Raw genomic sequence first — 43,308 nt, 5'->3', positions numbered from 1 at the left:
GGACCCGTGCACACCGAACCCCACGACGACGCCCCGACCGACGCCCCCGCCGACCCGGCCGGCGGCACCGCGGGCCCCGGGCGGGTCGTGCTGGCGGGCACCCCGATCGGCAACCTCGGGGACGCCCCGCCCCGGCTGCGGGAGGCCCTGGAGACGGCGGACGTGCTCGCCGTCGAGGACACCCGCAGGCTGCGCCGGCTCACCGCCGGCCTCGGCGTCACCACCCGCGGGCGGGTGCTGACCCACCACGAGCACAACGAGGCCGGGCGGGTCGCCGAGCTGCTCGGCGCCGTGCGCGCGGGGGCCACCGTGCTGGTCCTGTCCGACGCCGGGATGCCCACCGTCTCCGACCCGGGCTACCGGTTGGCCGAGGCCGCCGCGGCGGAAGGCCTGACGGTGACCGCCGTGCCCGGCCCCTCCGCGGTGCTCACGGCACTGGCCGTGTCCGGGCTGCCCACCGACCGGTTCACGTTCGAGGGCTTCCTGCCGCGCAAGTCCTCGGAGCGGGCCGCCCGCCTGGCCGAACTCGTCGGCGAGCGCCGCACCATGGTCTTCTACGAGGCCCCGCACCGGCTCGAGGTCATGCTGAGCGCGCTGCAGGAGGCGTTCGGGCCCGGGCGCCGGGCGGTCGTCGCCCGGGAGCTCACCAAGCTGCACGAGGAGGTCGTGCGGGGAACTCTCGCCGAGCTCCTCGACTGGTGCGCCGAGGGTCAGGTGCGCGGGGAGATCGCCGTCGTCGTCGCCGGCGCCCCGGCCCCCGAGGCGGCCCGCCCCGAGGACCTCGTGGCCGAGGTCGAGGCGCTGGTGACCGGAGGCGCCCGGCTCAAGGACGCCGCCGGGGAGGTCGCCGCGCGCTCCGGCGTGGGAAAGCGGGAGCTCTACGAGACGGTGCTGGCCGCCCGCAAGGGCTGAGGGCGGCGCCTCACCGCGGGGCCCGTCCCGGGTGCGCCCGAGTTGACCCGGTGGTGCCTGCACGGACACGGCGCGGAAACACGGCCCGCCCAGAATCGGGAAGAGCCGGGTCCCCGGCACCTCCCGTTCTTCCCGCATCGGAGCCATGCCATGTCCTACGTGCATCCCTCGGACTTCGTCACGAAGATGATCGACGCCGGTGAGGCGAAGGTCTTCATGTCCACCCGGGACACCCTGATCCGGGCGTTCATGGCCGGGGCCATCCTGGCCCTGGCCGCGGCGTTCGCCGTGACCGTCACCGTGCAGACCGGTCAGGCGGTGGTCGGGGCGCTGCTCTTCCCGGTCGGCTTCTGCCTGCTGTACCTGCTCGGCTTCGACCTGCTGACCGGGGTGTTCACGCTGGTGCCCCTGGCCCTGATCGACAAGCGCCCCGGCGTCACGGTGCGCTCGATGCTGCGCAACTGGGGGCTCGTCTTCCTCGGCAACTTCGCCGGGGCGTTCACCGTGGCCGTCATGATGGCGATCATCTTCACCTACGGCTTCTCCACCGCGCCCAGCGAGGTCGGCCAGGCCATCGGCTCGATCGGGGAGGGCCGCACGGTCGGCTACGCGGACTACGGCGCCGCCGGGATGCTGACGCTGTTCGTCCGGGCCGTGCTGTGCAACTGGATGGTCTCCACCGGTGTGGTCGCCGCGATGATGTCCACGAGCGTCTCCGGCAAGGTGATCGCCATGTGGATGCCCATCCTGCTGTTCTTCTACATGGGCTTCGAGCACTCGATCGTCAACATGTTCCTGTTCCCCTCCGGCCTGATCCTCGGCGGCAACTTCTCCGTCATGGACTACCTGGTGTGGAACGAGATCCCCACCGTGCTCGGCAACCTGGTGGGCGGCCTGACCTTCGTGGGGCTCACCCTCTACGCCACCCACGCCCGGACGGGCCTCACCCGCCCCCGCCCGGCGGCACAGGACGTGCCCGTCGCCGCGGAGTGACCCGCCGGCCGGCCGCGCCCGTCGGCCGTACCCGTCGGCAGCACCCGCAGATCCGGACCACCCGACGGACCCGCGGAGCCGCCCCTCAAGCGTCCCGCCGGCCGGCCGCGCCCGTCGGGCGTACCCGCAGACCTGGACCGCCCGACGGACCCGCCCCTGGAGCGTCCCGCCGGCCGGCCCCGAGTCGTCCGCACCGACCGCCCGACCGTCGTCCCGCCCGTCCGGCGTTCCGCACTTCCGCCCTTCCGTCCTTTTGCCCTGCCGTCGTTCCGAGGAGCACAGATGACCCCCATCATGACCAGATCCGACGCCGCCGAGCTCGTGGTCGCCGCCCGGGTGCGGCGCGGCCTGTCCTGGCACGAGATCGCCGAGCAGATCGGCGCCGCACCGGTGTGGACCACCGCCGCGCTGCTCGGGCAGCACCCGCTGAGCGCGGAACAGGCCGGGCGGGTCTGCGAGCTCCTCGGGCTGGACGGGACGGTGGCCGAGAGCCTGCAGCGGCAGCCGTCCCGCGGCGCCGACCCGGCACGGATGGCCGACCCCACCATCTACCGCTTCGCCGAGGCCCTGGCCGTCTACGGACCGGCCCTCAAGGAGCTCATCCACGAGGAGTTCGGGGACGGGATCATGAGCGCGATCAACTTCCGCGTCGACGTCTCCCGCCGCCCGGACCCGGACGGCGACCGCGTCGTGGTCACCTTCGACGGCAAGTTCCTCGACTACAAGTGGTGACCTCCGTCTCGCTCCCGCTGATGACGTCCCCTTGACCGCCGAGTCCCCACCCGCCGAGCTCCCACCCGCCGAGTCCCCACCCGCCGAGTCCCCACCCGCCGAGTCCCCACCCACCGAGCTCCCACCCGCCGAGTCCTCACCCGCCGAGTCCCCAAGGAGCTCTCGTTTCCCCATGATCACACCGGGGGACTCGCGAGTTCCTTGGGGACTCGGCGGGTGGGGCGTCCGAAGATTGGGGACTCGGCGGGCGGGGCGTCCGAAGATTGGGGACTCGGCGGGGCAGGCAGGGCGGGGCGATCAGTGCCGGCGACGCCACGTGGGCGGCAGCCAGCGGGCCCGCCGGGCACCGGGCCCTCCGCGCCCGGCCAGCGCAGCACGGACCACGGCGAGGTCGGCGGGGGCGGCCTCGGGGGACCACGGCGCCGCTGCCGGCGCGTAGAGGGCGTGCTCCACGTCCCGGCCCAGGCGGCCCAGCGCAGCGGCGGCCCCGGGCACGGTCGCCGCGACCCGGTCCACGAAGGCCCGTGGGGTCTCCGCGGCGGCCCGGCCCAGGCCGTGGTCGGCCGCGAGGTCCTCGAGCTCCGCCCAGGCTGCCGCCGCCCGGGCGTCCGCCGGGGCGCCGGCGTCCCCGAGCAGGCGCATCCGCCGTCGGCGCCGCCGGTCCCGCAGCAGACGGGGGAGGGCGGCGAGCAGGGCGAGCAGCGCCGCAGCCAGTCCTCCGGTGAGCCACACCAGCCAGCCGGCCGGTCCGGGATCGGCCTCGGGCGCGGGCGCCGGGGGAGGCCCGGGCGTCGGCACGGCGGTGGGAGCGGCCGAGGCCGCCCCGCTCTCCTCGGGCCCGGCCGTGCTCGCCGGGGTGGCACTGTCGGTCGGCGCGTCGGTGGGCTCGGTGGAGCCCTCTCCCTCCGTCGGATCCTCGTCGTCGTCGGCGGCGCCCTCGGCGGCGTAGCCGGGCACGTCCCCGGTGCCGGGGGTCGGCTCGAAGCGCACCCAGCCGGTGCCCTCGAACCACAGCTCCGGCCAGGCGTGGGCGTCGCGCGGCAGGACGGTGAAGGCGCCCCCGAAAGAGCCCTCGGCCGCGGTGGACGGTGGCAGGTAGCCCACCGCCACGCGGGCCGGGATGCCCAGCTCGCGCGCCATGACGGCCATCGCCGGGGCGAAGTGCCCGGCGTAGCCCGTGCGGGTGGCGAGGAACTGCTCGAGCGCGGCCATGCCGCCGGCGTCGTAGCCCTGGGCGGCCGGGGCGTCCACGTCGTAGCGGAACTCCTCCGAGCGCAGCCACTCCTGCAGGGCCAGCGCCTGGTCGAACGCGGTGGGGGCGTCCCCGGTCCGTTCCCGCGCGGCCTCGCGCAGGGCCGCCGGGGTGTCCTCGGGCAGCTCGAGGAACGGGGCCAGCGCCGGGGTCCGCGACGCGGCCGGCGCTTCGCGCAGCCGTGCGGACGTGGGCTCGGCAGCCGCCGCCCGCACCTCGTAGGCGGTGCCCTCGGGCGGGACGCGGTCCCCGTGCACGGTGCGGTGCTGAGGACTCACGGCCCAGTCGCCGGCGTCGAGTCCCGTGACGCCGACGGGCGCCCAGGGCAGGGGCAGCCAGCGCTCGGACCAGTCCTGCAGCCGCACGGCGGTGCTGCGCTCGCCGGTGTCGGGCCCGGCGGTGTCCGCGCCGAGGGCGTCGAGGCCGGGCTCCAGGCCGGTGCTGTCCGGGAACCACTCGGTCCCGGTGAAGTCGTCGAGCACGAGCACCCGCAGCAGTTCCGGCTCACCGGTGCTCGTGCTGTACTCCAGGCGCGGCCGCTGCTCCGCCGAGCGCAGGTCCAGCCCCACGGCCCGCAGCGGTCCCACTCCGGGAGCCCGGTCCCCGCCGGGCCCGCTGCCCTGGGGGAACGCGCCGTTGACGAAGCCCGGCACCACACCGGGCACGAGCAGGGTCACCGCCAGCGCCCCGGCGACCACCACCAGGGCCCGGGCCCAGGTGCCCGGGGCGGCGGCGGTGCGGGCCTCGCGGACCGCGCCGAAGCGGCGGGCTCCGGCGAGCAGCACCAGGGCGGCGAGCACGGCCGCCGCGGTCCCGGTCGGTCCGACGCTCTCGGGCAGGAGCAGGGCGGGCAGCACCAGCGGGGCCAGTACGCCCAGGGCGCTGACCCCGGGCAGGCGCAGCACCACGAGCACGGTGTCCACGAACAGGGTCACGAGGCCCGCGCCGAGGGCGGCGACGAACGCGAGCGCCGTCGTGTCCGGGTACGGGGCGGGCCGTTCCGCCGCGATCCCGGCGGCCTCCCGCCCGAGCTCTCCGGCCAGGGCGAGGCTGCCGGGGGTCGGGACGAAGCCCAGCAGCGCGGGCTCGCGCAGGAACAGCACCGTGAGCGCCAGCGCCAGGGCGCCCGCCCCGAACAGGGGCGCGAGCACGGACAGGCCCAGCACCCGGGACGTCGCGGTGGCGGCCAGCACGGCGAGCGCGGCCAGCAGGCAGCCGGGGACCCAGCCTGCGCCGTCGAGGACCGCGGCCGGCCCCACGAACGACAGCGCGACGGCCAGCAGCACCGTGCCGGCCAGGCCGAGCGCGGTGGCCACGCGGCGCCGGGGTGCAGGGGGCGTGCCGGGCGCGGCCGGGGCGCGCACGGGGGCGGCGGCGGTCACCGCAGTGCTCCGGCCGTGCGGGACCCGGTGCCCAGGTGCGCCCAGGCCTCCTCCGGGGCGGTGGCCGCGGTGACGACGACGACGGACCAGCCCGCCGCCTCGAGCACCGCCGCACCGTCCGGAACCCGGTCGGCGGCGGAGGCCACCAGCACCGCGCTGCCGGCGCCCGCCCGGTGCGTGCCGTGCAGGATCCGCTGCGCGCCCGCCCGGTCCAGGTCGCCGGAGACCAGCAGCACCGGGTGGACCAGGCCGTCGCGGTCGAACCGGTCGGCCAGACCGTCGTCGGCACCGGCACCGGCACCGGCTTCCGGGCGGGCGCCGGGCGCGGAGCCCGGCTCCGCGCTGCCGTCGCCGCCGAAGGCTCCGGCGATCCCGCGGCCGCTGTCGGGGCCGGCGCTGCCGCTGCCGCCGCGGTCGGCGCGCCCACCGCGGCCGCCGTGGGTGCCGGGGATGCCGCTGCTGCTGCGGCTGCCGGCCATTCTCCCGGGCACCGGCAGGGGCCGGACCCGGGCCAGTCCGTGCCGGGCGTCCTCGGCGGCGTCGTCGTCGATCGCCGTGACGCGCCCGCGGACCGCGGCGTCGTCGTCCTCCCCGCCCCGGGGCAGGGGACGGCCGCGGGTGTCCAGAGCGTGCACGGCGGTCTCGCGCTGCGTCAGGTGCTCGAGCACGGCGGCAGTGAAGGACACGGCCCACTCGAACTCGGCCGTGCTGGGGAGCACACCGGCCCACTGCCGCTCCCCGGGCCACGCCGTGTCGTCGAGGTCCAGGAGCAGACTGAGCCGCCGGATGCTGCGGGGGTCCTCCTGGCGCACCATGAGCGTGCCCTGCCTGGCGGAGGCGGCCCAGTGCACCCGGCGCACAGGGTCCCCGTGCCGGTACTCGCGCACGGTCACGTTGTCGGGGCCGGGCTGGGGCTGCGCGGTGCGGGCGGGGTCGGTGCCGGACTCGCGCAGCCGGTCGGCGCGGATCTCGGGCAGCTCCACGGGATCCGGGGCCACGTGCAGGGAGGTGCGCTCGGAGGCGTCGAGCAGCTCGGCGGCCAGGCCGAACGGGTCGGCGACCCGCACGGTGGCCGGACCCAGTGCGTACACCCCGCGCCGGCGCGGCCGGACGGTGTAGGCGGCCGGCTCCCCGCCGGCCTGCACGCTCAGCTCCCGGTCCCCGCCCAGGGGCTCCGGGACCCGCTCGTGCACGGCCACGGCGCCCGCGGCACCCGCGGCTCTGCCGGCGCGCCGGGACCGGTGCCGGACCCGCAGACGCACCACGGCCGAGTCCCCGGCCGTCACCAGCGCCGGGTCCACCCCGCGCTTGAGCAGCACGCGGGGCTTGACCAGGTACAGGGACAGGGCCGCGAACAGCGGGGCCCCGCCCAGGAACAGCGCCAGCGCCAGCACGTCCTTGCGGCCCAGCCAGGTGGCCAGCAGCAGGCACAGCGTCCCCGTCCCCAGGAATGCCCAGCCGCGGCCGGTGAACCGCGCGCGGGAGTCCACGGGCTGCTCCGCCCGCTCGCCGTCCTCCGTCCGCACCGTCTCCGGCCGGCGGCTCATCGGGCCCGGGAGGCCGGCTCGGCCGGGACGCGGACCTCGTCCAGGACCGCTCGCACCAGCTCCTCCGCGGAGTCGGTGCCGGCGCGGCGGTCCAGGATCAGCCGGTGCGCCAGGACGGGCACCGCGACCGCGCGGACGTCGTCGGGCAGGACGTACTCCCGCCCGGAGAGCGCGGCCTCCGCCCGGGCGGTGGCCTGCAGCTGGAGCAGCGCCCGGGGGCTCGCGCCCAGCCGGATCTGTGGGTGCGCGCGAGTGGCCTGGCCGAGCGCCACCACGTAGGCGCGCACGGCGTCCGAGACGTGGATCCCGCGCACGTGGGCGACCAGGCGGGCGGCGTCCTCGAGCGGGACGACCGGGCGCAGCCCCTCCAGGGGGGAGCCGCCGCCGTGGTCGGCGAGCATCGCCGTCTCCGCGGCGGTGTCCGGGTAGCCCATCGAGATCCGGGCGGTGAACCGGTCCCGCTGCGCCTCCGGCAGCGGGAAGGTCCCGTCCATCTCCACCGGGTTCTGCGTGGCGACCACCATGAACGGGGAGGACAGCCGATAGGTGGTGCCGTCCGCGGTGACCTGCCCCTCCGCCATGCACTCGAGCAGCGCGGACTGGGTCTTGGCCGAGGCCCGGTTGATCTCGTCGCCGATGACCACGTTGGCGAACACCGGGCCGGGCTTGAACTCGAACTCCCGCCGGGCCTGGTCGTAGACCGCCACCCCGGTGATGTCCGTGGGCAGCAGGTCCGGGGTGAACTGGATGCGCGCCACCGACCCGCCGATCGCCGAGGCCAGCGTGCGGGCCAGCATGGTCTTGCCCACCCCCGGCACGTCCTCCACGAGCAGGTGGCCCCCGGCCAGCAGCACGCTCAGGGCGGTGCGGGCCGCCTCGGGCTTGCCCTCGATCACCGTGTTGATCCGGTCCAGGACCGCCTGCGTGTACTGGGGGAAGGACTCCATGGGCTCCTCGGCTTCCTGCTCGGGCGTCTGCTCCCAGTATGTCTGTCCGGCCGCAGCTCGTAGATTGGTCGGTGCCCGCGTGTTTCCCGCCCCGTTCCCCGAGTCCCCCGAGGTGCCGCCCGTGACCGACCCCAACGCGACCCTGCTCACCGCCTCCCTGTGGCCCGACCCGGTGACCCGGCCCGAGCCCGCCGCCGGCGAGGCCCCCGCCGCCTACGCGCCCGAGCACTACGCCGTGCCCGAGGACGCCCCCGCCGGGGAGGGCACCCGGCGCCGCTCCGCCCAGGGCGACGACGGGCGCCGCCGCAACCTCGCCTATCCGCCGGCGCCGGAGCCGCTGCCGCACCCGGTGGTCGACAACCACACGCACCTGGACCTGCAGGACGGCCGGGTGCAGGTCTCGGTCCGCGACGCCGCGGACGCCGCCGCGCTGGCCGGGGTGGGCGGGCTCGTGCAGGTCGGCTGCGACGTGCCGTCCTCCCGCTTCGCCGTGGCCGCCGCCCAGGCCGACCCCCGGGTCCTCGCCGCGGTGGCCCTGCACCCCAACGAGGCGCCGAAGCTGGCCGCCGCCGGCACCCTCGACGAGGCGCTGGCTCAGATCCGCGCCCTGGGGGAGCACGACCGGGTGCGGGCCTTCGGCGAGACCGGCCTCGACTACTACCGCACCGAGGGGGAGGGCCGGGAGCACCAGAGGCGCTCCTTCCGGGAGCACATCCGCTTCGCGAAGGAGACCGGCAAGGCGCTGCAGATCCACGACCGGGACGCCCACGCCGACGTCGTCGCCGTCCTGCTCGAGGAGGGCGCCCCGGAGCGCACCGTCTTCCACTGCTTCTCCGGGGACGCGGAGCTCGCCCGGACCTGCAACGAGCACGGCTGGTACATGTCCTTCTCCGGCACCGTGACCTTCAAGAACAGCCACGACCTCAAGGCCGCGCTGCGCACCGCCCGCCCCGAGCTGGTGCTCGCCGAGACCGACGCCCCGTTCCTCACCCCGCACCCGTACCGGGGCCGGCCCAATGCCAGCTACGTGGTCAACTACACGGTCCGCGGCATGGCCGAGATCCTCGAGCAGGACCTGGAGCCGCTGTGCGAGCGGATCTGGTCGAACACGGCGGACGCCTACGGCCCCTTCTGACCCCCTGCGCCGTGCTCTGCTTGCGCCCTGCTCTCTCCCTCTCTCTGCCGGCTCCATCTCTGCCGCCCGCCCTGGCCACCCCCCCCCGCGCGCCGAGTCCCCCATCAGAGCGCCGAGTCCCCCATAGGGTCGCAGTTCCCCCCGATCATCCGGGGGGAACTGCGACGCTATGGGGGACTCGGGAGCAGTTCATGGCGGCTTCCCAGGTGCCGGGCCCGACGTCGTCGCGCCGGCGTGTCCACATCGAGCGGTCGAGGCCCCCTGCAGCAGGTTGATCCTGCTATTCCCGAGGCATGAGCGAACTGCAGAGCACAGCGGACCTCCTCGATACCGGCCTGAGCAACCATGAGATCCGCCGCCGGATCCGCACCGGGAAGCTTCAGCGGGTGCATCCCGGATACTTCATCGCCGCGGACCGGCTCCCGAGCCTGACCCCGGAGCAGCAGATGCTGCTGAAGCACCGGGCCTTCGCGCGGGCGGCACATACCGTTCCGGTGTTCTGCCTGGCATCGGCGGCCGTGGTGCACGGACTCGGACTGCGGCGGGTGCCCTCGCGGATCCACACCGTCTCACCGCCCGGGCACGGCACTCACCACGGGTACGACGGCGTCGTCCGCCATCAGACAAGGCTGTCGACGGCGGACGTGGTGGTCGTGGACGGGCTGCGAACCACCTCTGCGGAACGGACACTGCTGGACTGCGCACGGCTGCTGCCGTTCAGCGATGCCGTGGTGCTCGCGGACCAGGCGCACCTGCTGGGAGTCTCCCGGACTCGGTTGGAGTCGCTGCTCTCCGAGTGGGCCGGGCAGCGCGGAGTTCGGCGTGCGAGATCGGTGCTGACGGTCATGGATCCGCGCTCGGAGTCCGTCGGTGAGACGCTCACCCGGTTGATGCTGATGGAGTACTCGCTGCCCATGCCCGAGCTGCAGTGGGTCATCGACGGCCGCAGCGGGTCCTACCGCGCCGACTTCGCCTGGCCGGAGCACCGCCTGGTGCTCGAGTTCGACGGGGAGACCAAGTACGCCGGCGCAACGACCATCCACTCCATACTCCGGGACGAACGACGCCGCGAGACCGAGATCCAGGAACTCGGCTGGACGGTGATCAGGGTGGGGTGGCACGACGTCGTGCGCCGTCCCGCGGCGACCGTCGCCCGGATCGAGACGGCTCTCCGCCGGGGGAAGGGCGCCCGCTGACCCCTCTGTCCTCGCTTCTCGGCCGCGCACCTGCTGCCGCAACCTGTGCCCTACTGCGACGCCCTCTTGCTGTCATCTCCTGTGGCCATGCCACCCGCCCGCAATTCCCCGTCCTCATCCGTTCAGCACACCCGCCGCGCAGTGCGAGTCCCCCATGTGCTCGCAATTCCCCCAGGACGATCCGGGGGAATTGCGAGCACATGGGGGACTCGGCGCTGGAGGAGGGGACTCGGCGGGGCGGGGGCGGGGAGCGGGGAGGGACGGGGCGGCCGATACGATGTCCCGGTGACAGAATCCACCCCGCCAGGACCCGCCGCCCGCCCCCTGCTCGGGCCCGCGGAGATCCGTGCGCTCGCGGAGCAGCTGGGCATCCGGCCGACCAAGACGCTCGGGCAGAACTTCGTGATCGACCCCAACACGATCCGGCGGATCATCGCCGCCGCACGGCTGGGCGAGCACGAGACGGTGCTGGAGGTGGGACCGGGCCTGGGCTCGCTCACCCTCGGGCTGCTCGACGCCGCGGAGCAGGTGGTGGCCGTGGAGATCGACCCGCCGCTGGCCGCGCAGCTGCCCCTGACCGTGGAACGCTTCCGCCCGGAGCGGGCCGACCGGCTGCACGTGCTCGAGCAGGACGCCCTGCGCGTCCTGGAGCTCCCGGCAGAGCCCACCGCCCTGGTGGCGAACCTGCCCTACAACGTGGCGGTCCCGGTGCTGCTGCACCTGCTGGCCCGGTTCCCCTCGATCCGCCACGGGCTGGTCATGGTGCAGGAGGAGGTGGCGGACCGGCTCGCCGCGCCGCCGGGGTCCAAGGTCTACGGCGTGCCGTCGGTCAAGGCCGCCTGGTACGCCGAGGTCACGAAGGCGGGGACGATCGGCAAGAACGTGTTCTGGCCGGCCCCGCAGATCGCCTCCGGGCTGGTGCGCTTCGTGCGCCGCGAGCAGCCGGTGGCGGAGGTGGACCGGGAGCTGGTCTTCGCCGCCGTGGACGCGGCGTTCGCCCAGCGGCGCAAGACCCTGCGCGCCGCGCTCGCCGGCTGGGCCGGCTCCGCCTCGGCGGCCGGGGAGCTGCTCGAGGCCGCCGGGATCGACCCGGGGCAGCGCGGCGAGAAACTGGACGTGACCGCCTTCGCCCGGATCGCCCAGGCCGGGGCCGCCGCCGGGCTCACCGCCGGAGCGCGCGGCGCATGAGCACGATGATGCTCACGGAGCAGGCCCAGGCCCCCGGCAAGGTCAACCTCTTCTTCGCCGCCGGCCCGCCGCGCCCGGACGGGTACCACGACGTGGCCAGCCTGTACTGCGCGGTCGGCACGACCGAGACCGTGACCGCCACGCTCACCGCGGGGACCGGGATCACCGTGGGCGTCGCCGCGGTCCCGGGCTCGCTCGTTGCCCAGCAGATCGCCCTCGGCAGCTTCCACCTCGACGCGGTCCCCACCGACGACTCCAACCTGGTGGTCCGCGCCGCCCGCGCCGTGCTCGGACACCTGCCCGCGCTGCCCGGCGGGCTCCATCTGCAGATCGACAAGGCCGTGCCCGTGGCCGGCGGCATGGGCGGGGGCTCCGCCGACGCCGCCGCAGCACTCGTCGCCGTGAACCGGCTCGCCGCCCGTGCCGGCGGCGTCCCCGGGCTCGACGACGACGCCCTGCTGCGGCTCGCGGCCGGTCTCGGCGCGGACGTGCCCTTCGCCCTCATGGGGGGCGCCGCGGTGGGCACCGGCACGGGCGCCCGGTTGCGGCCTGCGAGGGTCGGCGCGCCCCTGCACCTGGTGCTGGTGGCCGCCGAGGCGGGCCTGTCCACGCCGGCCGTCTACGCCGAGCTGGACCGGCTGCGCGCGCCCGAGGACGTGCCGGCGCCCGAGCTGCCGGAGGGGCTCGAGGACGCCCTGGCGGCCGGGGCGCCGGAGGAGCTGGCACCGCTGCTGGCCAACGACCTCCAGCCCGCCGCCCTCTCCCTGGCCTCCCAGCTGGCGCCCGTCCTGGCCGCAGGCGCGGCGGACGGTGCCCTGGCCAGCTTCGTGTCCGGCTCCGGGCCCACCGTGGCCCATCTGATGGCGGACGCGGCCGCGGCCGAGGACCTGGCCGCACGGCTCCGGGACGAGGGAGCGCCCGCTCTCGCGGTGCGGGCTCCCTGACCCCTCACGATCTTCACGTCCCGCAGCGGAGGCAGCTGACGGCGGGCGCGGATCCGGCCGTACGGCTCCGGGGCCAGGGGGCGCCGGCTCTGGCGGTGCGGGCTCCCTGACCCCTGGCGATCTTCACGTCCCGCAGCGGAAGCAGCTGACGGCGGGCGCGGATCCGGCGGCACGGCTCAGGGGCCGGGGAGCGCCCGCTCTCGCGGTGCGGTCTCCCCGGCCCCTGGCTTCCGGCCGCCGGCGCCGGATGCCGGCCTCCCGGGTCCGGGTGGCGCCGGCGGACGCTCAGCGGTGCTGCGGCGGGGCGTCCTGGGCCGGCGCCGGGGCGGCGGCGGGACGGGCCTGGCGCTGCACCACGTAGGCGGGGACCACGGCTGCGCCGCGGCCGCTGAGCCGCTCGAAGCGCTCGCGGAACCGGCGCAGCCGGCCCCGGGGCTCCACGGCCAGGACCACGCCGTCGACCCGGTCGGTCAGGGCGGCCAGCTGGGCGGCACCGGTCCGCGGCGGGACCGTGGCCACGTACAGCGAGGGCGTGGCGCTGTCCATGTCCAGCCAGCCGGCGGCCAGCGGGCCCACGGGCTCGGCGAGCGTGTCGACGTCGACGACCTCCACGGTGCCGCCCCACGAGGAGACGACCGCGTCCAGGGCCTGCACGACCACCGCGGACTGACCGGGCAGCGCCGAGTGGACGGCGATCCGGGAGCCGGGCCGCGGCACGGCGCGGTCCTCGTCCTGGGAGAGGCGGCGCAGCAGCTCGAGGGCGCCGTCCTCGTCGTCCTCGGAGCGCAGCACCACGACGGCCGAGCCGGTCGCGTCGGCGAGCCGGTCGGGCCGGCGGACGCTGCGGTCGGACCGCTCCCGCACCGCGCCGGCGAGGGCGCCGAGCACCAGACCGCCGACGAGGCCGCCGGTGATGAACAGCATCAGGCCGGCCGAGGAGGGCGCCTGCGGCGGCGTGGCCTCGCTGATCACCCGGCCGGGCGTCGGGGCGATGAGGGCCAGGGCGGTGCGCTGCTCGCGCAGCTGCCGCAGGCTGGAGGAGTCCTCGTTGGTCCGCTCGAGCCCGGCGATGGACTCGTCGATGCGCTTGAGCGTGTCGTCGGCGGTGGTCTGCACGTCCTCGCCGCGGTCGGCGAGGTAGGCGGTGGCCAGGGCGTTGGCCCGCTCGGCGGCCAGGTTCGGGTCCTGGGCGTCCACGGTCACCCGCAGCACCTGGGTGTCGTCCGGGGCGGTGGTCGAGAGGTTCTCGAGCAGCTCCTCGGCCAGCGCGGGGTCGGCCTCCTCGAGGGGGACGTCCTGGAGCAGGGCGGCGGCCCGCAGCGTGATCCGCTGCGAGGCCATCGTGGCCATCTCCGTCTGCATCTCCACCTCCTCGAAGCCGGCGTCCCCGGTGAGGGGGTTCACCGCGCTCGGGGTGACGGTCATGGAGGCGGTCGCCTGGTAGGTCGGCGGCCACAGCAGACCCGCGACCAGGGCGGCGGTGAGCACGAGCAGCCAGGTCGTGAGGATCGTGGGCCACCGGCGCAGGACGCGGCGCCAGGCCGGCGTCGGGTCCACCGGCTCCGGGCGGCGCGGCCGGGGCCGGGCGGTGTCGTACTGGGTGCGGCGCCGCTCGGCGCCGACTGCGTTGATGGTGTCACTCATGTGGATTCCCCCCTGGTGGATCGCGGGTCGGCTCGGCAGGAGCGGTCGTGGTCGGCCTCCGCCCCCCGGCGGATCGCCGACCCCGGCCTCGGGATGCGCTGCCGGGTCCAGCCCGGCCGGCGGCGTCCTGATCCGATGTCGATCGATTTGAATGTTACAGATGCAAACTCAGCGGGACCACAGCAGCGGCCGGGAGGCCCGTGGTCTCTTCGGGCCACACTCGGCGGCCTCCGTCCCCCGGACGGCCGACCGCTGTCGCAGCACGAGCACCGCCGCGGCGACGGCCACGAGCACGCCGGTCAGCCCGAGGTGGACGAGCAGCCCGGTGGTGCCCGGACCGAGGGCGGCGCGCACGACGAGCCCGCTCCCGCCGCTGAGCAGCGCGGCGGCCGCGGCGATCGTGCCCACCACGGACCAGCGCGGCGAGATGCCCAGCAGCCGCACGCACTGGAACAGGGCCAGCCCGGTGTCGGTGAGCACCGACGCCGCCCACGCCGTGGCCGCGCCCACGAGCCCCCACTGCGGGATCAGCCACAGGTTGAGCGCCACGGCCACGGCCAGCGCGGTGGACTTGTTCATCAGCTGCCACCGGCTGCGCCCGGCCATCAGCAGCAGCGACTGCACCCCGCCGGCCGAGACGGCCAGCAGCATGGCGGAGGCGATGACGAGCATCGCGGGGTAGCCGGACTCGAAGCCGTCGCCGAAGAACGCGAGCACCCCGGGCCCGAACAGCAGCAGGGTCAGGTAGAAGGGCCAGGCCCCCGCCACGAGCACCGCCGTGGTGCGGGTGAACACGGAGCGGGCGGCGGCGAGGTCGTCGACGGCCAGGGCGGCGCTGATGGACGGGCCGGTGACGATGCGCGCCGTGTGGTCGAGCATGGCCCCGACCCGGATGCACCGGTTGACCACGCCGTAGACGCCCGCCGCGGCGGGGCCCAGGAACGCGGCCACGAGCAGCACGTCCAGCCACTCCAGCAGCGCCTCGACCACCGCGGTGACCCCGCGGGCGGAGGAGAAGGACCAGAACGCCCGCCGCTGCGTGCCGGTGTCCGGCGGGGGAGCGGCCCCCGGCTCGTCGCGCAGGTCCCGGACGATCCGGTGCAGCAGCACGAGGGCGAGCACGCTCACCACGGCCACCGGCACCGTCCACGCCGCCGTCAGCGCGAGCAGCCCGCCGCCGGCGACGACGACGCCGAGGACCCCGAGCACCCGCAGCGACGGCAGCACCACGTTCTGCAGGAAGGAGAAGGTCGGCACCCGGTGCAGCCCGCGCAGGGCGCCGAAGGCGAGGTTGAGTGCGGCCCCCAGCACCAGGAAGGGCGCCGCCAGCAGGACCGCGGGCCCGATCCCGTCGGGCAGAACCCCCGGGGCGAGGGCGAGCACGACCGCCGTGGCGGCCACCCCGGCGGCGAGCACGAGCACCGGCCGGCCGGCGATCCGCAGCACCGCGGGCACCGCCGAGCCCTGGCCCCGGGCGGTGAGGGCGGGCACGGACCGGACCAGCCCGGTGTCGGCGCCGAAGGTGGACAGGGTCGTGGCGATCGCCAGCACGGCCACCACCTGGAAGAACTGACCCGCCGCCGCCGCTCCGGAGGCGTTGGAGACCACCAGCGTGGCGGCGAAGGCCAGCCCCGCCCCGGTGACCACGAAGGCGAAGGTCAGGGTGCCCGAGCGCGCCAGCCGCTGCGGGGTCACAGCCCCTCCCCGTAGCGCCGGGAGCGCAGCAGCACGGCCAGGCTCAGGCTGATCAGGATGAACTGCACCGCGTCCAGGCCGTAGTAGGTGAAGAACAGGCACGCGGCCACGGGTGCGGAGTGCACGAGCAGCCCGGTCGTGGAGCGCACCCGCAGCGTCGCCAGCGTGGTCCCGTGCAGGTAGGCCACGAACAGGCCCAGGCCCACGAACCCGTAGCAGAACATCAGGGTCCAGACGTAGCCCTGGGTGCCCATCTCGATGCCGACGGTCTCGTCGTAGAGCGGGGCCCCGTAGCCCAGCAGCGGGGAGTCCAGGGTGGCCAGGAACGTGTCCCGGTAGAGGTCGGACCGGGTCCCCGTGCTGTCGCTGTACTGCTGCCGGCCCAGGATCCGCTCGACGGCGCCGCTGGCCACGAGCCACGCCCCGACGGCGGCCACGGCCGCGGTCCCGGCCAGCGCCACCCCGATCCGGCCCCGCAGGACCATCCGGACCATCACGTAGCCGAGGGCCACCGCGATGCCGAGGAACATGCCGCGGTTGGTCGTGGCCACGGCCGGGGCGAGCGAGGCCAGCAGCCCGGCGACGATCAGCAGGTGCCGGGCGCGGAACCGGACGGTGGTGAGGTAGGCCAGCACCAGCGGCGTGAGCAGCACGAACCCGGAGCCCCACCCGTTGGTGTACGGGAACGGGGCGGCCGGCCGGTTGTAGGGCTCCGGTGCGCCCCAGGGCAGCTGCACCTCCGCCAGGGGCGGGAAGAAGTAGTTCTGCACCAGCGCGTTGGAGGTGATCCCCTCCGGCAGCAGCAGGCCGATCGGGGTGGTCAGCCGGGCCTCGGGGATCACGAAGGTCAGCAGGCCGAGCCCCACGAGCGTGGCCCACGCGGCCACGGCCGCCCGGAGGAACCGCCGGGAGTCCAGGGTCTCCCGGGCGTTCCAGTAGTAGACGACGTAGACCAGCGCGGCGAAGATGTTCACCCAGCGCAGCGCGAAGCCCATCCAGGAGCCGAACCCCTCGATCTGCACCGAGCTGGCGGCCATCCAGAGCAGGAACACGCCGAGCACCCACGCCGGCCACGGGACCGTGACGCCGTGGCGGAGCACGAGCAGGAAGAGCATGGCCACCGCGAGCAGGGCCGGGGCGAACTGCAGCGCCCCGGAGGCCCAGATCAGCGGTAGCCCCCAGAACAGGGCCAGCAGCGGCCAGGCGGGCAGGGCGCCGGTGGTGCGGCGGACCGGGGCCGGCCGCACCACCGCGGGAATCGACAGCGCCACGGCCGGCTCACACTCCCCGGCCGAAGAAGGACACCGCGTTCTGCAGCCGCTCGGCGCTGACCGCGCCCGTCGACACGGCCAGGGCGCCCCACGCCCGCAGCTGCCCGCGGTCCCGGCGCAGCGCGGCCCGCGCCCACCGCACCGCCGCCCGGCGGTCGCCGCGGGCGGCGTGGGCGAAGGCCACCTGCCCGGCCATCAGGGCCGTGCCCTGCGCGGAGGTCTCGAACTCGGGGAACTTGCGCAGCATGTAGGTCAGCGCGTCGGCCATGTCCCCCCACTGCTGGCGGAAGAAGGACGGCCGGTCCCAGCGCACGGTCAGCACGGTCTCGGGCACGGAGTGCACCGGGGCGTGCCGGGCCAGGCGCAGCAGCAGGTCGTAGTCCTCGCCGTAGGAGGAGGGCAGGTCCTCGTCGACCAGGCCCACGGGCCCGTAGAGGTCGGCGCGGCGGCAGATCAGCGCGGAGGGGTGGATCTCCATCATCCGGTCGGCGAGCAGCTCCTCGAAGGTGGCCACGGCCTGCGGGACGCGCCGGATGGTGCGCTCGTGGGAGACGATGTGGATCGCCCCGGCGATCGCGGAGGCCTCCGGGTGCCGGTTCCAGTGCGCGACCTGGCGGGTGAGCTTGCGCGGGGCCCAGACGTCGTCGTCGTCGCAGAAGGCGATGATCTCCCCGGTGGCGGCGTGGATGCCGGTGTTGCGGGCGCCCACCAGTCCTGGGCTGCGGGTGTTGGGCACGGTGCGCAGGTCCACCCCGGCCGGCACGGCGACGTCCGTCAGGGGGTCCACCTCCACGCGGTCGAAGACGACGACGACCTGCAGCGGGCCGGCGTAGTCCTGCTCGACGATCGCGCGGACCGCCTCGCGCAGCATCTGCGGCCGCCCGGCGGTGGCGATCAGGACGGACACGGACGGGGTCTCGGAGCGGAACCCGGCGGCGGTGGTCGCGGCCGGGGCGAGGACGTCAGCGGACATGGGAGGTGCTCCTGTCGGTCGGGTGGACGCCGGCGGCGTCCGGGGTGGTGTCGGCAGGCCGGGAGGTCAGGCCCAGGTACTTGCGCCGCATGGAGACCGCGCTGATCGCCGCGAGGGCGGCCAGCAGGATCGCGTAGGCGGGCAGGAAGAGCGCGGGGACCCCCCAGAGGAGGAAGATCCAGCAGGTGACCCCCGCGTCGGTGGGCAGGTTGAGGAAGGAGCGCAGCGCCCCGCCGGACGGCGGGCCGGCCAGGCCGCCCGTGCGCCGCAGTTGCTCGGCGAGGATCTGGCTCATGAACTGGCCCACCTCCACGAGCACGAACAGGGCCGCGAGGACCGCCACCGCCGCGGCCGGGAACGCCTCGGGCCGCGGGTGCAGCAGGGCGGCGGCCGCCACGGCCAGGTGGATCGCCGGGGTGCGGATCGAGTCGACCACGTGGTCCAGCCACTCCCCGGCCGGCGAGCCGGTCCCGGTGAGCCGGGCCACCTGCCCGTCGGCGGAGTCCAGCACGTACCCAGCGGCGAGCAGAACGGCGACGACGACGCCGGTGGCCGCCGCCGGCGGGGCCGCCACGAGCACGGCCAGCCCCGCCGCGGAGAGGACCGCGCTGAGGGCGGTCACCCCGTTGGGGGTCAGGCCGGCCGCGGCGGCCCGGGCGGCGGCGTAGCGGGCCAGCGGCCGGTTGACCCACCGGGTGTAGGCCGGGACCCCCTGGCCGGGCTTCTGCGCCGCGCGCAGCCCGGCCAGGGCCTCCGGGTAGCTCGGGCGGCGCCGTGGGGCGCCGGTGACGGAGCTCATCAGGCGTCCTTCGGCTGGGGCTTGAGCTCCAGGTCGAAGGTGGCGTCGGTGGTGCTCGTCCAGTTGGAGTGCACCTCCGCGGCGATCACGTTCTTGCCGGTACGCAGCGCCGAGGCGGGGATCGTCACCACGACCGGGTCGGCCAGCGCGGTGGCGGTCCGGCGCGGCGCCAGGGCGTAGGTCCCCGAGCTCAGCGTGCCGTCCGGGAGGTTGTTGCGGACCACCTCCTTGCCGTTGACGTAGACCGCCACCGCGTCGTCGGCGCGGGTGGTGAGCGTCAGGTCCCCGAGCGTCGAGGCGTCGGCCACGTCCACCGTGCGGCGGTAGTAGGTGGTCAGCGGGCGGGTGCCCTCGGCCACCAGCGTGGTCTTCACCGAGGCGTCGCCCCAGCCGAGCACGGCCGAGCCCTGCTTCCAGGCGGTGTCGTCGAAGGCGGTGCCGGCCCAGTCGGCCGCCGGGGGGTTCGCCCGGTCGTGGTGGTAGCGCCAGGCCGAGCCCGCGGCGACCAGGGCGCCTGGGGCGGCCGGCTCCTCGGCCGGGGGGTCCTCCGGGGCGGGAGGCTCCTCGGCCGGGGGCTCCGGCTGTGTTCCGGTGGTGACCACGGCGGAGAGGTCGAACGTGGCGTCGGTGGTGCTCGTCCAGTTGGAGTGCACTTCGGCGGAGATCACGTTCTTGCCCGTCCGCAGCGCCGACCCGGGGACCTCGACCACGACCGGGTCGGCCACCGCGGCGGCGGTCCGGCGCGGGGCCAGGGCGTAGGTGCCCGGCGTGAGGGTGCCCTCGGGGAGGTTGGAACGGGTGACCTCCTTGCCGTTGACGTAGATCGCCACGGCGTCGTCGGCGCGGGTGGTGAGCGTCAGCTTGGCCACCTTGGAGGCGTCGGCCACGTCCACGGTCTTCCGGTAGTAGGTGGTCAGCGGGCGGGTGCCGTCGGCCACCAGCGTGGTCTTCACCGAGGCGTCGCCCCAGCCGAGCACTGCGGAGCCCTGCTTCCAGGCGGTGTCGACGAACGCGGTACCGGCCCAGTCCGCGGCGGGCGGATTGGCGCGGTCGTGGTGGTACTTCCACGTGGCGCCCTCGGCGATCAGGGTGCTGGTGCCGGGCTCCGGCTGCGGCTCGGGCTGCGGCTCGGGAGCCGGTGCGGTGCCGGCCAGGACCACCGGGGTGGAGGCGGAGACGTTGCCGGCCGCGTCGGCCGCGCGCACCGCGTAGCGGGCGCCGTCCACGTGGGCGACCTTGAGGCTCGTGCCCGTGACGGTGCCGATCGGCCGGTCGTTGCGCAGCACCTGGTAGCTCACCCCGGACTCGGGGGCCGCCGTCCAGGTGAGGGCGTCGGAGGTCCCGTCCCGGCCGACCTTCAGGCCCGAGGGCGCGGCCGGGGCCTTGGCGTCGCGCGGGGCGAAGCGGAGGAAGCCGCCGGACCACTGCGCGGCGCCGGTGGAGGAGACGCTGCGGTTGATGTCCCCGCCGGTCCACAGGACGCCGTTGCTGTCGATCAGCGCGGCCCAGATGCCCCAGCCGCCGAAGCCCTTGATCTCGGGGTTGAAGCCGGGCTGGTATCGCCCGCTCTGTGCGTCCCACGCGCCGATCGCGTTGATCCGGTCCGCGACGATCTTGGGCTGGGTGGCCGTGTTCGCCTTGATCCACTTGGTGGCGCCGGCGTTGTACCAGTTGAAGCAGTGGCACGCGCCGAACACCGTGTCGTCGGTCGAGGTGATCGCCTGGATGTCGCCGCCCTGGGAGGTGATGCCCTCGGAGGTGCGCTGGAAGGTGGAGCGGTCGTAGCCGAACATCGAGTGCTCGGCGCCGCCGGCCCACACGGTCGAGCCCTGCTCCCGTACGGCGAGCTGGAACCCGTCCTGGCCCGGGTTGGCGTAGTCGACGGGGATGGACGGCTCCCAGGTCCAGGGGTCCAGCGCCGCGCCGGCGCTGGTGCGCACCGCGGCGAGCCGGAACGCCGAGGCGCTGCGGGACTGGTTGAAGTAGCCGGCCGCGTAGAGCCGGTCGCCCTTCGGGGAGGCGTCCACGCTGGTCACGGTGCCGTTGAACTCGGGGTTCCAGGAGGCGTCCGGGGTGCGTGTGGAGATCTTCACCCGGGCGCCGGCGCGGGCGTAGACCCGGCCCGTCTCCTGGCCGCCGCTCAAGTGGGTGAAGGCTCCGCCCAGGTAGAGCCAGTCGCCCTGCACATCGAGGGTGCGGACCTGCAGGACACCGCCGGTCAGCAGGTTCTCCACCTTGAGGTTCCACGCGGTGTCCACCTTGCCGGTGGTCGCGTCGAGCACCACGAAGCCGGGGGCGCTGACGCCGTTGACGGTGCTGAAGCGCCCGCCCACGGCCAGCCGGTTGTTCGGCAGCTCGGCGAGCGACTTGACCTGGCCGTTGAAGACGGGACGGAAGTCGGTGCGCAGCTCACCGGTGTTGACGTCGAAGGCCGCAAGGTAGGACTGGGCCACACGCCCGGTGCCGGCCGCGTCGCGCTGCATGGCTTTGAAGTTGCCGCCGGTGAAGACCGAGTTCCCGATCTGCTCGAGGGCCTGCACCTCCGTGTTCATCTCCTCGCCCTGGCCGTCGGCGCGCTCCACGGCGCCCCACTTGGTGGGCATGGCGCCGCTGTTGGGCAGGGCCCGCTGGGCGATCGCAGGGGTGCCGGCGTCCGGGATGGCCTTGCCGGTGAAGGCCTGCTGGGTCACCTTGGGCCGCAGGTAGACCTGGGTGAAGGGCATGGCGCCCTTGCCGCCCGTGGCCGGTGACCAGAGGTAGGTGGTCGAGGTGTTGCTGCCGACCACCTCGTCGCCGTAGCGGAAGCCGCGCTGCCAGCTGGTCTCGACCACGTCGGCGAAGCGCAGACGGGCCGTGCCGGTGGTGCCGATGTCGTTCGTGGTGCCGCCGGTCCCGGAGGCCACGCCCGTGCCGTAGCGGAAGGACCAGGAGGTCACCGGGGTGCGGGAGCCGAACGTCCAGTTCCAGTAGGGCTTGGCCGTCACCTTGACCCGCCCCTCCTGCCAGGTGGTGCCCGCGGCGTCGCGGGCGCGGCGCAGCCGGATTCCGTCGTCGAGGGAGTCGGGGCGCTGGCCGTTGAGCAGGTCGTCGACCGTCTCGGAGGACAGCTGCTTGGGCGCGAAGGCCGCGGTGCCCGTCACGGTGGAGGAGACGTCCTTGGGCGTGCCCACGCCCTGGTAGTACTCCTTCCAGTCGTTGCGGCCGCGGCCCACCAGGACCCAGCCGCCGCCGTCGGTCACCTGGTCGCAGTAGAACTGCTCGGGGGCGGTCATGGCCGGGGTGACCAGCCAGTAGACGCCGGAGGCGGACTTGGGGTCCTTCTGCTTGATCTCCCAACAGGAGGCGGCGGCCGTGGCCGCGGACTTCCCGTCCACCGGCGGCGTCTCGGCGGCGCCCACCGGGGCGAAGGTCAGCAGGGTCGCGGCGACGGCCATCACGGTGCCGATGCTCAGGGTCGCCCGGGTGCGGGCCGTGCGCGCCCGGCGCCGGCCCCGGTCCGCCCGGGACGAAGTGTTCGTGTTTCCCATGGTGTGGTTCCTCAACAGGTTCGTGCGGACGGGTCAGCAGGTCGGGTCGTCGGGGAAGCCGTGCTGGACGACTTGCCAGGACTCACCCGGTTGGCGGAAGAGGTCGTAGTTGTGCAGGGCCTTCCGGCCCTTCTGCTCGCCGCTGACGACCACTCCGTCACGGTCCACGACGCTGACTCCGGAGCTGTCCAGGCAGACCGTCACGCGCACGGCCTCGCCCTCATCCGTGGGCAGCGGGGCGGAGACGGGCTTGCCCACGACGACGGGCGTCCCGCGCTGCTCCCAGCCCTGGTGCTCGAACTCGGCCAGGGACGCGATGATCTCCTGCAGCGCGGCGCCGGCGGCGGACTCCTCGGCCGCCGCGACGGCGGCCGGGTCGAGCTCGGCGGGCTCCTCCCCGGCGTCCAGCTCGGCGGAGGACTGCGGGTTGCCCGGGTCCTCCGCGACCGGTTCCTCCGACGGCACGAAGGCCTCCTGGACCTCGAGCGCCGCCTCGATCTGCTCGACCTCCGGCGCGTCGGCGGCCACGGCGGCGGCCGAGGGCAGGTCCTTGGCGCGGACCTCCTGCGGCGTCTCCAGCTCCACCACGGACCGGGCCTGCAGGCTCTCCTCCGCCGAGTTGCCGGTGGCCCCGGCGGCGGCGCAGCCGGACAGGAGCCCGGCGAGCAGCAACCCGCCCAGCAGCCGGTGCGCGGTATGGACGGTGGGACCTCGGGTGCTCGATGGGCACGACGGGTCAAGGATCATGTCAGTTCCCCCCAGATCTGAGCTCCGGCACGGTTCGGCCGGCGCCGTTCGTGATCCTCCGCGAGCTGTTCGGTCGAGGGACCCCCGCGGTGCCCGGACGACCCCCCGTCCGGATTCATTGGATCGCATGGAGTCTAACTCCGGGGTTAACGATCGGGAACGTATTGCGATGTCCCCTTTTGTGACCCGTGTTCTCAGATGCAAACGCGCGTTTCTCCGCAGTAGGGTGAGGCGATCACCGGAGTTCCCTATTGCGAATGGGGAGCTCCGGACGCAGGACGGGACGGCCGGCGCTCGGGGGAGCGCGGCGTCCGGCGAACGCAGGGGGACGCAGTGGCGGGGGAGACAGCAGCACCGGGAACGGCAGGGGCACGACGGCGCCCGAGGGCGCAGCTGCCCGTGCGGCAGTTCGCGCACCTGGACGCGATGCGGGCCGCCGCGGTGATGCTCGTGGTGCTCGCCCACGCGGGGCTGGAGCTGGTCCCGGGCGGCAGCGGGGTGACGATCTTCTTCGTCATCTCGGGCTTCATCATCACGCACCTGGTGCTCAAGGAGCACCGGCGCACCGGCGGGTTCGAGATCGGCGGGTTCTACCGCCGGCGGGCGCTGAAGCTCGTGCCGCCGCTGCTGGTCGCCCTGGTGCTGCCCACCGCGCTGTACGCGTGGCTGGTGCGCCCGGTGAACCTCGGCGACGTGCTGGGCCAGGTCTTCTTCTTCTTCAACTGGCGCTACGTCGACTCGCAGGTGGACGTGCTGCCCGGTTCGATCGTGGTGTGGAGCCTGTCCATCGAGGAGCAGTTCTACGTGGCCTTCGCGCTGATCTGGCTGCTGCTGGTGGGCACCCGCCGCCCGGCCGCCGCCCTGGCCGTGCTGGCCGGCACGGCCGCGGTCGCCTCGGCCGCGGCGCGCGTGGTGCTGCACCTGGGCGGGGCGAGCGAGGACCGGATCTACTTCGGCACCGACACCCGGCTGGAGGCCATCGCGATCGGCGTGCTGGCCGCCGTCTGGTACGCCCGGACCACGCGGGAGGGTTCCGGCGCCCCGGCGTGGTGGGGCCGGGACCGGGTGCTGGTGGCGGCTCTGGTGCTCTACCTGGGCTCGGTGCTGATCCGGGACGAGCTGTTCCGGGAGACCCTGCGCTACTCGGTTCAGGCGGTCGCGGCCTGTCTGGTGGTGCTGTGGGGTCTGCACGGGCCCACGGGCCCGCTGGGGACCAGGGCGCTGGCGGTGATGCGGTGGTGGTGGATCCAGCTGCTGGGTCTGGCCAGCTACAGCATCTACCTGCTGCACCTAGGCGCCCAGCACCTGCTCACGGCCCTGGTCGGGGAGCTGCCGGGCCCGGGAGGGGTAGTGGTGCACGTGGTGGTCGGCACCGGCGCCGGCATCGCCTGCTGGTGGTTCGTGGAGGAGCCCGTGGCCCGCTGGCAGCACCGCCGCCGCGTGCGCTCGGCCGCACCGGCCACCGCCGTGTCCGCGGGACAGCCTGCGGAACAGGCCGCGGGACAGCCCGCGGGCTGAGCCGGCGCGGTCCGGGCCGCGTCCGGGCCGGCAGCGGACGGCACACAGTTTTCACGCCGCGCACCCGGGGGTGCGCGGCGGACAGTCCGACAGGGACCTCCGGCGGGGGCCGGGGAGTCCATCGGGCCGGGGCGCGAGACGTCCCGGCAGGCTACGAGGGGGAGTGAGCACCATGAGCACCAACCAGTCCGCACCGCGCGTGGGATACGCGGCCGGGGCGTTCGACCTGTTCCACGTGGGACACCTGAACATCCTGCGCCAGGCGAAGCAACACTGCGACCACCTGATCGCCGGGGTGGTCTCCGACGACCTGATCGAGATCACCAAGGGCCACCGCCCGGTGGTCTCCCTGCGGGAGCGGATGGAGATCGTCGAGCACATCCGCTACGTGGACCAGGTCCACGCCGAGATCCTGCTGGACAAGCTGGACACGTGGCGGGAGCTCCGCTTCGACGTGTTCTTCAAGGGCGACGACTGGCGCGGCACCCCGAAGGGGGACCGGCTCGAGCGGGAGTTCGCGGCGGTCGGGGTGGAGGTCGTGTACTTCCCGTACACGGTGCACACGTCCTCCACGAAGCTGCGCGCCGCCCTGGAGGTCCTCTCGCTGCCCGTCGCCTGACCGCTCAGCGCCGCCGCGCGGTCCAGGGCCGCGCGGTTCAGAGCCGGGCCTCTCAGCACCGGACTTCTCAGCACCGGACTTCTCAGCGCCGGGCTTCTCAGCGCCGGGCCGTTCAGGGCCGGGCGTCGGGGCCGGCGCCCGGCCCGGCCCCGGGACCGCGCTCGCCCGCCTCCCACGGCGGCCGGGCCGTCGTCGAGCCCTCGCGCGGGGCGGACGCGTCCGGACCCGCCGCGGCGTCCGGCCTCCGGCCCGCGGAGGCGTCCGGGTCCGGGCGCGGGGGAGTGTCCGGGTGCCGCGGCTGCGAACCGGCCCACCGATCCGGCGCCTCCGACCGCGGGAACGCGCTGCCGCCCGGAGCGCTCTGCTCGCCGCTCGGCGGGTACGCGCCGACTCCCGCCGGTGCGTGCGGGCCGGGGCCGCCCTGCGCGTAGGGCCCGGGACCGCCCTGGGACGAGGTGCCGGGACCGACCTGCGTGTAGGGGCCGGGACCGGCCTGCGGGTACGCGCCGGGGCCGGCACCCGGTCCGGCGGCCCCGCCCGGCGGCAGCCCCGTCCCCTGACCGCGCCGGTGCGCCCGGCGGCGGCGCACGACGTCCCAGAGCCACATCGCCAGGGCCCCGACGCCGAACAGCGCCACGAGCAGGGCCACCACCGGGCCGAGGTAGGGCACCGCCCGCAGCAAGACGTAGATCAGTAGGCCCAGCGCCAGGGCCCCCACGCGCTTGCCGAAGCGCGCCGGGGCGGGATCCCGGAGCAGGAGGCCGCCGCCCGTGAGGCCGACCACCACGGGGGCCAGCAGGGCCACGGCCAGGATCAGGCCGAGCACCAGCACGGCGTGGAGCACCACGCCGGTGGCCACGACCGCGGCCGCCAGCCCGCCGAGGGTCAGCAGACCCAGGCCGATGCCCAGCAGAACGGCGATGACCAGGAGCGCGATCGCCGCCACCGCGACGCCGGCGATCACGAGCACGCCCCATCCGAGGCTCAGGAGGGGACGGGTGCGCAGCTCCGAGGACGCTCCGGTCACGGTCCGCGGGATCAGCCACAGCGCCAGCAGGCCCGCCAGCAGCAGCGTGACGAACAGGCGCAGGCCGGACAGCAGCACGGCCAGCGGGCCGGTGGGGCCGACCGGCTCGGCCTCGTCCACGACGACCTGCTCGTAGGAGATCTCCCCGGCGACCTCGGCGCCCGGGGCGATCGAGGCCTCGGCGGCCGACCGGTACGAGAGGTCCCCGGCCACGCGGGCCTCGTCGGTGAGCGTCAGGCCGCCGTCCACCGGCGGCACGGGCACCTGGGTGGCCGGCGCCCAGGCGGCCTCGACGTCGTCCGGGCTGCCGACGTCGGCCTGCACGTTCCCGCCGATCGCACCGGCCAGGGCGAGTCCGGCGGCGCCGGCGGTCACGTTCCCGTCGATGCTGCCCGCGAGCAGGGCCTGGTACGCGCCGAGGAGCACGTCCCCGCCGACCTCGGTGCCGGGGCGGGTCTGCAGGCTGAAGCCGGCCGCGACGAGGTCCCCGGTCACCCGCGCGCCGTCCCCGAAGGAGAGCGCCTGGCCGGCGACCCGGGCGTCGTCGCCCACCGTGCCCTCGACCACCACGGTCTGGGCCGCGGCCAGGAGGTCGCCCTCCACCGTGCCGTTGACCGTCACCCGGCCCGCGGCCACCACGAGGTCACCGCGCACCGTGCCGTCGACGACGACCTCGCCGGCGGTCGCGTACAGGTCGTCGTCGACGACCTCTCCCTCCGCCACCCGCACGGTGTCGTCGTTGCGGATCTCGGCGGCTCCGCCGGCCGGGGCGGCGAGCAGCAGCCCGGTGAGCGCGAGGGCCAGCGCGACCGCCAGCCGCAGCAGGAGCGTGGTGGGCGAGGTGCGGGGCAGCTGTGGGACCTCCATGCTGTCGAGTGCACGCCGGGGCTCGGGAACGTGTCAAGGATGCGGCCGCTCGTGACGCGTTCCCGCCGTCTACCTGCAGGTAGGTCAAGAGCCGGTCACGGTTGGCGCCGCTCCGGGCCGCTCCGCGAGCACCGGTCCTAGCCTGGGCTTGTCGCACGGCCGGCGTGCGGCAACTCCGACCGGGGGTGGGTCATGAACAGGCTGGGAGCAGGAGCCGTCACGGCGGCGGTGGTGCTGGCGGGAGCGGTGCCGGTGGCGACCGCGCACGACGGCGACCGGCCACCGGGACCGCGCGTCGTCACGGAGGGCCTGGACAACCCGCGGCAGCTGAACTGGGACCAGGAGGGGGACTCCCTGGTCGTGGCGGAGGCCGGACGAGGTGGGGAGCAGTGCACGGAGGCCGGCTGCGTCGGCACCACCGGGGCGGTCACGCTGGTCGAGGACCCGCACCGGTGGACGCCGACGGTCTCGACCGTGGCCGACGGGTTCTTCTCGTCGGCCGCCCCGGACGGTTCCGTCGCCGTGGGCGCCAACGGGGCGGACGCCACGGACGTGGCCGGCCAGTACCTCGTGGCCGGCTACGACCCCGCCCGGCCGCCCATGGGCAACGGTGCGATGCTCGTCGCCGGCACCGAGGACGGACAGGAGTACCTCGTCCCGTACGCGGACCTGCAGGCCGCCGAGGAGGAGCTCAACCCGGACGGGGCGCAGATCGAGTCGAACCCGTACGCGGTCCTGTTCGTGGACGAGGACAGCGGGGTGTCGCCGGACGGCTACGCGCTCGTGGCCGACGCCGCCGCGAACACCGTGTGGAAGATCGAGCCGGATTTCTCCACCGCCGCGGAGGGCACCCCGCCGCAGTACGAGATCACCGTGTGGGCCACCTGGCCGACCACGGTCCTGCCGGACGGCACGGACGACCCGGCGGGGCCGGCCGAGTTCGTGCCCACGGCCCTGGCCACGGACGAGGACGGCACCGTCTTCGTGGGCGGCCTGGGGTCGGAGCGCCCGGGCGAGGCCTCGGTCGTGCAGTTCTCCGCCGACGGGGTCGAGCTCGACCGGTGGGACGGCTTCACCGCCGTGACCGGTGTGGCCGTGGACCAAGGCCACCTCTACGTCTCGCAGCTGTTCGGTCCCACTCCGCCGCTGCCGCCCGGGCAGACCCCGGCGGAGGAGGCGCCGCCGGCCGCCGGGGAGGCGCCCGGCCAGGTGGTCGTGCTGCACCGCCACCACGAGGACCCGGTGCGCTGGGCGATCGACGTCCCGCTGCCGGCCGGGCTGGCGGCCGACGACCGCGGCAACGTCTACGCCGCGGTGAACAGCGTGGCCCCGGCCGAGGGCATCGCGGCCGGGGCGCAGAACCCCTTCGGCGCCATCGGCGGCGGCGCCGTCTGGGAGCTGGACTTCTCCGGCGCCTACCGGCTGGACGCCGCGGAGGACGCAGGGGCCGGGGGCGCCACGGACGGCTAGCTCGGCGAGGAACGACGACGGCGGTGGCGGGACCCGGTCCCGCCACCGCCGTCGTGCGAGGCCCGTTCCGCCGAGCGCGTCGCGCTGCGCCGGCCGTACTGCGCCGGCCGTGCCGAGTGCGTGGTGCAGGGCCCGTGGAGCTGCACCCGCCGTGCTGCGTCCGTCGTGCTCAGCCTTTCGGGGACTCCCCGGCCCGGGCGAGGAAGCGCTCGGCGATCTCCAGCCGCCGGCGGGCCCGGTCCGGCGGGCCGCCCGAGCGCCGGGCGCCGGCGACCAGGGACAGGGCCACCCCGGCGCACCGGACCCGCAGCGCGGCGGGGTCCACGACCTCGTCGAATCCGGCCAGCAGCCGCTCGGCGGTGGCCGGCGCGTGCCCGTAGCGGTCGCTGACCGTGGGCAGGACCGCCACGTGGGCGACCAGGCAGGCGAGGTCGTCCACCCGGTGGCCGGGTCCCACGGAGTCGACGTCGAGCAGTCCCGTCAGCGGCCCGAACGGCCCGCGCCCCGCGGGGTCCACCAGCAGGTTGGCCTCGTAGAGGTCCCCGTGCACCGGCACGGCCGGGCCCGGATCGGTGGCGCGGCGGGCGTCGTCGATCGCGGCGGCGAGCCGCTCGGCGCGCTCCTGCTCCTCGGGCAGCGCGACGGCGGCCGCGTGCCCGTAGTCCAGCACCCGGTCGGTCCAGCTGGGCCGCGGCGGCAGCTGGCCGGCCGCCGCGGGCAGGGCCTCGAGCAGCGCCAGGACGTGCTCGGGTCGCAGCGCGGTGGCGCCGTCGTCCCGGACCGCGCCCGCGAGGGGCGCCCCGGGCAGCTCGTGGAGCACCACCACGTCCCGCACCGGCTCGCCCGCCGGCGCGGGCACGGGCAGACCGGCGTCGAGCAGCATCCGCAGCCGGCCGTGCAGGGTTGCGGCCCGGCCGCGCCGGAGCACCTTGAGGTAGCGGACCCCGGAGTCGTGGGTGGCCCGCTGCACCGCGCGGCGGGTCGGCCGGTAGGAGATCGCGGTGAGCTCGGCCGCCACGGCGGAGCCGAAGGCCGTGCGCCCCACGTCCTCGGGCGAGGTCGCCCACGGCAGGCCGGGCAGCCAGGGGTCGTGCGGATGCCGCCACGCGGTCAGGGCGAGGCCCTCGTTCTCGACCTCGACCAACAGGGGGCCGTCACCACGTTCGACGACCTGCCGGGGCGGGGCGGTGGTGCTCACGCAGACCACCTCGGCGACCCGACGCTGCCCGTCCAGGGCGGCGACGTCGAAGATCGCGCTCGCCCCGGCCCCGGGGCGGTGGTGGACCCGGCGCAGCGTCCACCGGTCGGCGTCCAGCCCGGCCGGGCGCAGCACCTGCTCCAGGACCGGGCCCATCCGAGGGCCGGTGAGCACGGCCACGGCCTCCCGCTCGGGGTCGGCCACGGGTCTAGGCCAGGTCCTCGGACAGCTCGAGCCAGCGCAGCTCGAGCTCGTCGATCTCGTCCTGGACGGCGGTCAGCCGGGCGGTGATCCCGGCCAGGCCGGTGTAGTCGGACTGGTCGTGGGCGGCCATCTCCGCGTGGATGGTGTCCACCTTCGCGGTGAGCTTCTCCAGCTTCCGCTCGATCGCGCCCACCTCCTTCTGCGCGCTGCGGGCCTTGGCGCCGGAGAGCTTCGGCGCGCCCTGCGCCGTCGTGCCCTTGGCCCCGTTCGAGGACGCCCCCGTGGCCGCCAGCGGGTTCGAGGCGTTCGCCGAGCCGGCGGCCGTGCCGGTGCGCGACTGGGCGGCGAGCTCCAGGTACTGCTCCACGCCCCGGGGCAGGTGCCGGAACCGGCCGTCGATCACGGCGTACTGCTGGTCGGTGACCCGCTCCAGGAGGTAGCGGTCGTGGGAGACCACCAGGAGGGTGCCCGGCCAGGTGTCCAGCAGGTCCTCCATGGCGGCGAGCATGTCGGTGTCCAGGTCGTTGGACGGCTCGTCGAGGATCAGCACGTTGGGCTCGTCCAGCAGGATCAGCAGCAGCTGCAGCCGCCGCTTCTGCCCGCCCGAGAGGTCCTTGACGGGGGTGGCCAGCTGCTCGTTGGTGAAGCCCAGCCGCTCCAGCAGCTGCCCCGGGGTCATCTCCTTGCCGTCGGCGAGGTAGGTGGTGCGCTTGGACGCCACCACGTCCGAGACCCGGTCCTCGGCCACCTCCTCCAGCTCGGACAGCTGCTGGGTCAGCGTGGCGATCCGCACCGTCTTCCCGCGCTTGACCCGCCCGCTCGTGGGCTGCACGTCCCCGGTGACCAGGCCCAGCAGCGTGGACTTGCCCGCGCCGTTGACGCCGAGGATGCCGGTGCGCTCGCCGGGGGCGATCAGCCAGGTGACGTCCCGGAGCACCTCCCGGGGGCCGTCGTCCTCGGTGGGGTAGGAGACGGAGACCTTCTCCAGGTCCACCACGTCCTTGCCGAGCCGGGAGACGGCCAGCTGGGACAGGGCCACGGTGTCGCGCGGCGGCGGGACGTCGTTGATCAGCTGGTTGGCGGCCTCGATGCGGAACTTGGGCTTCGCGGTGCGCGCGGGGGCGCCGCGGCGCAGCCAGGCGAGCTCCTTCTTCATGAGGTTCTGCCGCTTGGCCTCCACGGTGGCGGCCTGCCGGTCCCGCTCCACCCGCTGGAGGACGTAAGCCGCGTAGCCGCCCTCGAAGGGCTCGACCATCCGGTCGTGCACCTCCCAGGTGTCGGTGCACACGGCGTCCAGGAACCAGCGGTCGTGGGTGACCACGGCCATGCCGCCCTGGTTCTTGGGCCAGCGGTTGTTGAGGTGGCGGGCCAGCCAGGTGATGCCGTCCACGTCCAGGTGGTTGGTGGGCTCGTCCAGGAAGATCACGTCCCAGTCCCCGGCCAGCAGCGCCGCGAGCGCCACGCGGCGCTTCTGCCCGCCGGAGAGCTCCCCGATCCGCGCGTCCCAGTCCAGGTCCTTGACCAGCCCCGCGATCACGTCGCGGACCTTCGCGTCCCCGGCCCACTCGTGCTCCTCGCGGTCCCCGACGACGGCGTGCCCCACGGTCAGCTCCGGGTCCAGCACGTCGGCCTGGTCGAGCATGCCCACCCGCACGCCGGAGCGCACGGTGACGCGGCCCCCGTCCGGCTTCAGCCGCCCGGCGAGCAGCTTCATCAGCGTGGACTTGCCGTCGCCGTTGCGGCCCACGATGCCGATCCGGTCGCCCTCGTCGATGCCGAGGCTGACGGAGTCGAAGACCGTCTTGGTGGGGAATTCGAGGTGCAGGTTCTCGCCGCCGAGTAGATGTGCCACCCGTCAAGGGTACTCGCGCACCCCCACCCACCCCGCCGGTCCGCCGAGCCCCCTCATCCCGCAGCGCTTCTCGCCGCCGACTCCCCATCCCGCGGCACCTCTCTCCGGCGAGTCCCCATCCGGCTGCGCTTCTCTTCGGTGAGTCCCCATCCGGCTGCGCTTCTCTTCGGTGAGTCCCCATCCGGCTGCGCTTCGTTCCGCCGACTCCCCATCTCGCGGCGCTTCTTTCCGGCGAGTCCCCATCTCGCGGCGCTGTCCGCTGGCGAGTCCCCATCCTCCGGCGTTTCTCTCCGGCGAGTCCCCATCCTGCTGGGCCTCCTTCCGGCGAGTCCCCAATCCAGTGCCATTTCCCCACGAAAAAGGGTGGGGAAATGGCACCGCCTTGGGGACTCGGGGACGAGCGCTGCTGTGACGTGGGGGCTCGGTGATGGGGGTGGCTGGGCGTGGGTCGGTGAGTGGGTGTGCTGCGATGTGGGGGCTCGGTTAGTGGGGGTAGCGAAGGGGTGGGGGCTCGGCGAGCGGGGGTGGGCACGAGATGGGGGCTCGGCGGAGGGGGCGGGGGCGTGCAGGGTGGTGCCGAAGTGCGGACAGGCATCTCTCAGCCACGGCACAAGCACGGGTGAGAGCATGGACGCATGGAGCAGCAGAACCCCACGGAGCGATCCTCCGCGAGCACCGGCCACCCGATCGGCACCCGCCTGGACGGGGTCACGGACCTGGAGGAAGCCGTGCGCGCCGTGAAGGAGCACCCCGGACCGGTGGAGATCCCCGCCGGACCCGGCCAGCTGGCCGGGCGCCACCTCGGCTCGGTGCCCCAGCGGCAGGTCGGCGAGGCGCTGCGCGGGGCCGGAGCCGCCCCCCTGATCCTGCGGGCGGACATCTCCATCGACGAGGACATCCCGGACGAGGGCGTCATCGCGGTCCTCGACGACCACCTGTCCCTGGTCGCCGGCGTGGGCGCCGAGTACCTCGTGGTGCCCCGGGCCGGGGTCGGCGGGCGCGGGCGCAGCGAGGACCGGATCTTCTCCATGCTGGCGGCGCTCGCGGAGGCGGCCTCGGCCCACCAGGTGCACCTGCTGCTGGAGACCGAGGGCGCCACCGCGGACGAGGTGGAGCTGATCCAGTTCCTGGAGCGCGCCCGCGAGGAGGGCACGCTGGACGTGGACCCGCACTACCTGGCCTCCGTGGCCTGGAACGTCGCCGCCTCCACCGCGGCGGGGGAGGGCCCGGCCGCGGCCTTCGAGCGGATGCGGCCGCTGCTGGACAACGCCCCGCTGATCGTGTGCGGCGTCGACGAGGACACGGTGGAGGACCTGTTCGCCGCCGTGCCGGAGCTGCGCGGGGCCGCCGCTGCGGCCCGGATCCTGGTCATTCTGGGCCGCCCGGGACCGGCGGGCGCCTGAGCGCCTGGTGGTAGGGTGACTCCCTGTGCACGGTGTGCACCACTGCCGTTCCACGGCGGTGCTCCGCCTTGGTGTAATCGGCAGCACCCCGGCCTTTGGAGCCGCGGAGTCTAGGTTCGAGTCCTAGAGGCGGAACGTCCGCATCCCGCCCGACGGCCTGACCGCCGACAGCCTGCTAGACGGAACCGAGACGGACCCGGTGAGCCCACCGGAGCCTCTCGACGATCGACGACCGAGGAGCTGCATCCCGCTGTGAGCACCCCCCAGACTCCCGCCACCGCGCCCGGGACGGCCGGCGGCCCCGCCGCCGTCATCGTCCTCGCCGCCGGCAAGGGCACCCGGATGAAGTCCAAGACCCCCAAGATCCTGCACCGGATCGGGGGTCGTTCCATGGTGGGGCACAGCCTCGTGGCCGCCCGCAGCCTGCACCCCCGGCGGCTGGCCGCCGTGGTGCGCTTCGAGCGGGACCTGGTGGCCCCGCACGTGCTCGAGCAGGACCCCGCGGCGCTGATCGTGGACCAGGACGAGGTGCCCGGCACGGGCCGGGCCGTGCAGGTGGCGGTGGAGGCGCTCGACGCCCAGGAGCGGCTGGCCGGGACCGTGGTGGTCACCTACGGCGACGTCCCCCTGCTGACCCCGGAGGTGCTGCAGAAGCTGGTCGCCCACCACGAGGAGCGCGGCAACGCGGTCACCGTGCTGACCGCCGACCACGAGCGGCCCGGCGGCTACGGCCGGGTCCTGCGGGACGCCGACGGCTCGTTCCGCGAGATCAAGGAGGCCAAGGACGCCACCGAGGCCGAGCTCGCGGTCACCGAGATCAACTCCGGCATCTTCGCCTTCGACGCCGACACCCTGCGCGAGGCCCTGGCGCAGGTGACCACCGACAACGCCCAGGGCGAGATGTACCTCACCGACGTCCCGCTGCTGGCCCGGCAGGCCGGCCGCGCCGTGGACGCGCTGAAGATCGAGGACCGCTGGGAGGTGGAGGGCGCCAACGACCGCGTGCAGCTGGCCCAGCTCGGCGCCCACCTCAACCGCCGCGTGCTCGAGGCGCACATGCGCAACGGGGTGACCGTCGTGGACCCCGCCACCACCTGGATCGACGTGCAGGTGCGCATCGGCGCGGACGTCACGATCCTGCCGGGCACGCAGCTGCACGGCGGCACCCGGGTGGCCGAGGACGCCGTCGTCGGCCCGGACACCACCCTCACGGACGTGGAGGTCGGCCGCGGCGCGCACGTGGTGCGCACGCACGGCTCCGGCTCGGTGATCGGCGCCGGCGCATCCGTGGGGCCGTTCGCCTACCTGCGCCCCGGCACCGTCCTGGGCGCGGACGGCAAGATCGGCACGTTCGTGGAGACCAAGAACTCCCGGATCGGCACCGGCTCGAAGATCCCGCACCTGTCCTACGTGGGGGACGCCACCATCGGCGAGCACTCCAACATCGGGGCGGCCTCCGTGTTCGTCAACTACGACGGCGTGCGCAAGCACCGCACCGTGATCGGCGACCACGTCCGGATGGGCTCCGACAACATGTACGTCGCTCCCGTCACCGTCGGGGACGGCGCCTACTCCGGGGCCGGCACCACGATCCGCAAGGACGTCCCGGCCGGGGCGCTCGCGCTCACCGAGGGCGCGCAGCGGATCGTCGAGAACTGGGTCGTGGAGCACCGCCGGGGCACGGCGGCGGCCGAGGCCGCGCTCCGCGCCCAGGCGGACGGCGCCGCGACGGCCGGGGACGTCCCCGGGCAGAGCACGGCCGGGCACACCACCGCCGGGCACACCACCGAGGAAAGCGAGCAAGAATGACGACCGCCATCACCAACGCAGGTGCGAAGCAGCTGGTCCTGGTCTCCGGCCGGGCGCACCCGGAGCTCGCGGAGCGCATCGCCTCGGAGCTCGGCACCGAGCTGATCCCCACGGCCGCCTACGACTTCGCCAACGGTGAGACCTACGTGCGCTTCGGGGAGTCGGTGCGGGGCACGGACGCCTTCCTCATCCAGTCCCACCCGGCGCCGATCAACCAGTGGATCATGGAGCAGCTGCTGATGATCGACTCGCTGAAGCGGGCCTCGGCCCGGTCGATCACCGTGGTCTCCCCGTTCTACCCCTACGCCCGGCAGGACAAGAAGCACCGCGGCCGCGAGCCCATCTCGGCCCGCCTGATCTCGGACCTGTACAAGACGGCCGGCGCGGACCGGCTGATGTCCGTGGACCTGCACACCGCGCAGATCCAGGGCTTCTTCGACGGCCCGGTCGACCACCTGATGGCCATCCCGCTGTTGGCGGCCCACGTGCGCTCCGTCGTCGACGTCGAGAACGTCACCGTGGTCTCCCCGGACACCGGCCGCGTGCGCGTGGCCGAGCAGTGGACGGAGCTGCTGGGCGGCTGCCCGCTGGCGTTCGTGCACAAGACCCGGGACATCACGGTCCCGAACCAGGCGGTGTCCAAGGAGGTCGTGGGGCAGATCGAGGGCCGCACCTGCGTGCTGATCGACGACATGATCGACACCGGCGGGACGATCACCGGCGCGGTGAAGGTGCTGCGCGAGAAGGGCGCCAAGGACGTCATCATCGCAGCCACCCACGCCGTGTTCTCCGACCCGGCGGTGGAGCGGCTGTCCTCCTGCGGTGCGCTCGAGGTCGTGGTCACGGACACCCTGCCGGTGCCCCCGGAGCACCAGTTCGAGAACCTCACGGTCCTGTCCATCGCCCCGCTCATCGCCCGGGCCATCCAGGAGGTCTTCGAGGACGGCTCGGTGACGAGCCTGTTCAACGGCCGCTCCTGACCCGTTCCCCGGTCCGACGACGCCGCAGCCCCTCGCCCTCCGGTGAGGGGCTGCGGCGTCGCCGGGACCGCCGTGCCGCAGAGGATGTCCCGCACCCCATGAACCGCTCCCACCGCCGCTTCCTGCCATTCCTGGCGCTGGGCTCCGTAGCGGCTGGCGCGCTCACCGGCTGCGGCCCGGACCTGAACGAGCCCTGGGCTGGGCCCTACGTCAACGTCACCGCCTACCCGTACTTCGACTTCGGCGCCGCGGCCGCCGGGCAGTCGCACACCGTGCTGGGCTTCGTCGTCGCCGACCCCGAGGAGCCCTGCACGCCCTCCTGGGGCGGCTACTACGGTCTGGAGGAGGCGGGGACGACGCTGCGGATGGAGGAGCAGATCGCCGCGCTGCGCGAGGCCGGCGGGGACGTGGTGGTCTCCTTCGGCGGCGCCGCCCGCGACGAGCTGGCCACCGCCTGCTCCGACCCGGACGCCCTGCTGGGCGCCTACCGGCAGGTGCTCGACCGGTACGAGGTCTCGGTCGCCGACTTCGACGTGGAGCTGAACGACCTCGAGGACCCCGCGGCGAACCAGCGCCGGGCCGAGGCCGTGGCCCGGCTGCAGGCGGAGCGCTCCGCGGACGCCCCGCTGGAGGTGTGGCTGACCCTGCCGGTGTCGCCGGCCGGTCTGTCCGAGGACGGCGAGGCCCTGGTGGCCCAGATGCTCGCCGCCGGGGTGGACCTGGCGGGGGTCAACGTCATGACCATGAACTACAGCGAGAGCAGGCCCGCCGGGCAGTCCATGGTGGACGCCTCGGAGGAAGCCGCCCGGGCAGCCCACGGGCAGGTGCGGGAGCTGTGGGCCGCGGCCGGCCAGGAGCTGTCCGAGGAGCAGGCCTGGCACCGGCTCGGGCTGACCCCGATGATCGGGGTGAACGACGTCCCCGGGGAGGTCGTGGAGCTGGATGCCGCAGCACGGCTCAACGGGTTCGCCCACGAGCAGGGCGTCGGGCGGATGTCCTTCTGGTCGCTCAACCGGGACCGGACCTGCACGGCCGAGCACGGCGACCCGGCCGAGGCCAACGACTTCTGCAGCGGCCTCGAGCAGGAGGCCGGGGAGTTCACCCGGATCCTGGGCCGGGGCTTCGGGGACTGAACCCCTCCGGCCGTGCCGCTTCCCGGGCGGCGCGCGGATACAGCCAGGACCGGCCGGTGAAGCTCGGCGCGCCCGGTGGGTTCCCGCCCGGGGCGGTGCCGACCGGAACGGAGCTCCCCGGAGCAGCGCGGTCCCGGCCGGGGCCGGACGGCGTCGGGCCGGTCGCCGCGGCGCGGGCCGGTGCGGGGCGCACCGGCCACAGCCGGGGGCGGCGTCCCGCCGCGAGGTCCTCCGCCCAGCCCACGGCGAGCACCACGACGGCCAGCAGCGGCCACACCAGGAGGAAGGACAGCCACGGGCTCTCCAGCAGCCCGGGCACGGCCGTGGCCAGCAGGTCGCTGCTCCACAGCACGTCGATCAGGACCACGGTGACGACCAGCAGCAGGTTGTGCCACAGGTAGACGGTCATCGCCCGGGCGTTGAGCAGGCTCACGATCCCCTCCAGGAACCGCAGCGGCCGGGGCAGCTCCTGCCAGCTGGGGGAGATCCGCAGCAGCACGGCGCAGAAGCCGAAGGACCACAGGGCCTGGGCGAACGGGATCTCGTTGAGGTCCCACCCCGTCTCGCCGAGGTGCCCGGACGCCCACCACAGGCCCAGGCCCATCACCGCGGGACCGGCTGCCAGGACGATGCCGCGCGGGACCCGGCGCAGCAGCCCGCCCTGGTGGGCGAAGCCGAGGAGCCAGCAGGAGCCGTAGGTCGCGGCGTCCGTCACCGGCGCGTCGGCCCAGGACGGCAGCGGCACCGCGCCGAGGGCCAGCAGTCCGCTCAGGGCCAGCGGGGCCAGCAGCACCGGCCAGGGCCGGGCGCGGAACGCTCGCAGCAGCGCGGGGGAGAGGAGCATGAACCAAAAGTAGGTCCGCACGTACCAGAGGATCGCCCCGGCCTGGACCGGCCAGGTGGGATCCACGGTCCCCGTTCCGGCGCTCTCCGGGAAGACCGGGTCGCCGACCGGCAGGAACCACAGCAGCACCTGTCCCCACGAGCCGTCCGCGCCGGGGGACCAGCCCTGCCCCACGAGCAGGGCCAGCACCGTGGCGGCGTAGACCCACAGCGGCACCAGCACCCGGCGGGCGCGGGAGCGCAGCACCCCGGCCGCCGGCCGGCGCAGGGACCGGGCCATCAGGGCCCCGGCCAGCGCGAACATCACACCCATCGCCGGGAACAGCAGACTGAAGACGGCTCCCGCGAAGGTGTGGTACGCCACCACGCGGACCAGCGCGATCGACCGCAGCAGGTCCAGGTACCGGTCCCGGCCCGGCTCGGACCCGCTCATCGCCCCGGCCCTCCTGCCATGGGAACCGTCGTCCGGCCGGCGGACTCCGCGGCGGGAGCCAGGTCGAGGACGGTGTTGGTGCGTTCGGGCTTGTACCAGCCGATCATCCGGCCCTTGAGGGCCTGCAGGACGGAGGCGTAGAGCAGGTAGGCCCGCAGCGGTTCGTAGATGATCCGGTAGAGAGGGACGATCAGCAGGTGCGCCCAGGACTCCTCGACCATCCGGATGGCGATCACACAGATGATCGCGTGGATGACCAGCACGAAGCCGGCGAACGCGGCCAGCGGGACCCAGGTCCCGGCGGCGAGGTTGAGCACGGCCATGAGCACGGTCAGCGGCAGGAAGATCAGCGGCACCAGGGTGGCCAGGGCGGTGTAGGGCAGCGCCACCATCCCCAGGAACCCGTGCTTCGGGCGCAGGAGCATCCCGGCGTGCTTCCACAGCGCCTGGAGGTTGCCGTAGGTCCAGCGCAGGCGCTGCTTGGCCAGCCCGCGCACGGTCATCGGGGCCTCGGTCCAGGCCACCGCCCGGTTCTCCTGCACGATGGCCCAGCCGTGCTGCTGCAGGGTCATGGTCAGGTCCGCGTCCTCGGCCAGGGTGTCGTGGGAGTAGCCGCCGGCGGCCTGGAGGGCCTCCCGGCGCCAGGCCGCGCAGGCGCCGGGGACGATGGAGATCGCCCCGACGACGGACTCCGCCATGCGGGTCACGCAGATCCCGGAGATGTACTCCAGGGACTGCCACATGGTGAGGATGCCGGTGCGGTTGCCGACCTTCACGTGCCCGGCCACGGCACCGACCGGGCGGCCCCGGTGGGGGGCGGTGAAGTGGCGGGCGAACATCCGCACGGTCTGCGGCTCGAAGAGGGTGTCCCCGTCGAGGGTCACCACGATCTCGCCGGAGGCGGCCATGATGCCGTGGTTGGAGGCCACGGACTTCCCGGCGTTGGGCTGGCTGATGACCCGCAGCGCCGGCCAGGTCGCGGCGGCCTCCTGCAGAACGGCCAGGGTGTTGTCGGTGGAGCCGTCGTCGACGGCGATGACCTCCAGGTGCGGGTAGTCGCTGGCCCGCAGCGCGGCCAGGGTGCGGGCGACGACCGGCTCCTCGTTGAACACCGGCAGGATCACCGAGACCAGCGGCAGCTCCTCCTCGGGCAGCTCCGGCCACACCCGGCGCTGCTGCCGGCGGTGGCCGATCAGGGCCAGCACCACGTAGAGGACCGACATCACGGTCAGGGAGGAGACACCGAACCAGAACAGCCAGGTCATCACGATCTCCGGGGCCACCGTGAGCCCGGCCACGGCGAGGACGGTGGCGTCGTCGGCCAGCACCGGGTCCATGGACACCGGCTGGTGGTCCTCCGGCAGGATCGGGGCCAGCGTCGAGAAGGTGTATCCCTCGGACCTGGCCCGGTCGATGAGCTCCTGGAGGGCGGCCACGGTGGCGGTGCGGTCCCCGCCGCCGTCGTGCATCAGCACGATGTGGCCCTTGCCGTCGAGCTCGGGCAGCTTCACGGGCTCGCCGGGCGCGGCCGCCCAGTCGAGGGTGTCGTAGTCGAAGTCCACGTGCAGGTAGCCCAGCTGCTGGGCCTCGAGGATGGGCAGGGGCTTGTTGTCGGGGTCCCCGGTGGGCAGGCGGAACAGGTGGGTCGCGTAGTCGCCGATCGAGCGCATGGCACGGTCGGTGCCGATGAGCTCCTCGCGGCTGCGCAGGTCGTCGTCCCACACGGTGGTGTGCGTCATGGTGTGGTTGCCCACCATGTGCCCCTCGCGGACCATCCGGCGGAACAGGTCGGGCTGGGCGACGACGTTGGTGCCGACGTTGAAGAACGTGGCCGGCACCCCCTCGGCCGAGAGAACGTCCAGGATCTCGGGCGTGAAGGTCGCGTCCGGGCCGTCGTCGAAGGTGATCATCAGCTGCTTGTCGGGCAGCGTCCCGAAGCGCTCCATGACGTAGGGGCTGTCCCCGACGGTCTCGACCTCCTCCGGGGTGAGCGTCCGCCAGGTCTCGTCGGTGAACGGGTCCGTCAGGACGGTCCCGCCGTTGCGGTGGCCCACCAGGGCGATCCGGCTGAACGGATTGGTGGAGTCGCCCAGCAGCGGGATGTTCTCCGGGTCCCCGGCCGCCAGCAGCTCGCGGGCGTAGTCGCTCTCCTGGTTCTCGGGCTGGTCCCAGGTTTGGGCCAGGGCCCTCGGGACGAGCCAGGATGCCGACCCCGCCGCCACGACCAGCAGCAGGATGACGGTGGCGAGGATCCGGAACCAGCGCTTCCCGCTGGGGTCGAAGAAGACCGGCGGCGCCACGGTGCTGCCGGCCCGTTCGGCGCCTGGGCGGCGCGGTGATCGTCGGTCGTCAAAGCTCTTGGACACGGCACGCTCGTTCCCCCCGGATGGCGGTCCGTCCCCTCGACGGACCGGTCGGCGCATCCCCCCGGATGAGCCGACCGGGTCAGCCTGCCAAGCCCCGCTCCCGCTGTCACAATCGCGAATCTGCGCGCACAGGATTCACAGCCCATCGATTCGCATATGAGTGCAGATGCGAATCAACAGGATGCGGTGCCCGGAGATTACGGCACGGTAATTAATCTTCGAAAACGACCACGGGCCAGGGGACAGTGTCGAAAGGCGTCGTCCCCCAATACGCCGACACAGGGCAAGTGCGCATTCACAGACTTGCTATGAGAAACACAGTCAAACTTCGTCACGAACGTGAACTCGACCACGCTGTGACCGGGTGTTCCTTCCGTCGACGTCGCCGGGGCGGGGCCTGCACGGGCGGCCACCGCCCCCGCTCGGGGGACACCGCGGGGGACACCGGGGGACATCACGGGAGACACCGCGGGGGACACCGGGGGACATCACGGGAAACACCGGGGGACATTGCGGGGGACACGGTGGGCGTCGCCGGAGAGCCGGCCGGGCCCGTGCGGGCGCCGCCGGCACGGCAAGAGCGCCCGGCCGGACATGTCCGGCCGGGCGCTCTGTCAGCGGTGCCCCGGTGGGCGGAGGGTCAGCGGGTGACCCAGTGGCGCTTGGTGACCGAGGACCAGTGGATGGTGTAGCCGTGGGAGTACCGCTGGCGGACCTCGGTGCCGTAGCGGTACTCGTCGGTGACCGGGTAGCCGTAGCCGCGCTCGGCGCCGGCGGCCTTCCACCGCTGGCCGATCGCCCCGCTCTCCTTCACGACCTTCGCGCCGGTCCCGGGGCTCCAGATGACCTTGTGCACCGCGGTGCCCTGGCGGAACATCTGGTAGGCGCCGCCGCCGGTGAGCCCGGTGATCTCGCGGGTGGCGGGGTAGCCCAGCCCGTTCTCCCAGCGGTGGGCGGCGAACTTGCGCCCGATCGCGCCGTTGACGTTCACCGGCCAGGCCCCGGTGGCGGAGCTCCAGTAGAAGGTCTGGCCCCTGGAGAAGCCCTGCAGCGCGCCGCCGCCCACCAGGCCGCCGCGTTCGGGGCCGGTGGGGGTGCCGAAGACGGCGGACCCGCCCAGGGCGTAGTACTGGCGCCCGATCGCGCCCTTCACGGAGTAGCCGGCGGAGCTGATCGGCGCCGTGCTGGGCGCGGGGGCCGCGCCCACGGAGGTGCGGGTGTCGGCCGGGGCCGTGCCGGGCGCGTAGCCGTAGGAGGTCACGGTGCCCACGAGCTTCCAGCCCTGCTTGTTGCCGGCAAGGGACCCGTCCACGTAGGTCAGGCCGATCCCGATGACCGTCATGTCGGGGTCGGTGAGCACCTTGTTGTGGGCGGTGGAGCCCTTCCACCAGGTCATGAGGTCGGCGACGGAGCGCTGCCAGGAGACCGCGTGGATCTCCCCGGCGGCGTTCCAGGTGCCGGCCCGCCGGTCCTTCAGGAAGGTGTCCGTGTGGTTGATGACCTCCTGGCGGGTGAGCCGGTCGGACTCGCCCTGGGCGATCCCGGAGACCGTGGCCGAGTACTTCACCGGGGCGAGGCCCTTGGCCTTGCGGTGGGCGTTGATCAGCTCCAGCAGCTTCTGGGCGTCGGCCGTCCGGGTGCTCGCCGGGACCTGGACGATGTCCGAGCTCGCCGCGGTGGCGGGGGCCGCCACGAGGATCCCGCTCGCGGGGACGGTCAGGGCGAGGGCGGCCGCGGTGAGGGCCAGCCGACCCGGCGTGCGGGGGCGGGTGGGGGCGCGGTGCTTGGCGTGCTTCATCGGGTCACCCAGATTCTCTTCGTCACGGTGGAGTAGTGCACCGTGAAGTTCTTGGAGAACTTCTGGCGGATCTCGGTGCCGTACGTGTACTCGTCGGTGGTCGGATAGCCGTAGCCGCGCTCGGCGCCGGCGGCGAGCCACTCGCGGCCGATCGCGCTGTTCTCCTTGAGCCAGTGGCTGCCGGAGGCGGGGCTCCACAGGATCCGGTAGACGGCGCTGCCGTTGCGGAACACCTGGTGGGCGCCGCCGTTGACCAGGCCGCCGACCTCGTCGTCGACCGGGTAGCCGAAGCCGCGCTCGGAGCCCTTGCGCTTCCAGACCCCGCCGATCCCGGTGTTCTCCCGGACCAGGTGCGTGCCGGTGGCCGAGCTCCAGAGGAGCCGGTTCACGGCCGTGCCCTGACGGAACGTCTGGGAGGCCCCGCCGCCGGTGAGCCCGGTGATCTCGCGGTTCGTGGGGTAGCCGTAGCCGTTCTCCCAGCGGCCGGCGGCGAACGTGCGGCCGATGGCCCCGTTGAAGTTCACCGGCCAGGCCCCGGTCGAGGAGGTCCAGTAGAAGGTGTGCTTCTTGGAGAAGCTCTGCAGCACGCCGCCGTTCACCAGGCCGCCGCGCTCGTTGCCGGTGGGGGTGCCGAACACGGCGGACCCGCCCAGGGCCTGGTACTGGCGCCCGATCGCGCCCTTCACGGTGTACCCGGCCGGCCGGACCTCGGTGACGGCCCCGGACGGGGCGCGGCCGCCGAGCGGCTTGTAGTAGCGGTTGCGCACGAGGTCCCTCAGCTGGGTCGCGGACCCGCGGTAGACGTTGGCGTCGATCTCCTCGGTGAAGCCCGCGTCGGTCCACTGCCAGAAGTCGTAGGTGGACCAGGCGCTGGGCACGATCGGCGCGGTGGTCTCGTAGGCGG

31 protein-coding genes and 1 tRNA gene are annotated in these 43,308 nt (G+C 74.4%); 15 read left to right on the top strand and 17 right to left on the bottom strand.

The window, feature by feature from the left end; genetic code table 11:
• Window positions 1-6 precede the first annotated feature (6 nt).
• The 3 genes from rsmI to cynS all read left to right on the top strand — a co-directional run bounded on the left by rsmI (window position 7) and on the right by cynS (window position 2,637).
• A complete protein-coding gene (gene rsmI / locus GMA12_RS04705; protein ID WP_370830379.1) occupies window positions 7-912 on the top strand; it encodes a 16S rRNA (cytidine(1402)-2'-O)-methyltransferase in 906 nt (301 codons plus the stop codon).
• Between the two features lie 150 nt (window positions 913-1,062).
• Entirely contained in the window at window positions 1,063-1,905 is an 843-nt protein-coding gene (locus GMA12_RS04700; RefSeq protein ID WP_156267691.1) for a formate/nitrite transporter family protein, read from the top strand.
• A 282-nt stretch (window positions 1,906-2,187) separates the two neighbouring features.
• Window positions 2,188-2,637 (top strand): cyanase, encoded by a 450-nt coding sequence (gene cynS / locus GMA12_RS04695; RefSeq protein WP_156267689.1) that lies wholly within the window; start codon window positions 2,188-2,190, stop codon window positions 2,635-2,637.
• Window positions 2,638-2,934: 297 nt separating this feature from the next.
• On the opposite strand, the gene GMA12_RS18760 is transcribed toward cynS, so the two are convergent.
• The 3 genes from GMA12_RS18760 to GMA12_RS04670 are packed head-to-tail and all read right to left on the bottom strand — an operon-like array spanning window position 2,935 to window position 7,765.
• Entirely contained in the window at window positions 2,935-5,271 is a 2,337-nt protein-coding gene (locus GMA12_RS18760) for a transglutaminase TgpA family protein (RefSeq protein WP_156267687.1), read from the bottom strand.
• Window positions 5,268-6,818, bottom strand: a complete 1,551-nt coding sequence (locus GMA12_RS04675; RefSeq protein WP_240898605.1) for a DUF58 domain-containing protein — start codon at window positions 6,816-6,818, stop codon at window positions 5,268-5,270. Before GMA12_RS04675 ends, GMA12_RS18760 begins: the two co-directional genes overlap by 4 nt.
• Window positions 6,815-7,765: an AAA family ATPase gene (locus tag GMA12_RS04670; protein ID WP_156267685.1), complete on the bottom strand. Its 951-nt coding sequence runs from the start codon at window positions 7,763-7,765 to the stop codon at window positions 6,815-6,817. Before GMA12_RS04670 ends, GMA12_RS04675 begins: the two co-directional genes overlap by 4 nt.
• A 121-nt stretch (window positions 7,766-7,886) precedes the next feature.
• On the opposite strand from GMA12_RS04670, the gene GMA12_RS04665 reads away from it, so the two are divergent.
• The 4 genes from GMA12_RS04665 (at window position 7,887) to GMA12_RS04650 (ending at window position 12,228) form a co-directional block, all read left to right on the top strand.
• Complete coding sequence (locus GMA12_RS04665) at window positions 7,887-8,900, top strand: TatD family hydrolase (RefSeq protein ID WP_162459478.1); 1,014 nt, start codon at window positions 7,887-7,889, stop codon at window positions 8,898-8,900.
• Window positions 8,901-9,193: 293 nt separating this feature from the next.
• Entirely contained in the window at window positions 9,194-10,096 is a 903-nt protein-coding gene (locus GMA12_RS04660) for a type IV toxin-antitoxin system AbiEi family antitoxin (RefSeq protein WP_156267683.1), read from the top strand.
• Window positions 10,097-10,381: 285 nt separating this feature from the next.
• Window positions 10,382-11,284, top strand: coding sequence for a 16S rRNA (adenine(1518)-N(6)/adenine(1519)-N(6))-dimethyltransferase RsmA (gene rsmA / locus GMA12_RS04655; RefSeq protein ID WP_162459477.1), 903 nt, complete (start codon window positions 10,382-10,384; stop codon window positions 11,282-11,284).
• Window positions 11,281-12,228 (top strand): 4-(cytidine 5'-diphospho)-2-C-methyl-D-erythritol kinase, encoded by a 948-nt coding sequence (locus GMA12_RS04650; protein ID WP_156267681.1) that lies wholly within the window; start codon window positions 11,281-11,283, stop codon window positions 12,226-12,228. Before rsmA ends, GMA12_RS04650 begins: the two co-directional genes overlap by 4 nt.
• A gap of 285 nt (window positions 12,229-12,513) precedes the next feature.
• Here GMA12_RS04650 and GMA12_RS19215 read toward each other — a convergent pair whose 3' ends face one another.
• The 7 genes from GMA12_RS19215 to GMA12_RS04615 form a co-directional block, all read right to left on the bottom strand.
• The gene (locus tag GMA12_RS19215; RefSeq protein WP_156267679.1) at window positions 12,514-13,872 is read right to left on the bottom strand and encodes a GumC domain-containing protein; all 1,359 of its coding nucleotides are present in this window, start codon (window positions 13,870-13,872) and stop codon (window positions 12,514-12,516) included.
• Between the two features lie 168 nt (window positions 13,873-14,040).
• On the bottom strand, window positions 14,041-15,567 hold the full coding sequence (locus GMA12_RS19505) for a lipopolysaccharide biosynthesis protein (RefSeq protein ID WP_156267677.1): 1,527 nt from the start codon (window positions 15,565-15,567) through the stop codon (window positions 14,041-14,043).
• On the bottom strand, window positions 15,564-16,838 hold the full coding sequence (locus tag GMA12_RS04635; RefSeq protein ID WP_156267675.1) for an O-antigen ligase family protein: 1,275 nt from the start codon (window positions 16,836-16,838) through the stop codon (window positions 15,564-15,566). The genes GMA12_RS19505 and GMA12_RS04635 overlap by 4 nt, the downstream gene beginning before the upstream one ends.
• 7 nt (window positions 16,839-16,845) lie before the next feature.
• Window positions 16,846-17,811, bottom strand: a complete 966-nt coding sequence (locus GMA12_RS04630) for a glycosyltransferase family 2 protein (RefSeq protein ID WP_156267673.1) — start codon at window positions 17,809-17,811, stop codon at window positions 16,846-16,848.
• The gene (locus GMA12_RS04625; protein WP_156267671.1) at window positions 17,801-18,610 is read right to left on the bottom strand and encodes a CDP-alcohol phosphatidyltransferase family protein; all 810 of its coding nucleotides are present in this window, start codon (window positions 18,608-18,610) and stop codon (window positions 17,801-17,803) included. Before GMA12_RS04625 ends, GMA12_RS04630 begins: the two co-directional genes overlap by 11 nt.
• Window positions 18,610-22,137, bottom strand: a complete 3,528-nt coding sequence (locus tag GMA12_RS04620) for a fibrinogen-like YCDxxxxGGGW domain-containing protein (RefSeq protein WP_156267669.1) — start codon at window positions 22,135-22,137, stop codon at window positions 18,610-18,612. Before GMA12_RS04620 ends, GMA12_RS04625 begins: the two co-directional genes overlap by 1 nt.
• Before the next feature lie 33 nt (window positions 22,138-22,170).
• Window positions 22,171-22,884, bottom strand: a complete 714-nt coding sequence (locus GMA12_RS04615) for a hypothetical protein (protein ID WP_156267667.1) — start codon at window positions 22,882-22,884, stop codon at window positions 22,171-22,173.
• Window positions 22,885-23,283: 399 nt separating this feature from the next.
• Here GMA12_RS04615 and GMA12_RS04610 point away from each other — a divergent pair, with 399 nt between their 5' ends.
• Window positions 23,284-24,402, top strand: coding sequence for an acyltransferase family protein (locus GMA12_RS04610; RefSeq protein WP_156267665.1), 1,119 nt, complete (start codon window positions 23,284-23,286; stop codon window positions 24,400-24,402).
• Between the two features lie 172 nt (window positions 24,403-24,574).
• The gene (locus GMA12_RS04605; protein WP_156267663.1) at window positions 24,575-25,021 is read left to right on the top strand and encodes an FAD synthase family protein; all 447 of its coding nucleotides are present in this window, start codon (window positions 24,575-24,577) and stop codon (window positions 25,019-25,021) included.
• A 112-nt stretch (window positions 25,022-25,133) separates the two neighbouring features.
• Here GMA12_RS04605 and GMA12_RS04600 read toward each other — a convergent pair whose 3' ends face one another.
• On the bottom strand, window positions 25,134-26,915 hold the full coding sequence (locus tag GMA12_RS04600) for a bactofilin family protein (protein WP_156267661.1): 1,782 nt from the start codon (window positions 26,913-26,915) through the stop codon (window positions 25,134-25,136).
• Window positions 26,916-27,107: 192 nt separating this feature from the next.
• Here GMA12_RS04600 and GMA12_RS04595 point away from each other — a divergent pair, with 192 nt between their 5' ends.
• Window positions 27,108-28,385 carry a ScyD/ScyE family protein gene (locus tag GMA12_RS04595; protein ID WP_156267659.1) on the top strand — a complete coding sequence of 426 codons (1,278 nt, stop codon included), beginning with the start codon at window positions 27,108-27,110 and terminating at the stop codon, window positions 28,383-28,385.
• A 169-nt stretch (window positions 28,386-28,554) separates the two neighbouring features.
• Here the strand turns inward: GMA12_RS04595 and GMA12_RS19210 are convergent, their stop codons facing one another.
• Together GMA12_RS19210 and GMA12_RS04585 are read right to left on the bottom strand one after the other, a co-directional pair.
• On the bottom strand, window positions 28,555-29,787 hold the full coding sequence (locus tag GMA12_RS19210) for a phosphotransferase (protein WP_156267657.1): 1,233 nt from the start codon (window positions 29,785-29,787) through the stop codon (window positions 28,555-28,557).
• A gap of 4 nt (window positions 29,788-29,791) precedes the next feature.
• Window positions 29,792-31,639: an ABC-F family ATP-binding cassette domain-containing protein gene (locus GMA12_RS04585; protein WP_162459476.1), complete on the bottom strand. Its 1,848-nt coding sequence runs from the start codon at window positions 31,637-31,639 to the stop codon at window positions 29,792-29,794.
• Window positions 31,640-32,274: 635 nt separating this feature from the next.
• Between GMA12_RS04585 and GMA12_RS04580 the strand changes: the two genes are divergently transcribed.
• The 5 genes from GMA12_RS04580 (at window position 32,275) to GMA12_RS04560 (ending at window position 36,964) form a co-directional block, all read left to right on the top strand.
• Window positions 32,275-33,042: a hypothetical protein gene (locus GMA12_RS04580; protein WP_156267655.1), complete on the top strand. Its 768-nt coding sequence runs from the start codon at window positions 32,275-32,277 to the stop codon at window positions 33,040-33,042.
• Between the two features lie 62 nt (window positions 33,043-33,104).
• Window positions 33,105-33,177, top strand: a tRNA-Gln gene (locus GMA12_RS04575).
• A 117-nt stretch (window positions 33,178-33,294) separates the two neighbouring features.
• Window positions 33,295-34,851, top strand: a complete 1,557-nt coding sequence (glmU, locus tag GMA12_RS04570; protein WP_370830226.1) for a bifunctional UDP-N-acetylglucosamine diphosphorylase/glucosamine-1-phosphate N-acetyltransferase GlmU — start codon at window positions 33,295-33,297, stop codon at window positions 34,849-34,851.
• Window positions 34,848-35,831, top strand: a complete 984-nt coding sequence (locus GMA12_RS04565) for a ribose-phosphate diphosphokinase (RefSeq protein WP_156267653.1) — start codon at window positions 34,848-34,850, stop codon at window positions 35,829-35,831. Before glmU ends, GMA12_RS04565 begins: the two co-directional genes overlap by 4 nt.
• A gap of 98 nt (window positions 35,832-35,929) precedes the next feature.
• Window positions 35,930-36,964: a chitinase gene (locus GMA12_RS04560; RefSeq protein ID WP_156267651.1), complete on the top strand. Its 1,035-nt coding sequence runs from the start codon at window positions 35,930-35,932 to the stop codon at window positions 36,962-36,964.
• Here GMA12_RS04560 and GMA12_RS04555 read toward each other — a convergent pair.
• From GMA12_RS04555 to GMA12_RS04540, 4 genes are all read right to left on the bottom strand, one after another.
• Complete coding sequence (locus tag GMA12_RS04555; protein ID WP_156267649.1) at window positions 36,930-38,240, bottom strand: acyltransferase family protein; 1,311 nt, start codon at window positions 38,238-38,240, stop codon at window positions 36,930-36,932. The genes GMA12_RS04560 and GMA12_RS04555 overlap by 35 nt on opposite strands.
• Complete coding sequence (locus tag GMA12_RS04550; RefSeq protein WP_370830223.1) at window positions 38,237-40,606, bottom strand: bifunctional polysaccharide deacetylase/glycosyltransferase family 2 protein; 2,370 nt, start codon at window positions 40,604-40,606, stop codon at window positions 38,237-38,239. The genes GMA12_RS04555 and GMA12_RS04550 overlap by 4 nt, the downstream gene beginning before the upstream one ends.
• Window positions 40,607-41,246: 640 nt before the next feature.
• Window positions 41,247-42,404 (bottom strand): CAP domain-containing protein, encoded by a 1,158-nt coding sequence (locus tag GMA12_RS04545; protein WP_156267989.1) that lies wholly within the window; start codon window positions 42,402-42,404, stop codon window positions 41,247-41,249.
• Window positions 42,401-43,308 (bottom strand): hypothetical protein (locus GMA12_RS04540; RefSeq protein ID WP_206064639.1); only part of this gene is annotated, 908 nt, incomplete at its 5' end. The genes GMA12_RS04545 and GMA12_RS04540, both read right to left, overlap by 4 nt.

The organism is Kocuria sediminis (genome assembly GCF_009735315.1).
GTDB lineage: Bacteria > Actinomycetota > Actinomycetes > Actinomycetales > Micrococcaceae > Kocuria > Kocuria turfanensis.
This window is presented reverse-complemented; position numbering and strand designations above follow the sequence as displayed.

Bases quoted from the DNA above. Each gene is read 5' to 3' on its own strand.
- GMA12_RS04580 (WP_156267655.1), top strand. From the start codon at position 32,275: ATGGAGCAGCAGAACCCCACGGAGCGATCCTCCGCGAGCACCGGCCAC.
- GMA12_RS04620 (WP_156267669.1), bottom strand. From the start codon at position 22,137: ATGGGAAACACGAACACTTCGTCCCGGGCGGACCGGGGCCGGCGCCGG.
- GMA12_RS04595 (WP_156267659.1), top strand. From the start codon at position 27,108: ATGAACAGGCTGGGAGCAGGAGCCGTCACGGCGGCGGTGGTGCTGGCG.
- GMA12_RS04605 (WP_156267663.1), top strand. From the start codon at position 24,575: ATGAGCACCAACCAGTCCGCACCGCGCGTGGGATACGCGGCCGGGGCG.
- GMA12_RS04555 (WP_156267649.1), bottom strand. From the start codon at position 38,240: ATGAGCGGGTCCGAGCCGGGCCGGGACCGGTACCTGGACCTGCTGCGG.
- GMA12_RS04660 (WP_156267683.1), top strand. From the start codon at position 9,194: ATGAGCGAACTGCAGAGCACAGCGGACCTCCTCGATACCGGCCTGAGC.
- GMA12_RS04630 (WP_156267673.1), bottom strand. From the start codon at position 17,811: ATGTCCGCTGACGTCCTCGCCCCGGCCGCGACCACCGCCGCCGGGTTC.
- GMA12_RS04650 (WP_156267681.1), top strand. From the start codon at position 11,281: ATGAGCACGATGATGCTCACGGAGCAGGCCCAGGCCCCCGGCAAGGTC.
- GMA12_RS19215 (WP_156267679.1), bottom strand. From the start codon at position 13,872: ATGAGTGACACCATCAACGCAGTCGGCGCCGAGCGGCGCCGCACCCAG.
- GMA12_RS04670 (WP_156267685.1), bottom strand. From the start codon at position 7,765: ATGGAGTCCTTCCCCCAGTACACGCAGGCGGTCCTGGACCGGATCAAC.
- GMA12_RS04615 (WP_156267667.1), bottom strand. From the start codon at position 22,884: ATGATCCTTGACCCGTCGTGCCCATCGAGCACCCGAGGTCCCACCGTC.
- GMA12_RS04625 (WP_156267671.1), bottom strand. From the start codon at position 18,610: ATGAGCTCCGTCACCGGCGCCCCACGGCGCCGCCCGAGCTACCCGGAG.
- GMA12_RS04545 (WP_156267989.1), bottom strand. From the start codon at position 42,404: ATGAAGCACGCCAAGCACCGCGCCCCCACCCGCCCCCGCACGCCGGGT.
- GMA12_RS04675 (WP_240898605.1), bottom strand. From the start codon at position 6,818: ATGAGCCGCCGGCCGGAGACGGTGCGGACGGAGGACGGCGAGCGGGCG.
- GMA12_RS04600 (WP_156267661.1), bottom strand. From the start codon at position 26,915: ATGGAGGTCCCACAGCTGCCCCGCACCTCGCCCACCACGCTCCTGCTG.
- GMA12_RS04560 (WP_156267651.1), top strand. From the start codon at position 35,930: ATGAACCGCTCCCACCGCCGCTTCCTGCCATTCCTGGCGCTGGGCTCC.
- cynS (WP_156267689.1), top strand. From the start codon at position 2,188: ATGACCCCCATCATGACCAGATCCGACGCCGCCGAGCTCGTGGTCGCC.
- GMA12_RS04565 (WP_156267653.1), top strand. From the start codon at position 34,848: ATGACGACCGCCATCACCAACGCAGGTGCGAAGCAGCTGGTCCTGGTC.
- GMA12_RS04700 (WP_156267691.1), top strand. From the start codon at position 1,063: ATGTCCTACGTGCATCCCTCGGACTTCGTCACGAAGATGATCGACGCC.